58 protein-coding genes, 1 tRNA gene and 2 pseudogenes (1 of these 61 running past the window's edge) are annotated in these 55298 nt (G+C 64.9%); 28 read left to right on the top strand and 33 right to left on the bottom strand.

Annotated elements, in window-relative coordinates:
• From CWO91_RS18015 to CWO91_RS18005, 3 genes are all read left to right on the top strand, one after another.
• Positions 1-1025 carry the 3' portion of a sn-glycerol-3-phosphate import ATP-binding protein UgpC gene (locus tag CWO91_RS18015; protein WP_130214902.1) on the top strand. The gene continues 58 nt to the left of window position 1, outside the view, so the window shows 1025 of its 1083 coding nt (coding positions 59-1083); the start codon falls outside the window, past its left edge; it ends in the stop codon at positions 1023-1025.
• Between the two features lie 245 nt (positions 1026-1270).
• On the top strand, positions 1271-1696 hold the full coding sequence (locus tag CWO91_RS18010) for an Hsp20 family protein (RefSeq protein ID WP_091882361.1): 426 nt from the start codon (positions 1271-1273) through the stop codon (positions 1694-1696).
• A 50-nt stretch (positions 1697-1746) separates the two neighbouring features.
• Positions 1747-2019, top strand: coding sequence for a DUF1150 family protein (locus CWO91_RS18005; protein ID WP_035704148.1), 273 nt, complete (start codon positions 1747-1749; stop codon positions 2017-2019).
• 303 nt (positions 2020-2322) lie between these two features.
• Here CWO91_RS18005 and ptsN read toward each other — a convergent pair whose 3' ends face one another.
• The 8 genes from ptsN to CWO91_RS17965 all read right to left on the bottom strand — a co-directional run bounded on the left by ptsN (position 2323) and on the right by CWO91_RS17965 (position 10427).
• Positions 2323-2784, bottom strand: coding sequence for a PTS IIA-like nitrogen regulatory protein PtsN (gene ptsN, locus CWO91_RS18000; protein ID WP_091882367.1), 462 nt, complete (start codon positions 2782-2784; stop codon positions 2323-2325).
• Positions 2785-2993: 209 nt separating this feature from the next.
• Positions 2994-3596: a ribosome hibernation-promoting factor, HPF/YfiA family gene (gene hpf, locus CWO91_RS17995; RefSeq protein ID WP_130214900.1), complete on the bottom strand. Its 603-nt coding sequence runs from the start codon at positions 3594-3596 to the stop codon at positions 2994-2996.
• A gap of 198 nt (positions 3597-3794) precedes the next feature.
• A complete protein-coding gene (gene rpoN, locus CWO91_RS17990; protein WP_130214898.1) occupies positions 3795-5435 on the bottom strand; it encodes an RNA polymerase factor sigma-54 in 1641 nt (546 codons plus the stop codon).
• Between the two features lie 89 nt (positions 5436-5524).
• Complete coding sequence (gene lptB, locus CWO91_RS17985; protein ID WP_128930439.1) at positions 5525-6535, bottom strand: LPS export ABC transporter ATP-binding protein; 1011 nt, start codon at positions 6533-6535, stop codon at positions 5525-5527.
• Positions 6536-6782: 247 nt separating this feature from the next.
• On the bottom strand, positions 6783-7493 hold the full coding sequence (locus CWO91_RS17980; RefSeq protein WP_165405525.1) for an LptA/OstA family protein: 711 nt from the start codon (positions 7491-7493) through the stop codon (positions 6783-6785).
• A gap of 5 nt (positions 7494-7498) precedes the next feature.
• Positions 7499-8227, bottom strand: coding sequence for an LPS export ABC transporter periplasmic protein LptC (lptC, locus tag CWO91_RS17975; protein ID WP_130214894.1), 729 nt, complete (start codon positions 8225-8227; stop codon positions 7499-7501).
• 145 nt (positions 8228-8372) lie between these two features.
• Positions 8373-8987 carry a ribonuclease D gene (locus CWO91_RS17970; RefSeq protein ID WP_128930442.1) on the bottom strand — a complete coding sequence of 205 codons (615 nt, stop codon included), beginning with the start codon at positions 8985-8987 and terminating at the stop codon, positions 8373-8375.
• Between the two features lie 114 nt (positions 8988-9101).
• Complete coding sequence (locus CWO91_RS17965) at positions 9102-10427, bottom strand: UbiA family prenyltransferase (protein WP_130214892.1); 1326 nt, start codon at positions 10425-10427, stop codon at positions 9102-9104.
• A gap of 276 nt (positions 10428-10703) precedes the next feature.
• Here CWO91_RS17965 and CWO91_RS17960 point away from each other — a divergent pair.
• A pseudogene (locus CWO91_RS17960) lies at positions 10704-11635 on the top strand (MFS transporter).
• An 87-nt stretch (positions 11636-11722) separates the two neighbouring features.
• On the opposite strand, the gene CWO91_RS17955 reads toward CWO91_RS17960, so the two are convergent.
• Positions 11723-12199, bottom strand: coding sequence for a MarR family winged helix-turn-helix transcriptional regulator (locus CWO91_RS17955; RefSeq protein ID WP_130214890.1), 477 nt, complete (start codon positions 12197-12199; stop codon positions 11723-11725).
• A gap of 96 nt (positions 12200-12295) precedes the next feature.
• Between CWO91_RS17955 and CWO91_RS17950 the strand changes: the two genes are divergently transcribed.
• Together CWO91_RS17950 and CWO91_RS17945 are read left to right on the top strand one after the other, a co-directional pair.
• Positions 12296-12664 (top strand): antibiotic biosynthesis monooxygenase family protein, encoded by a 369-nt coding sequence (locus CWO91_RS17950; RefSeq protein ID WP_130214888.1) that lies wholly within the window; start codon positions 12296-12298, stop codon positions 12662-12664.
• Positions 12665-12689: 25 nt separating this feature from the next.
• Positions 12690-13136, top strand: coding sequence for a hypothetical protein (locus CWO91_RS17945; RefSeq protein WP_130214886.1), 447 nt, complete (start codon positions 12690-12692; stop codon positions 13134-13136).
• Between the two features lie 257 nt (positions 13137-13393).
• Here CWO91_RS17945 and CWO91_RS45460 read toward each other — a convergent pair whose 3' ends face one another.
• From CWO91_RS45460 to CWO91_RS17930, 3 genes are all read right to left on the bottom strand, one after another.
• Entirely contained in the window at positions 13394-13687 is a 294-nt protein-coding gene (locus tag CWO91_RS45460) for a type II toxin-antitoxin system RelE/ParE family toxin (protein WP_130214884.1), read from the bottom strand.
• Entirely contained in the window at positions 13688-13897 is a 210-nt protein-coding gene (locus CWO91_RS17935; protein ID WP_130214882.1) for an addiction module protein, read from the bottom strand.
• Between the two features lie 192 nt (positions 13898-14089).
• Positions 14090-14176, bottom strand: a tRNA-Leu gene (locus CWO91_RS17930).
• Positions 14177-14327: 151 nt separating this feature from the next.
• Here CWO91_RS17930 and CWO91_RS17925 point away from each other — a divergent pair.
• Complete coding sequence (locus CWO91_RS17925) at positions 14328-15293, top strand: complex I NDUFA9 subunit family protein (RefSeq protein WP_130214880.1); 966 nt, start codon at positions 14328-14330, stop codon at positions 15291-15293.
• A gap of 187 nt (positions 15294-15480) precedes the next feature.
• Here CWO91_RS17925 and CWO91_RS17920 read toward each other — a convergent pair whose 3' ends face one another.
• The 3 genes from CWO91_RS17920 to CWO91_RS17910 all read right to left on the bottom strand — a co-directional run bounded on the left by CWO91_RS17920 (position 15481) and on the right by CWO91_RS17910 (position 18542).
• Positions 15481-16221 carry an SDR family oxidoreductase gene (locus tag CWO91_RS17920; RefSeq protein WP_130214878.1) on the bottom strand — a complete coding sequence of 247 codons (741 nt, stop codon included), beginning with the start codon at positions 16219-16221 and terminating at the stop codon, positions 15481-15483.
• A gap of 3 nt (positions 16222-16224) precedes the next feature.
• Positions 16225-17550, bottom strand: a complete 1326-nt coding sequence (locus CWO91_RS17915) for an FAD-binding oxidoreductase (RefSeq protein ID WP_130214876.1) — start codon at positions 17548-17550, stop codon at positions 16225-16227.
• A gap of 185 nt (positions 17551-17735) precedes the next feature.
• A complete protein-coding gene (locus CWO91_RS17910) occupies positions 17736-18542 on the bottom strand; it encodes an undecaprenyl-diphosphate phosphatase (protein WP_130214874.1) in 807 nt (268 codons plus the stop codon).
• 169 nt (positions 18543-18711) lie between these two features.
• Here CWO91_RS17910 and CWO91_RS17905 point away from each other — a divergent pair, with 169 nt between their 5' ends.
• The 3 genes from CWO91_RS17905 to CWO91_RS17895 all read left to right on the top strand — a co-directional run bounded on the left by CWO91_RS17905 (position 18712) and on the right by CWO91_RS17895 (position 21536).
• Entirely contained in the window at positions 18712-19404 is a 693-nt protein-coding gene (locus CWO91_RS17905; protein ID WP_128930451.1) for a glutathione S-transferase family protein, read from the top strand.
• On the top strand, positions 19353-20528 hold the full coding sequence (gene queG, locus CWO91_RS17900) for a tRNA epoxyqueuosine(34) reductase QueG (protein ID WP_130214872.1): 1176 nt from the start codon (positions 19353-19355) through the stop codon (positions 20526-20528). The genes CWO91_RS17905 and queG overlap by 52 nt, the downstream gene beginning before the upstream one ends.
• 210 nt (positions 20529-20738) lie before the next feature.
• The gene (locus tag CWO91_RS17895) at positions 20739-21536 is read left to right on the top strand and encodes an acyl-CoA thioesterase domain-containing protein (protein ID WP_130214912.1); all 798 of its coding nucleotides are present in this window, start codon (positions 20739-20741) and stop codon (positions 21534-21536) included.
• A gap of 131 nt (positions 21537-21667) precedes the next feature.
• Here CWO91_RS17895 and CWO91_RS17890 read toward each other — a convergent pair whose 3' ends face one another.
• Positions 21668-22135 (bottom strand): nuclear transport factor 2 family protein, encoded by a 468-nt coding sequence (locus tag CWO91_RS17890; protein WP_165405524.1) that lies wholly within the window; start codon positions 22133-22135, stop codon positions 21668-21670.
• A 139-nt stretch (positions 22136-22274) separates the two neighbouring features.
• On the bottom strand, positions 22275-23075 hold the full coding sequence (locus tag CWO91_RS17880) for an alpha/beta hydrolase (protein WP_130214868.1): 801 nt from the start codon (positions 23073-23075) through the stop codon (positions 22275-22277).
• A 250-nt stretch (positions 23076-23325) separates the two neighbouring features.
• On the opposite strand from CWO91_RS17880, the gene infC reads away from it, so the two are divergent.
• A complete protein-coding gene (infC, locus tag CWO91_RS17875) occupies positions 23326-23865 on the top strand; it encodes a translation initiation factor IF-3 (protein ID WP_130214910.1) in 540 nt (179 codons plus the stop codon).
• 237 nt (positions 23866-24102) lie between these two features.
• Here infC and CWO91_RS17870 read toward each other — a convergent pair whose 3' ends face one another.
• Positions 24103-24498: a hypothetical protein gene (locus CWO91_RS17870; protein WP_130214866.1), complete on the bottom strand. Its 396-nt coding sequence runs from the start codon at positions 24496-24498 to the stop codon at positions 24103-24105.
• Between the two features lie 275 nt (positions 24499-24773).
• On the opposite strand from CWO91_RS17870, the gene rpmI reads away from it, so the two are divergent.
• The 6 genes and pseudogenes from rpmI to CWO91_RS17840 all read left to right on the top strand — a co-directional run bounded on the left by rpmI (position 24774) and on the right by CWO91_RS17840 (position 30517).
• Positions 24774-24974 carry a 50S ribosomal protein L35 gene (gene rpmI / locus CWO91_RS17865; RefSeq protein WP_008539890.1) on the top strand — a complete coding sequence of 67 codons (201 nt, stop codon included), beginning with the start codon at positions 24774-24776 and terminating at the stop codon, positions 24972-24974.
• 80 nt (positions 24975-25054) lie between these two features.
• Positions 25055-25414, top strand: coding sequence for a 50S ribosomal protein L20 (gene rplT, locus CWO91_RS17860; protein WP_027550107.1), 360 nt, complete (start codon positions 25055-25057; stop codon positions 25412-25414).
• Between the two features lie 187 nt (positions 25415-25601).
• Positions 25602-26684 carry a phenylalanine--tRNA ligase subunit alpha gene (pheS, locus tag CWO91_RS17855; RefSeq protein ID WP_130214864.1) on the top strand — a complete coding sequence of 361 codons (1083 nt, stop codon included), beginning with the start codon at positions 25602-25604 and terminating at the stop codon, positions 26682-26684.
• A gap of 215 nt (positions 26685-26899) precedes the next feature.
• Positions 26900-27346 carry an endonuclease domain-containing protein gene (locus tag CWO91_RS17850; protein WP_245471290.1) on the top strand — a complete coding sequence of 149 codons (447 nt, stop codon included), beginning with the start codon at positions 26900-26902 and terminating at the stop codon, positions 27344-27346.
• Positions 27343-29750, top strand: a pseudogene (pheT, locus tag CWO91_RS17845) (phenylalanine--tRNA ligase subunit beta). The gene CWO91_RS17850 and the pseudogene pheT overlap by 4 nt, the downstream one beginning before the upstream one ends.
• The gene (locus CWO91_RS17840) at positions 29747-30517 is read left to right on the top strand and encodes a sulfite exporter TauE/SafE family protein (RefSeq protein ID WP_130214862.1); all 771 of its coding nucleotides are present in this window, start codon (positions 29747-29749) and stop codon (positions 30515-30517) included. Before pheT ends, CWO91_RS17840 begins: the two are co-directional and overlap by 4 nt.
• Positions 30518-30683: 166 nt before the next feature.
• Here the strand turns inward: CWO91_RS17840 and CWO91_RS17835 are convergent, their stop codons facing one another.
• A complete protein-coding gene (locus CWO91_RS17835) occupies positions 30684-32072 on the bottom strand; it encodes a flavin monoamine oxidase family protein (RefSeq protein ID WP_130214860.1) in 1389 nt (462 codons plus the stop codon).
• A 192-nt stretch (positions 32073-32264) separates the two neighbouring features.
• Between CWO91_RS17835 and CWO91_RS17830 the strand changes: the two genes are divergently transcribed.
• On the top strand, positions 32265-33230 hold the full coding sequence (locus tag CWO91_RS17830) for a YiiX/YebB-like N1pC/P60 family cysteine hydrolase (RefSeq protein ID WP_130214858.1): 966 nt from the start codon (positions 32265-32267) through the stop codon (positions 33228-33230).
• 242 nt (positions 33231-33472) lie between these two features.
• On the opposite strand, the gene CWO91_RS17825 is transcribed toward CWO91_RS17830, so the two are convergent.
• Positions 33473-33748 carry a metal-sensitive transcriptional regulator gene (locus CWO91_RS17825; protein WP_130214856.1) on the bottom strand — a complete coding sequence of 92 codons (276 nt, stop codon included), beginning with the start codon at positions 33746-33748 and terminating at the stop codon, positions 33473-33475.
• A 50-nt stretch (positions 33749-33798) separates the two neighbouring features.
• On the opposite strand from CWO91_RS17825, the gene CWO91_RS17820 reads away from it, so the two are divergent.
• The 3 genes from CWO91_RS17820 (at position 33799) to CWO91_RS17810 (ending at position 37904) form a co-directional block, all read left to right on the top strand.
• Entirely contained in the window at positions 33799-36261 is a 2463-nt protein-coding gene (locus tag CWO91_RS17820; protein ID WP_165405523.1) for a heavy metal translocating P-type ATPase, read from the top strand.
• A 177-nt stretch (positions 36262-36438) separates the two neighbouring features.
• A complete protein-coding gene (gene nikR / locus CWO91_RS17815) occupies positions 36439-36885 on the top strand; it encodes a nickel-responsive transcriptional regulator NikR (RefSeq protein ID WP_130214852.1) in 447 nt (148 codons plus the stop codon).
• Between the two features lie 278 nt (positions 36886-37163).
• Positions 37164-37904: a sulfate transporter family protein gene (locus tag CWO91_RS17810; protein ID WP_130214850.1), complete on the top strand. Its 741-nt coding sequence runs from the start codon at positions 37164-37166 to the stop codon at positions 37902-37904.
• Between the two features lie 21 nt (positions 37905-37925).
• On the opposite strand, the gene nth is transcribed toward CWO91_RS17810, so the two are convergent.
• Positions 37926-38678, bottom strand: coding sequence for an endonuclease III (gene nth / locus CWO91_RS17805; protein WP_165405522.1), 753 nt, complete (start codon positions 38676-38678; stop codon positions 37926-37928).
• Positions 38679-38700: 22 nt separating this feature from the next.
• Here nth and CWO91_RS17800 point away from each other — a divergent pair, with 22 nt between their 5' ends.
• The gene (locus CWO91_RS17800) at positions 38701-39234 is read left to right on the top strand and encodes a DUF2244 domain-containing protein (protein WP_130214848.1); all 534 of its coding nucleotides are present in this window, start codon (positions 38701-38703) and stop codon (positions 39232-39234) included.
• A gap of 55 nt (positions 39235-39289) precedes the next feature.
• Positions 39290-40186, top strand: a complete 897-nt coding sequence (locus CWO91_RS17795; protein WP_130214846.1) for a methylated-DNA--[protein]-cysteine S-methyltransferase — start codon at positions 39290-39292, stop codon at positions 40184-40186.
• A gap of 186 nt (positions 40187-40372) precedes the next feature.
• Here CWO91_RS17795 and CWO91_RS17790 read toward each other — a convergent pair whose 3' ends face one another.
• From CWO91_RS17790 to dnaK, 9 genes are all read right to left on the bottom strand, one after another.
• The gene (locus CWO91_RS17790) at positions 40373-40996 is read right to left on the bottom strand and encodes a 2,3-bisphosphoglycerate-dependent phosphoglycerate mutase (protein WP_130214844.1); all 624 of its coding nucleotides are present in this window, start codon (positions 40994-40996) and stop codon (positions 40373-40375) included.
• Positions 40997-41078: 82 nt separating this feature from the next.
• Positions 41079-41894 carry a 4-hydroxy-tetrahydrodipicolinate reductase gene (gene dapB, locus CWO91_RS17785; RefSeq protein WP_128940751.1) on the bottom strand — a complete coding sequence of 272 codons (816 nt, stop codon included), beginning with the start codon at positions 41892-41894 and terminating at the stop codon, positions 41079-41081.
• A gap of 181 nt (positions 41895-42075) precedes the next feature.
• Positions 42076-42387, bottom strand: a complete 312-nt coding sequence (locus tag CWO91_RS17775; RefSeq protein WP_091882479.1) for a DUF1330 domain-containing protein — start codon at positions 42385-42387, stop codon at positions 42076-42078.
• Between the two features lie 24 nt (positions 42388-42411).
• Positions 42412-43122 carry an orotidine-5'-phosphate decarboxylase gene (gene pyrF, locus CWO91_RS17770; RefSeq protein ID WP_130214842.1) on the bottom strand — a complete coding sequence of 237 codons (711 nt, stop codon included), beginning with the start codon at positions 43120-43122 and terminating at the stop codon, positions 42412-42414.
• Positions 43123-43128: 6 nt separating this feature from the next.
• Complete coding sequence (locus CWO91_RS17765; RefSeq protein WP_130214840.1) at positions 43129-43707, bottom strand: NADPH-dependent FMN reductase; 579 nt, start codon at positions 43705-43707, stop codon at positions 43129-43131.
• A gap of 56 nt (positions 43708-43763) precedes the next feature.
• Complete coding sequence (locus CWO91_RS17760; protein ID WP_091882486.1) at positions 43764-44363, bottom strand: class I SAM-dependent methyltransferase; 600 nt, start codon at positions 44361-44363, stop codon at positions 43764-43766.
• An 87-nt stretch (positions 44364-44450) separates the two neighbouring features.
• Positions 44451-45590: a molecular chaperone DnaJ gene (dnaJ, locus tag CWO91_RS17755; protein ID WP_130214838.1), complete on the bottom strand. Its 1140-nt coding sequence runs from the start codon at positions 45588-45590 to the stop codon at positions 44451-44453.
• 27 nt (positions 45591-45617) lie between these two features.
• Complete coding sequence (locus CWO91_RS17750) at positions 45618-45773, bottom strand: hypothetical protein (protein WP_245471289.1); 156 nt, start codon at positions 45771-45773, stop codon at positions 45618-45620.
• Positions 45774-45850: 77 nt separating this feature from the next.
• Complete coding sequence (gene dnaK / locus CWO91_RS17745) at positions 45851-47752, bottom strand: molecular chaperone DnaK (RefSeq protein WP_036003245.1); 1902 nt, start codon at positions 47750-47752, stop codon at positions 45851-45853.
• Positions 47753-48146: 394 nt separating this feature from the next.
• Between dnaK and CWO91_RS17740 the strand changes: the two genes are divergently transcribed.
• Positions 48147-49088, top strand: coding sequence for a hypothetical protein (locus CWO91_RS17740; protein ID WP_165405521.1), 942 nt, complete (start codon positions 48147-48149; stop codon positions 49086-49088).
• A gap of 259 nt (positions 49089-49347) precedes the next feature.
• Entirely contained in the window at positions 49348-50070 is a 723-nt protein-coding gene (gene pncA, locus CWO91_RS17735) for a bifunctional nicotinamidase/pyrazinamidase (RefSeq protein ID WP_130214832.1), read from the top strand.
• 129 nt (positions 50071-50199) lie between these two features.
• Here the strand turns inward: pncA and grpE are convergent, their stop codons facing one another.
• Both grpE and hrcA read right to left on the bottom strand, forming a co-directional pair.
• On the bottom strand, positions 50200-50817 hold the full coding sequence (gene grpE, locus CWO91_RS17730; protein ID WP_130214830.1) for a nucleotide exchange factor GrpE: 618 nt from the start codon (positions 50815-50817) through the stop codon (positions 50200-50202).
• Positions 50818-50913: 96 nt separating this feature from the next.
• Positions 50914-52002 carry a heat-inducible transcriptional repressor HrcA gene (gene hrcA / locus CWO91_RS17725; RefSeq protein WP_130214828.1) on the bottom strand — a complete coding sequence of 363 codons (1089 nt, stop codon included), beginning with the start codon at positions 52000-52002 and terminating at the stop codon, positions 50914-50916.
• Positions 52003-52168: 166 nt separating this feature from the next.
• Between hrcA and rph the strand changes: the two genes are divergently transcribed.
• Genes rph through hemW form a run of 3 tightly spaced genes read left to right on the top strand, consistent with a single transcriptional unit; the run spans position 52169 to position 54669 of the window.
• A complete protein-coding gene (gene rph, locus CWO91_RS17720; RefSeq protein WP_091882509.1) occupies positions 52169-52882 on the top strand; it encodes a ribonuclease PH in 714 nt (237 codons plus the stop codon).
• A gap of 10 nt (positions 52883-52892) precedes the next feature.
• Complete coding sequence (rdgB, locus tag CWO91_RS17715; protein WP_130214826.1) at positions 52893-53528, top strand: RdgB/HAM1 family non-canonical purine NTP pyrophosphatase; 636 nt, start codon at positions 52893-52895, stop codon at positions 53526-53528.
• Positions 53515-54669, top strand: coding sequence for a radical SAM family heme chaperone HemW (gene hemW / locus CWO91_RS17710; protein ID WP_130214824.1), 1155 nt, complete (start codon positions 53515-53517; stop codon positions 54667-54669). Before rdgB ends, hemW begins: the two co-directional genes overlap by 14 nt.
• Before the next feature lie 112 nt (positions 54670-54781).
• Here the strand turns inward: hemW and CWO91_RS17705 are convergent.
• Positions 54782-55298 (bottom strand): ABC transporter substrate-binding protein (locus tag CWO91_RS17705; RefSeq protein WP_165405520.1); only part of this gene is annotated, 517 nt, incomplete at its 5' end.

Here is a 55298-nt window from a genome sequence, read left to right as displayed (position 1 = left end):
TCAAGGGCGTCGACGTCGATGTCGGCGACGGCCAGTTCTGCGTGCTGGTCGGACCAAGCGGCTGCGGCAAGTCCACATTGCTGCGCATGGTCGCGGGGCTGGAGACCGTCACCGGCGGCGAGATCGACATCGGCGGCCGCGTCGTCAACCAGATCGAGCCGGCCGATCGCGACATCGCGATGGTGTTCCAGAACTACGCGCTCTATCCGCATATGAGCGTCTACAACAACATGGCTTACGGCCTGCGCAATCGCGGCATGGCGGAAGCCGAGATCAAGACCCGCGTCGAGGAAGCCGCGCGTGTGCTCGAGCTCTCCGCCATGCTGGAGCGCAAGCCGCGCCAGCTTTCAGGCGGCCAGCGCCAGCGCGTCGCCATGGGCCGCGCCATCGTGCGCCAGCCAAAGGTGTTTTTGTTCGACGAGCCGCTCTCCAATCTCGACGCCAAGCTGCGCATCGCGATGCGGGTCGAGATCCGCAAATTGCAGCGCCGCCTCAACACCACGTCGATCTATGTCACCCATGACCAGCTCGAGGCGATGACGCTCGCCGACATCCTGGTGGTGATGAATGGCGGCCAGGTCGAGCAGATCGGCAACCCACTCGCGATCTACGAGAAGCCGGCCACTACCTTCGTCGCCTCCTTCATCGGGGCACCACCGATGAATTTGATGTCGACGCGCGCTGACGAGATCAGATCGCAGCTCAATGGTGCAGGCGAGGCCGGCATCGTCGGCATCCGCCCGGAGGACTTCGTCATCACCGACCAGACCCCGGCCGGCGGCGTCGCGCTGCCGCTGACGGTGGAAGCGATCGAACGCGTCGGTGCCGAAACCTTCGTCTACGGTTCGCGCCAGCAGGAGGAGCAGCGCGTTGCCGCCACCCCTGGCGAGCTGCCGCCGGGCGAGGTCATCGTCCGCATCCCCGGAACCGAAGCGCCAGCGATCGGCCAGAACATCCGCGTCGCGGCGGTGCGGTCGAAGCTGCACCTGTTCAGCGGCGACGGGCGCAAGCGGATCGAGGCCTGACCGGTTCCAGGAGCCGGCCAACCAAAAAGTGCGAAAACAACCCCATGCACAGTAGAAGGGGCTTGTTTTCGTTGGGATAAATCGTCCGCAAATTCGCCGTGCTGGTCGCAGGTGGAACAGGGCATCCACAGCCTCCCCGGCTACCTGCTTGAACCGCCTTGGAGATATGCCCATATTGCTGACCAAGGGGTGCCGCTTCCGGGCCCTGAAACACCAAAGTCGCTTCTGCGAGGACTTTGTAAACTATGTCTCGTGTTCCAACGCTCTCCAGTCCCTTTCTGCTGGGCTTCGACGAGATCGAGCGCGTGCTCGATCGGGTCGTCAAAGGCGCCGACGGTTATCCTCCCTACAATATCGAGAGGTGCGACCGCGCGGATGGCCAGCCCGAGCGTTTGCGCATCACGCTGGCGGTCGCCGGATTCACCCGCGACCAACTCGATGTAACCATTGAGGAAAACCAGCTCGTGATCCGCGGGCGGCAGCAGGACGACAAGACCCGGCAATACATCCATCGCGGCATCGCCGCGCGCCACTTCCAGCGCACCTTCGTGCTGGCGGAGGGGATGCAGGTGCTGGGCGCGGATCTGAAGAACGGGCTGTTGTCGATCGATCTGGCCCGGCCTGAACCGGAGAGGATCGTTAAGACAATCGCTATCAATGAGCACGAATAATGGAACGAGTAGCGGACTCGACCGCTTAGTGTTCCAGAGGAGTCGAGACCATGAGTGAAGGTCACGTTGCGTTCGAATATGAAGCCAAGAATGTCTCTCCGGAGACGCTGGCAACCCTCGGCGAAGGTCATATCGCCTATGTGAAGCAGATCCGCTCCGAGGACGTGCCGGACCTGTTCCCCGAGGCGCCCAAGATTGCGCCGGGCCTCAAGCTCTTCGCGCTCCACGCCGCCGACGGCACGCCGATCATGCTGACCGACAGCCGGGAAGCCGCGATCGCCAACGCCTGGAGCAACGAGCTGCAAGCGGTGAGCGTGCACTGAGCGCACGCGCGTTCGCACGAATAGAGATTCAAGCGGGCATGCCTTCACGCGAAGGCGTGCCCGTTTTCATTTTGAGCGATATCGTCTCGGCATCGTCATTGCGAGGAGCGAAGCGACGAAGCAATCCAGAATCCCTCCGCAGATTCTGGATTGCTTCGCTTCGCTCGCAATGACGGAGTGTGAGGCTACAGGGTGCTCAACTCTCGTGTCCCGGACGCGCTGCAGCGCGAAGCGTTGCGGCCGGGGCACGCTCCCTTACAGTCGGCGATGACGGTGTTGAGAGAGCTACGATTGCAATGACGCTCAGGCCGCCGTCGCCGGCGGCAGCGCCAGCACCGAATAGATCGCCTGGGCGTCACGCGAGGCGCGGAGTTTTTTGGCGATGTCCTGGTCACGCAGCAGGCGGGCGATGCGGGCAAGGGCTTTGAGGTGGTCGGCGCCGGCGCCTTCGGGGGCGAGCAGCAGGAAGACGAGATCGACCGGCTGGCCATCCATCGATTCGAAATCGATCGGACGATCGAGGCGCGCGAACAGGCCGAAGATCTTGTCCAGCTTGGGCAGCTTGCCGTGGGGAATGGCGACGCCGTAGCCGACTGCGGTGGTGCCGAGCTTCTCGCGCTGAAGCAGCACCTCGAAGACGGAGCGCTCGTTCTGCCCGGTCAGCTCGGCGGCCTTGGCCGCGAGTTCCTGCAAGGCCTGCTTCTTGCTGTTGACTTTCAATGCCGGGAGAATCGCCTCGGGTGCGACCAGATCGGTAATCGGCATGGAAGCTTTCCGAGGTGAATTAAACCGTCAGTTCCGATTTGGCCATCTTGGAAGACCAAGCTGGGCCGGCGTCAATAACATGAAGCAGGAGGGGGACTTAGCCCCGGTCCTGATGTGGGGCGCTTCTACTCCAACGCAATCCCGGTGCCAACTCCCGCGTGCGGCTTTGCCCACGGTCATTGTTGGGGCTTGCGGAGGGTGCGGGACCATTAACCGTCCACCTTGAGGTCTGTTTTGCCGGCCGGAGGGTCGATCCAGCCCACATTGCCGTCGGCGCGGCGGTAAATGATGTTCACCCGGCCCGAGGAGCCGTGCTGGAAGACCAGGCAAGGCGCCCCGCTGAGGTCGAGTTCCATGACGGCCTCGCTGACCGACAGCTGCCTGAGCGAGGTGGTCTGCTCCGCGATGATCACGGGACTGTAGCCTGAGCCCTCGTCCTCGCCCTCGGGCGCCTCGAGCACATAGCTCGTGGCATTGAGCGCAGCCATCGCCTCGGTGGCGGCATGGGCCTTGCGGGCGGAACGGTCCTTGAGGCGGTTCTTGTAGCGGCGCAGCCGCTTCTCGATCATCAGCAGCGCCTGGTCGGCGCTGGCATAGGCATCCGGCGCGTTCGAATCGGCTTCCAGGGTGATTCCCGAATCGAGGTGCAGCGCGCAATCGGTGCGGAAGCCGAAGCCGTCCTTGCTCAGCGTGATGTGGCCGGAATAGTTGCCGTCGAAATATTTGCGCAGCACCTCGTCGGTGCGGTCGGCAACGCGGCCGCGCAGGGCCTCGCCGACGCTGATGCTCTTGCCCGAAATCCGGAGAGTCATGTGATGCCTCGCTTGGTTAGCGCCTCAGCTGCGATGACGGGTCACCGCAGCTGAAGTTGTTCCCTGCGCATGATCTTCCCGCAAACGCGTTCCGCATTTGTCGGGAGGGAAAACCGCTGTGCACTTTTCCGGTTCATGCGCATGCTTGGATCGGTCTCAATGGGGAGGTGAGAGTAGCGCGATTTCGCCCCGGCGCAATCAGGCCGGCTCGGTGTTGCGGGAGCGATCGGACATTGCGGTGGAGAGGACGTTACCAAGGGCGCTCTGCTTGTCGCGGCGACGTTGCACCGAGGAGGGTATGCGCATGGCTTCGCGGTACTTCGCGACCGTGCGGCGGGCAATATCAATGCCCGAGGCGCGCAAGCGTTCCACGATGGTGTCATCCGACAGGATCGCCGTGGGCTCTTCCGAATCGATCAGCTGCTTGATGTGGTGGCGAACGGCTTCGGCGGAATGCGCCTCGCCGCCGTCGGCCGAGGCGATCGAGGCGGTGAAGAAATATTTCAGCTCGAACGTGCCGCGATTGGTCGCCATGTATTTGTTGGCGGTGACGCGCGACACCGTGGATTCATGCATCTGGATGGCGTCGGCGACGGCCTTGAGATTGAGCGGCCGCAAGTGTGCCACGCCACGGGTGAAGAAGCCGTCCTGCTGGCGCACGATCTCGGTTGCAACTTTCAGGATGGTGCGGGCGCGCTGGTCGAGCGCGCGCACCAGCCAGGTCGCGTTCTGAAGCGCATCGGTGAAGTAGGACTTGTCGCCGTCCTTGCCGATCTTCTTCGACAGCTCGGAATAGTAGGTCTGGTTGACCAGCACGCGCGGCAGGGTGTCGCTGTTGAGCTCGACGTGCCAGCCGCCGTCGGGACCCGGGCGGACATAGACATCGGGCACCATGGTCTGGAGCCGCGCCGAGCCGAACTTCATGCCGGGCTTGGGATTGAGGCGGCGGATCTCGCCGATCATGTCGGCGATGTCCTCGTCGTCGACGCCGCAGAGCTTGCGCAAGGACGCGATGTCGCGCTTGGCGAGGAGATCGAGATGCTCGACCAGCGCCTGCATGGCCGGATCGTAGCGGTCGAGCTCGCGCAGCTGGATCGCCAGGCATTCGCTCAAATTGCGCGCACAGACGCCGGGCGGATCGAATTTTTGCAGCACGGCAAGGACGTCCTCGACATCCTGTTGCGATGCGCCGAGACGCTCGACGGCCTGGCCGAGATCCGGCGGCAGGTAGCCGGCCTCATCGACGAGGTCGATCAGGTACTGGCCGATCATGCGCTGCGCCGGCGCGGTGAAGGCGACCGAGAGCTGCTCGGCAAGATGGTCCGACAGCGTCATCTCGGCGGCGACGAAGGCCTCGAGATTGTAGTCTTCATCCCCGGAGGCGCCGCCGCCCCACTCGGTGTAGGTCGTCGGCGCGGCGTCCTGGGCATTGCGCGCGGCCGCCTCGGCCGGCTCCTCGGAGAAGACGTTGTCGAGGCCGGTGTCCAGGGTCTGCTCGATCTCGGCGCGGGTGCCGAGATCCTTGCTCATCCATTCTTCCTGGCCGGGCTCGAACGCCTCCGCGCTGCCGCCAAAGCCGTCGTCGCCAAGACTGTCGCCGTTACCATCGCCTTGGCCGCCGGCCTCGTCGCCGTCGCTGAACCGGCCGGCCTCGACAGGAGCTTCGCCGCCGGTCTCGTCATTGGCCCGCTCCAGCAAGGGGTTACGCTCGAGTTCCTCCTCCACGAAGGTCGTGAGATCGAGATTGGACAATTGCAGCAGCTTGATCGCCTGCATCAGCTGCGGCGTCATAACCAGCGACTGCGATTGCCGGAACTCTAATCTCTGCGTGAGCGCCATGAAGCAAGAACCGTTCCCAAAAATTGGTCCGATTTTTGCTTATCCTAGTCCGACCCCGATGTACACGTCTTGACGAACGCAAAAACGGGCTAGAGACGGAATTCCTCGCCAAGGTAAAGCCGGCGCACGTCCGGATCGGCGACGATCTCATCCGGGGTACCCTCGGTCAAGATTTCGCCGGCATAGACGATGTAGGCGCGATCGGTGAGGCCGAGCGTCTCGCGCACATTGTGGTCGGTGATCAAGACGCCGATGCCGCGATTGGTGAGATGGCGGACGAGATCCTGGATGTCGCCAACCGCGATCGGGTCGATGCCGGCGAAGGGCTCGTCAAGCAGCATGTAGTTCGGCCGCGTCGCCAGCGCGCGCGCGATCTCGACGCGGCGGCGCTCACCGCCTGATAGCGCAATCGACGGCGATTTCCGCAGGCGCGTGATGTTGAACTCGTCGAGCAGTGAATCGAGCTGCTGCTCGCGCTTCTTGCGCGAGGGCTCGACCACTTCGAGCACGGCGCGGATGTTCTGCTCGACGGTGAGGCCGCGGAAGATCGAGGCCTCCTGCGGCAGATAGCCGATGCCGAGGCGCGCGCGCTGATACATCGGGAGTTTCGTGACGTCGTGGCCGTCGAGCTCGATCGCGCCGCGATCGGCCTTGATCAGGCCGGTGATCATGTAGAACACGGTGGTCTTGCCGGCGCCGTTCGGGCCGAGCAGGCCGACGGCTTCGCCACGGCGCACATAGATGCTGACGCCACGCACCACCTGGCGGCTGCCAAAGGCCTTTTCCACGCTATGCACAGCCAGGAAGCCGGGCCGCCGCAGCAGCTGCGGCCCGCCTGTGCCATTGGACCTGCTGGCGGCCCTGACGGGGTGAACCGCCTGCGGACGCGGCGGCTCGGCTTGATAGTCGGCCTGGTAGTCGCCCTGGAACTGGTCAGGCGCCCGCATCGCCTGGTCACGGGCGAGCGGCGGCGCGTCCCGCACCGGGCTGGTCACGAGACCGCCAACGTTGTCACCGAGCGCGGTGATGTCCTGACGCGCAAATCCTGGCCGGCCGCGTTTGGCGGGGCGCCGACGGAACATGCTGAAGAGATCGACCATCCCCGCCTTCTAGCCTTTCACGACGATCCTGCACGACAATCCTGCACGATGATCCGCGCGTGATGCCGCGATCTGCCGCCCCGGCCTTGCGATTTGCCGGTGCAGCCTGAGTGAAGGGATGTCTCATGCCCAGTGAAACACGCCCGAAAAGCGGCGAACCCCGCTTCGAAAGCCCTTCGCGCTAGATACAGTCTCGCCGGCCAAGCTTCAACCTCGGATCGGGAGCATCCGAGACAAGTGATTGAATTTACTTTTGTTTACTTGCGCCTGGCAACTGCAGAGGCGGCGCCGCGCCGGGTTTGGCGCCCTGGCCGCAATCACTGCTGCCGCCCTGCGGCAGCAGGGCCTGGACCCGACCACTGTCGGATTCCACACGCGACACGCCTGTCGTCATGTCGACCATCAGACGGTCGCCGCGCAGCACGTTCTTGCACTGCGTCAAGACCACGCCGCCGAGCATGGTGATGAGGTTGGTCTTGGTATCGAACACGGCGGTCTCGCCCGTCACCACCTGGTCCTTCTGGGTGACCACGACATTGCCGCGCGCCTCCAGCCGCTTGATCGCGGAGCTGCCGCCCGGGCCGGGCGTTGCCGACTGCATCGGTGCCGCCTTCGCGCCCTTCGCCGCGGGCTGCGGCGCGGCAGGCTTGTCGCCGCCGCTCGACTCGTAAAACACCACCAGCGTTTTCGAGGTCATGGTGGTGTCGCCCTGCACGACCTTCACATTGCCGGCGAAGGTCGCCTCCTTCTTCTTGTCGCGCATCTCGAGCGAAGCGGCCTCGATCTGGATCGGCTGATCGCGGTTTTGCGAAAAGCCCTGCATCGCGTTGGGCACGCCTTGCATCGCGCTCTGTGCCACCGCGCCACCTGTTGCCACCAGCACGACAGTGGCGGCAAGCGCGGCCGCGTTGATGATGGCGCTCCGTTTGTTGTCGTGGCGCGGAAAAAAACTGATCATGAAAATCACTTTGAATTGGCAGGCTTGTTCTGAGGCGTGCGCGTCTTCGCAGGTGGCGCTGGATCGGGTGGCGCAGGCTGCGCGGCGGCGGTGTCGTCCAGCTTATCCAGATGCATCACCACGTTGCCTTCGAAGCGGATGAGATCGCCGCCTTCCGTGATCCGCAGCCGGTCCGCCGTCAGCGTGCCGTTGGTCAGCTTGACGTCGACGCGTTCGTCGGAAGTGACCGTGCCCTTGTTCATGTCGACGAAGGCGGAGTTCAGCCGCGCCTCATAGCCGGTGGAGGTACGCAGCAAGATGTCCTTGTGCAGATCGAGCTGCTGCTGCTTGTTGTCGAAACGGCCGGTGCGAGCGTCGAGGAACAGGGTGGATTGATCCTCCATCAGCACCTTCGCGCGCAGATCCGAAAGATCGACATGATCGGGGTCGGTGATGTCCTGCGTTGCGGTCTTGGCCCAGAGCTCGTAGGGCCGCTGGTCCGGCGTGAAGCCGGCGAGATGCGGCGATTCCATCGTGATCTTGGTGCCCGACACGACCATGTTTTCGACCGTCAGCGGCAACTCCGGAATCCGGAATTTGTTGAAAAACGCGACATAGATGATCACGGCCATGGCCACGACCACCGTCGCCGGAACGGAGACGCGCAGAATCCGCACCAAGCGGCTGTGGCGCGCCGCGCTGGCGAACTTCGCCGCAAGCGCGGCGTCGTAGGTGGGATTCTGGGCCGAGTTCACCGCTGCTCCAGCGCGTCGCTAACCTTGTCCAGTCGAAGGACGCCCCATTGTACCCGGCGCCGCCGAAATATGCAGCCGGCGACAGGCCGTTACGAAAGTGTCCGAAACGGGGCGGCGGCCCTGAACCTAGCGGCCACAGGAGGCGTCAGGAATGCGCGAAAATGTCCTCTTCCGCCCAGCCCTGGAGGTCGAGCAGGGCGCGGGTCGGCAGGAAGTCGAAACAGGCCTGCGCCAGCTGGGTGCGGCCTTCCCGCACCAGCATGGCATCGAGCCGCTCGCGCAAGCCGTGCAGATGCAGCACGTCGGAGGCGGCATAGGCGAGCTGCGGCTCGGTCAGGCTGTCGGAGCCCCAGTCGCTGGACTGCTGCTGCTTGGAGAGGTCGATGTTGAGCACCTCGCGCACGAGGTCTTTCAGGCCATGGCGGTCGGTATAGGTGCGGGTCAGGCGGGAGGCGATCTTGGTGCAGTAGATCGGCCCGGTCATGACCCCAAAGGTCTGGTACAGCACCGCGATGTCGAACCGCGCAAAGTGGAAGATCTTGGTGATGGCGGGATTGGCCAGCAGCGCCTTCAGGTTCGGCGCGTCGGTGTGGCCCTTGGGGATCTGCACCACGTCGGCGCTGCCGTCGCCGGGCGAGAGCTGCACCACGCAGAGCCGGTCGCGGTGCGGGTTCAGCCCCATGGTCTCGGTGTCGATCGCCACCGCTCCGGTGTAGCGGGACAGGTCGGGCAGGTCGCCGCGATGCAGGCGTACGGTCATGGCGTTTCAAAACCTCGAATCGATCGGTCGGCAGACTAGGCTAATCGGGATTACCCGCGATGTATCCACTCGCAGCACGCCGCGCAAGCGCCGGCCGTGACCTTACGGGCCCGGTCAGATCGCCGCCAGCATGATGCAGATCATCGCCGCCACCGTGATGCGGCTGGGGCCGTCGCGGAAAGCGTAGATGATGGGATCGTCAGGCATCTCGCGGCGGTGCGCCATCATCAGGGCGCGGCCGAACCAGTAGAGCAGCAGCGGGTTGAGCAGCCACAGCATCCAGGGGTGGCTGTAGAGCGGCGTCACCGCGGAGGAGGAGACGTAGAGCGAGAACACGGTCACCGCGTTCATCGCGCTCGCCGCCGCCATCGCGGCGATGACATGCAGATCGGTGATCCTGTAGTCGCGGTTGGAGGGATCGGCGAGGCCCGCGCTCTCGCGCATGCTGAGCTCGCTGAAGCGCTTGATCAGCGCCAACGAGGTGAACACGAACAGCGAGAAGATCAACAGCCATTCCGACAGCACCACGCCGACGCCGACCGCGCCGGCGATGATGCGCAAGCTGTAGAGGCCCGACAGCGTCACCACGTCGACCAGCATCTTACGCTTGAGCGCGAGCGAATAGGCGATCGTGGTGACGAGGTAGGCGCCGAGCACGCCGAGGAAGAGAGGTGAGATGCAGAGGCCGGCGACGAGCGCGAACAGCCACAGCGCAGGGATTGCTGATAGCGCGGAGGAGATCGGCAAATCGCCGGCCGCGAGTGCGCGATGGCGCTTGGTTGGATGCTGCCGGTCGGCCGCGAGATCCAAGAGGTCGTTCATCAGATAGGCACCCGACACGCAGGCCGAGAACGCCATGAACGCCAGCAGCGCATAGCCGAGCGTCGCAAGGTTCAGCTGATGCGCGGTGAGCGCCGGCACGAACACCAGCGTATTCTTGGCGTATTGATAGACGCGCAGCGCCTTGGCCCAGGTTTTTAGGCTGACGCGACTTCCGCTTCGGTCGTCGATGCGCTCGATCGCGCCGCGATCGAACGGCAGCGTGTTGCCCGCAGCAAGATCGGCCGGCCTCACGACGCCGTCAAAACCAAGATGCGCGGCAATGCCCGCCGCATGATCGGCGAAACGTCCGGCGACCAGATAGATCTTCGCGCCCCGCGCCCGCGCCGCCAGCGCCCGGTTCAGCACATCGGAATCATAGGGCAGATGGGCATAGTCGATCTCCGCCCGCGCCAGGATATCCGTGAGCGCCGCCATGCCCGGGCGTCCGCCTGCGCCGAAGCGGGCGAGCATGCGGCCGGGCGCACTGAACAGCGCTTCCATCAGCAGTTCGGAACGCAGCAGCGCGCCTTCCAGATCGACGACAAGCGTCCGCCCAGCCGCCGCAATTGCCGACGGTGCCGGGGCGCCAGAATCGTACTGCCGGGCAGGCTGCTCCATCCAAAAACGCTCTTACTTGCCGCCAAATGACCGGCCCAAAGGCCGGGGAGCAGGGGAAATGGATGGCCGCGAGCCTAAGAGGCATTCGCTAAGGGCGGCTTAATTCGCCCGGAGAGCGCGCGGCCTCAACCGGAGGCCCTGTTGCCCGGATCCCACAACCCGCCCCGCGCGTCCTGTTCCGGCGGAGCTTTTGCCTTGCACCCCGTGGACATCGTTCCCGTCCACCCTATCTGCCAGTATCTCGCGCCCCGTCGCCCTCACCCTGAATCAGGTGCCATGACCGAACAGACGCTCGCCGCGCCCGTCGACGACCCAAGGGAACGCCAACGCGGCTTTTCGCGCTATCAGGCGCTCCTCATCGCGCTGCTCGCGTTCACCCAGTTCACGATCATCCTCGATTTCATCATCATGTCGCCGCGAGCCAGGTGCTCGGCATTCCCGCCGGGCTGTTTCTCGCCAATCACTGGAACTGGCATGTCTGCTTCGCCGCGATCGTCGTGGTGTCGATCGCCGCGATCGCGATCATCGCCCTGGTCATGGAGCCGGTCGATGCGCACCTGAAATTGAAGCAGGACAGAAACCCGTTCCGCCATCTGATCGCGACGGTCGGACAGACGCGCTATACGCTGGCTTTCGCCGTCACGACGCTGCTGGCGACCGGCGGCTACATGCTGATGCCGTTCTCCAGCGCCTTCACCGTGCACAATCTCGGCATCGACATTACGCATCTGCCGACGATCTATCTCGTCTCGGGCCTGTTCAGCATCGTCACCGGGCCGCTGGTCGGCCGGGCGAGCGACGCGTTCGGCAAATATCCGACCTTCGTGTTCGGCAGCGTGGTGTCGGTGATCATGGTGCTGATCTACACCCATCTCGGTCACGTCTCGCTGGCGACCGCGATCCTTGTCAACGTCTTGATGTTCGTCGGCATCTTCTCACGCATGATCCCGTCGCAGGCCTTGATGTCGGCGATCCCCGATCCGAGCCAGCGCGGCTCGTTCAGCGCGGTCAGCGCCTCGCTTCAGCAGCTCTCCGGCGGGCTCGGCTCGGTGCTCGCCGCCGCCATCATCGCGCAGCAGGCGGACGGCTCGCTGATCCATTTCGATCGCCTAGGCTACATCGTCGTCGCGACCTCGATCGTCTCGCTGGTCGCGATGTATTTTGTGCAGAAGGCGGTGGCGGAGCGGGCGGGGAAGCGGGTGGTGTGAGGGCGGGCGGGCTGATTTGTCCTACCGATAGCCCGTTGCGGCGGCGATAATTCGGCGATCCCAATAAGTCATCGCCCGACCGCTCAATTAGGCTCGCTCTTCAGGCTCATCGTTGCTCTCCAGTTTCTTCCGCAGCGCCGTAACGACACGGTGAACGGCTTGCAGGTCCTTGACCGCGAGCCCTTCCGAGAGGCCGTTGGCCCACGGCGCCTGCAAAGCCATGGCGGCATCGAAGGCGCGCCGTCCCTTGTCGGTCAGGACGACAAGTTGGGCTCGCCGGTGATGCGGGTTGGCCTCGAACGCCACAAGCCCTTCGGCGTGGAGATCGTTGACGATCCGCTGCACGTTCTGGCGGTTGGCCCCCAGATCGCGGGCAAGCCATGCGACTGGCTGGGGGCGCTCTGCGTGCACGATGGCGCCGAGGATTTGCCAGCGGGCGCTCGTGAGCCCGAGGCGGGCCACCAAACGGTCGCCTGCGGTCAAGAGCAGGCTGTTCAGCCGGAACAAGTCAAGCATGAGGTTGGTCAGAGTATCGGCGGCCGGCGTTCGTTCGGATTTCAGCATCTGTCACCATAAGCCTGTATTGACATTATAATGTCAAGTTGGTATATAGCATCGTACCATAATGACATCATGCAACCAACCGCATGGAGGCTTCATATGTCGCACTTACGCCCACTGGACCCCGCCTTTCCGATTGACCGTCAGCTCGGCATCGATGCCAGCCCTGTCGTCCTGGTGAATGTCTTCACTCTCGACAAGGCCGACGAGCAGAGCTTCCTCCAGGTCTGGCAGGACGATGCCGCCTTCATGAAGCGGCAGCCGGGCTTCATCTCCACCCAGCTTCACCGCGCGATCGGCGAAAGCCCGACCTATCTGAACTATGCCGTCTGGGAATCGACCGCCCACTTCCGGGCTGCGTTCACGCACCCTGAGTTCAGATCGAAGATCTCAGCCTATCCCTCCTCCGCTGTCGCCTCGCCGCACCTGTTCCAGAAGGTCGCCGTGCCCGGCGTCTGCGTCGCGTAGCTCGCTTCGAAAACGGCAGGATCCGATGACCAAGATCATCCACCCGATAGCAGGCGCGGTCGCACTGACGACTGTTGCGACCTTCTGGCTTTCCACGGCTCGCGCGGAGATGCTTGCGTCACATGCGAGCGTGACCATGGTCAAAACGGCCATCCCCTGGGGCTTCCTGTTGTTGGTTCCGGCGCTGGCGGTGACGGGAGGCTCGGGGTTCTTCCTCGCCAAGGAGCGCCGTGCTAGCCTGATCGACGCGAAGATCAAACGTATGCCGTTCATCGCCGGCAACGGCATCTTGATCCTCATTCCCGCTGCCCTGTTTCTAGCTTCCAAGGCGAAGGCCGCCGAGTTCGACTCGACGTTCTACGCGGTGCAGGCGCTCGAGCTGCTTGCCGGCGCGACCAACATCGTTCTTCTCGGTCTCAATATGCGGGACGGCTTCAAGATGAAGGGCCGCTTCCGCGCCCGCCTCGTATGAAATGAAGATGTTCGCACGATCCAAGGAGGCAGCCGAGGAAAGTGCGAGGAATCTGGAATTGTGCATCGCGCCCGATGGCGCGGAACGCTTGGCTAAGCAGATGGCGATCTGCGGAGCTTAGCTTCTTCGACGCGCGAGGCCGCATCCAGCCCCAATCACTGCATGCCGCGAACGCTGCGCTCGATCAGCGCGATGATGCCGGCCTCCTGGAGGATCAGCTGGCGCGCAACCTCGATGCGTCATCGAGCAGAACGGAGCTATGAGCGTCGCTTCCAAATCAAGGGATCACGACTCGTGTGAAACACCGCAACGACGTAGACTGCGTCGTGCATCTCACGAAACACGAGGATGTAGGGGAAGCGGCGTAGCAACGCGCGGCGTGTGTTTTTGAGGGCCGGCGGAAACTGCTTGGGATTCTCCGCGATCCGGATCAGCGCGGAGCGCAAGGCGTCGCGAAATTGCGGCACAACATGCGGAGCGTGAGTGTCGTACCAGTTGACTGCGTCGGCGAGGTCGGCTCGAGCCGCTTGCGTAAAGAGAAGCCTGGCCACTTATCGCGACCGGCGGTCAAGCTCAGCGTCAATATCCTCCCAAGGAATTGCTTCGCGGCGGTCCTGTTCGAAACTCGCAAGCCGCCGGTCGAGTTCGGCTTCGTGCGCCGGGGTCAACGGCACGTCAGCAGAGGAGAGGCTGTCCCAAAGCTCCCCGATGAGATCGAGCCGCTCCTTGGGCGTCAAACGGCTGATGTCGAGCGTTGCCATGATCCGAACCCTTCGGCCCTTTTGCCAACGAAATCACAACCTTCGCGGTCTCGTCGAGAAAAATAGCGACTGCGACGCCCCGCGGAAAGGGCTGGATCCGACGATCCTGGACCAATTTCGCAACATTGGACCGGGCCAGATGACCCACCGTCCGCCCGGATTACGCTTCGAGGGGGCATCGAAAGGAAAAAATGGTGCCCAGGAAAGGACTCGAACCTTCACGGCCGTTAAGCCACTGGCACCTGAAGCCAGCGCGTCTACCAATTCCACCACCTGGGCATGCCGTTTGGGGCACGGAGGCGGTTACTACGGTTCGGTGACGCCGTTGTCAATTCATGCGTGAAGGCTGCTTCGGGATGCCGATTGCGCATCGCAAACCGGCCCGATACAAGCCTGACAACATGTTACCCCACCTGCAGGAACCGACCCCATGGCATCGAATCTGGACACGCTCGTCACGGTTTTCGGCGGATCGGGGTTTTTAGGCCGGAATGTCGTCCGCGCCCTGTGCAAGCGCGATTACCGGATCCGGGTCGCGGTGCGGCGGCCGGAACTCGCCGGATACCTCCAGCCCTCCGGCAAGGTCGGGCAGGTCCACACCGTGCAGGCGAACCTGCGCTATCCGGCCTCGGTCGAGGCGGCGCTGCGTGATTCGCACGTCGTGATCAACCTCGTGGGCGTGCTCACCGAGGGCGGCCAGCAGACCTTTGACGCCGTCCAGGCCAAGGGTGCCGAAACCGTCGCCAAGGCAGCGGCCGCCGCCGGCGCCAGCCTGGTGCATGTCTCCGCCATCGGCGCCGACGCCAAATCGCCCTCGCGCTATGCCAAGGCCAAGGCGGCCGGGGAGGAGGCGGTAAGGGCAGCTGTGCCGTCGGCGACGATCTTCCGCCCCTCCCTGATGTTCGGGCCCGAGGACCAGTTCACCAACCGCTTTGCCGCGCTGGCCCGGATCTCGCCGGTGCTGCCGCTGATCGGCGGCGAGACCAAGGTACAGCCGGTCTATGTCGGCGACGTCGCCACCGCGATCGCCGACGCCGTCGACGGCAAGGCCAAGGCGGGCGCGACCTACGAACTCGGCGGGCCGGACGTGCTGACCATGCGCCAGATCATCGAGGCCATCCTCGCAATCACCAATCGCCAGCGGATGCTGATCCCGCTGCCGTTCGGGCTCGCCCGCTTCAAGGCTAACTTCCTGCAATTCGCGCCGGGCGCGCTGAAGCTGACGCCGGACCAGGTCACGATGCTCGAGCGCGACAATGTCGTGTCGGATGCGGCGAAGGCGGCGGGGCTGACCCTGGAAGGGCTCGGCATCACGGCCGATTCGCTCGAGACCATTGCCCCGCAATATCTCTGGCGTTTCCGCGCGGCAGGCCAGTTCCAGCGCAAGAGCGCGTGAGGTTTTCTTTCACCTCTCCCGCTTGCTTTGCGGGAGAGGTCGGATCGCGCTCGGCGATGCGAAGCATGGTCCGAAGGGATCCGGGTGAGGGCTTTCTCCTCATTGGGAGTCTCTCTGTGGAGACACCCTCTCCCCGACCCTCCCCCGCAAGCGGGGGAGGGAGCGCACCGCCGGTGCGGCGACAGCGTCAAAACTTCAGCTTCTTGAAGATCGCTTCCGGCAGCGTCTTGATGATCAGCATCACCAGGCGCCATTTGCCGCTGACATAGACGACGTCGGCTTTCCTCTCGACGGCCTGAAGGATCGCATCGCCGACCACCGGCGCCTCCACTGTGAGCGGGCCGATCAGCTTCATGCCTTCCGTCATCTTGGTGCGGACGAAGCCGGGTTTTACGGTGACGACGTGCACGCCACCGCGGCTGGCGCGGGCGCGTAAGCCCGACAGGAACGCGGAGAAGCCCGCCTTGGCCGAGCCGTAGACATAGTTCGAGGCGCGGCCGCGATCGCCGGCAACGGACGACACGCCGACGATCGTGCCATTGCCGCGCGCCAGAAATTTTTCCGCGAACAGGCCGAGGATCAGCGAGGGGCCTTCGTAGTTGGAGCGCATGATCATGGTGGCGTGGGCGAGATCGCTCTGTGCGGTCTCCTGCACGCCGAGCAAACCGACGATCGAGACAACGACGTCAGGCAGCGCCGACAGGCCGCCGACAAAGCTCTCGAACGACGCAGTGTCGAGCACATCGAATTTATGGAGTCCGACCTCGATGTTGTAGCGCGCGCGCAGATCGGCGGCGTCAGGCTCCAGCACGGCGACGTCGCGGCCTGCGAGGGCGACGTCGTATCCCGCTTTGGCAAAGGCGCGCGCGGCGGCGCGGCCGATGTCGGAGGAGCCACCCAGCACCAATACTGACTTGCGTGACGTCACGGCCTAGACCTCATCAAACAGGCGTTGTGAAAGTTTCGAGCGGATGGTCCCGGCGGGATCGAGCGATTTGCGGATCGCATTGAAGCGCGACAAGGCCGGATAGCCGGCGGCGAACGTCGCGCGCGACTGGCGCGCATCCTTGGCGAGATACAGCCGGCCGCCGGCAGCGACGACCAGGCGATCGATCTCGTCGAGGAAATTCAGGATGTCGCGCTTCAGCGGGAAATCCAACGCGAGCGTGTAGCCGGGCAGCGGAAACGACAGGATGCCGTCGCCTTGCCCGAGCTTCTTGAGCACGGCGAGGAAGGAGGCATCGCCGCGACGCGCGACGCGCTCGAGGATGTCGCCGAGCACCGCGCGTGCCCCCTGCTCCGGGATCACGCATTGATGCTGGAGGAAGCCGCGCTTGCCATAGATGCGATTCCAGTCTTTGAGGCTGTCGAGCGGAAAGAAATACGGATAGAGCGAGACCACCTGGCTGCCGCCGGCGCGCCGCGCGCCCATGCGGTAGTACAGCTCATTAAAGGCGCGGATGCTGGTGCGGTTCAGCGTCATCGAGGGCAGATCGACGGGCACGCGGAGGCCGGGATCTTTGCCGACAGGAAATGCAGCGGCGCCAGCCGCAAGCTCGTCTTTGCCGGCGTGCTCGCCGAGATAAATCAGCGCGCGGCCGAGATCCTTGCCGCGCGCGACACAATCGATCCAGGCCACCGAATAGGTCGCGGAATCGCTCGCATCGAGCGCGCGCATCGCGGCGTCGAGGTCGGACGCGGAGATCACCCGCTCGCGGATCCATCCCGTTTCGGCTGGACGCAACCGCATCGTCGCCTCGAGGATGATTCCGGTCAGGCCCATGCCGCCGACGGTCGCAAAGAACGCATCGGAGTTCTGCTCGCGCGAGGCTTCGATCACCTCGCCCTGTCCGGTGCGCAGCAAAATACTCTCGACATAGCGGCCGAAGCCGCCCTCGCAATGATGGTTCTTGCCGTGCACGTCGGCAGCAATCGCGCCGCCGATTGACACGAAGCGCGTGCCGGGAACGACGAAGGGCAGGAAGCCGCGCGGGCCGAATGTCTCGATCAGGTCCGACAGCAGCATGCCGGCCTCGAGGCGGATGCGTCCGGTCGCCGGATCGAACCACCTGACCCGGTCGAACCCCGTCATCGCGACGGTCCTGGCGGCGCCGATCGCGGCATCGCCATAGGCGCGGCCATTGCCGCGCGCGACGGTGCCGGCCGAGACAGCCTCGCCGACCGCCGCGAACGAGCGCGGCCGCAGCACATCGCTATCGACGACCGGAAAACGCCCCCAGCCGCTGACGAGGGTCATGGTTCAGCTCCTGTGCCGGGCGCGCGCCCGGCGTTGGAAACTGACTACCGATCAAAAGCTTATTTTGCGTTGAAAGCGTGGTAGGGGCGTAGCCCGGATGGAGCGCAGCGTAATCCGGGGCCGGCATCGCTTGTGGCACGATCCCGGATTACGCTTGCGCTCCATCCGGGCTACAGCCAGGCGCTTTAGTGCCCCAGCGCCAGCGCGATCAGGCCGAGCGTGCCGACGATGACGCGCCACCAGGCGAACAGCATGAAACCGTGCCGAGTGACGTAGGTCAAAAACGTCTTGACCACGATGATCGCGGTGATGAACGACACCACGAAGCCGATCGTGACGATGTTCATGTGATCCATCGTCATCTCGGAGCGGTTCTTGTAGAAATCGTAGGCGAACGCGCCGATCATGGTGGGGATGGCGAGGAAGAAGGAAAACTCCGCCGCGGCGCGCTTGTCCGCACCGAGCAGCATGGCGGCCACGATGCTGGCGCCGGAACGCGACACGCCGGGGATCATCGCCACGCACTGCGCGATGCCGATATAGAGATACATCAACAGCGGAAACTTGGTGGCATCATACTCGCGCGGCTTGAGCTCGAGCCTGTCGACCCAGAGCAGGATGGCGCCGCCGACGATCAGCGTGAAGCACACGACCCACGGATTGAACAGCACGCTCTTGATGTACTTGCCGGCGACGAGACCGACGATCACGGCCGGCAGGAACGCCACCAGCACGCCGATCACGAAGCGGCGCGCATAGGCATCGCCCGTGAACAGGCCAATTGCGACGTCCCACAGCTTCTTGAAGTAGAGCCCGACGATCGCGAGGATCGCACCCAGCTGGATCAGAACCGTAAACGAATCCCAGAAGGCTCCTTCACCGAGGTGGAAGAAGCGCTCGGCAAGCAAGAGGTGGCCGGTCGAGGACACGGGAAGGAACTCGGTCACCCCCTCGATGATGCCGAGGATCACTGCCCGTATTGCATCTGACATATTTACGGTCCATTTCGGCTGGAAAAGCGGGGCTCTTCTCGCCTATTCGCCCCCATGCCGCAATCGCAAAATGCGACATCACGCCCTTGCTTCGCGGTTTTGAGGAACTAGTGTGGCGCCGCACAAACATTGATGGATTCTTAAGCACCATCAAATAGTCAAAGGCTTCATGTTTACGCTGTTTCATCATCCGTTCTGCCCGCATTCGCGCTTCATCCGCCTGATCGCGGGCGAATACGGGCTCGACCTGAAGCTGGTCGAAGAGCGCAGCTGGGAGCGGCGCGAGGCGTTTCTGCTGCTCAATGCGGCGGGAACGACGCCGGTTCTGGTGGACGACGAGCAGCCGCCCATACCGGGCGCGGCGATCATCGCCGAATATGTCGACGAGGCCCATGGCGCCGAGATGGGACCCAAGCGCCTGATGCCGCAAACGATCGGCGAGCGGGTCGAGGTGCGCCGGCTGATGGCCTGGTTCAACGAAAAATTCTTCGAGGAGGTCTCGCACCCTCTCGTCACCGAGCGCATCTACAAGCGGTTCATGAGCGAGGAGGACGGCGGCGGCCCGCCTTCGGCCGACGTGATGCGCGCCGCCAAGGCCAACGTGCGCTATCATCTGGCCTATATCGGCTGGCTGGCGCAGACGCGCAACTTCCTCGCGGGCGACCGGCTCACCTACGCGGATCTCGCCGCCGCGGCGCATCTCTCGGCGATCGACTATCTGGGCGACGTGCCATGGAGCGAGGACGACGCAGCAAAGGCGTGGTACGCGCGGGTCAAATCCCGCCCGTCGTTCCGTCCGCTGCTCAGCGAATGGCTGGCCGGCGTGCCGGCGTCGCGGACTTACGTGGACCTGGATTTCTGAGCTCCGCTCCGGCTGAACTGAAGACGGCGCTTGCGCGCGAAGCGCGCGCGCTCGGCTTCGACTGCATCGGCATCACCGCACCGGGCACGATCGAGAGCGCCGGAAAATACTTCCTCGAATTCATCGCATCCGGCGGCCATGGCGACATGGACTGGCTGGCCGCAAGCCCCGAGCGCCGCGTCGATCCGCGCGGGCTGTGGCAGGACGTGCGCTCGGTGATCATGCTCGGCGTCAATTACGGCCCCGACCAGGATCCGCTTGCGATCCTGAAGCAGCGCACGCGTGCGGCGATCTCGGTCTATGCGCAGGGCGACGACTATCACGACCTCATCAAGAAGCGGCTGAAGGCGCTGGCGCGCTGGCTGGTGGCGACCGCGCCATCGGACGTGAAGGTGTTCGTCGACACTGCGGCCGTGATGGAGAAACCCTTGGCGCAAGCCGCGCATCTGGGCTGGCAGGGCAAGCACACCAATCTCGTCTCGCGCGAGTTCGGCTCCTGGCTGTTCCTCGGTGCAATCTACACCACGCTGGAACTGCCGCGCGACGATGCGGAGATCGACCATTGCGGCTCGTGCCGCGCCTGTCTCGACATCTGCCCAACCGCGGCGTTCCCCGCGCCCTACAAGCTCGATGCACGGCGCTGCATCTCGTATCTCACCATCGAAAACAAGGGGCCGATCCCGCACGAATTTCGCAAGAGCATCGGCAATCGCATCTATGGCTGCGATGATTGCCTTGCCGCTTGCCCCTGGAACAAGTTCGCGCAGGAGGGGCGCGAGGCCAAGCTCGCCGCGCGCGACGAATTACGCGCACCCGGTCTCGCTGAGCTGGCACGGCTCGACGACGCTTCATTCCGCGCGCTGTTCACGAAGTCGCCGATCAAGCGCATCGGCCGCGACCGGTTTGTGCGGAACGTGCTGATCGCGATTGGCAACTCCGGGGAGGTGGCGCTGGCTGCGGAGGCGCGGCGATTGCTGCAGGATGCGAGCCCGCTGGTGCGCGGAGCTGCGGCGTGGGCGCTGGGGCAGTTAATGTCGGAGGAGGAGTTTGCGGCGATGAAGAGCGCTGCGATGGATGGAGAGTCTGACGAGAGCGTTCGTAAGGAGTGGCACGCTGCTTCCTGAAATTTTCCTCATCCGCGACTCACATCTGAACCAGCGTCAGTGCCACATCCTCCGTCATTGCGAGCGCAGCGAAGCAATCCAGAATCTTTCCGCAGAGGCAGTCTGGATTGCTTTGTCGCAAGAGCTCCTCGCAATGACGCGGAGCGCGAGCGCCGTTCGGCACCCTGTACCATCTTGATTTCCCAGCGCGTTTCTTCAATCTCGCGCGTCATGACAAATATGCCTTTCTTCACCCGCGACGGCGACACCTTCCATCCGACGGAAGTCGCCAACGGTCCGTGGGATCCGAAATCGCTGCACGGGCGCGTCATCATCGGGCTGCTCGGCTTCGCCATCGAGGAGCGCTATTCCGGCCCCGAGTTCGTGCCGGCACGACTCACCGTCGACATGTTTCGGCTGCCGACCATCGACAAGCCGATCGAAGTGACGACGCGGCTGGTGCGCGACGGCCTGCGCATCCGCGTGGTGGAGGCGGAGTTCGTCTCCGGCGGCGTCAGCATGGCGCGCGCCTCGTGCCAGCTGTTGCGGCGGACACAGAATCCGGAAGGTAACGTCTGGTCGCCGCCGAACTGGGACGTGCCGAAGCCGGCCGACATTCCAAAGCCGACCGATCCCAGGCTCGGCATGAACGGCAAATGGACGACGCGGCCGATCGTCGGCCATATGGGCTCGCTCGGTCCGCGCCGGCTCTGGATGAGCGAGGTGCGCGAGCTCGTTGCGGGCGTGCCGATGACGCCGTTCGTCCATGTCGCTGTTGGTGCCGATTTCGCTAGCCCGTTCGCCAACGCCGGCGACAAGGGGCTCGGCTACATCAACAGCGACGTCACGATCTACCTGCATCGCCTGCCGGTCACGAACTGGATCGGCTTCGAGGTGGTGAACCATCACGCCACCGACGGCGTCGCGATCGGCGAATGCTGGCTCTATGACGAAGAGGGGCCCATCGGCACCGCCACGGTCGCCGCGCTGGCGCAGCGCAAGCCGATGGTGAATCCATCGAAACGGTAGGGGCGCGCGCCTCTCTCCACTCGTCATTCCGGGATGCGCCGTCAGGCGCAGACCCGGAATCCATCGCGCCGCAGGCCAAGAGGTGAAATGGATTCCGGGCTCGCGCCAAGGGGCGCGCCCCGGAATGACAGCTAGGCCAAATGCCGCTGCATCTCCGGCCGCGCCTTCAGCTCGGCGCCCTGCTTGGTGACGATCTTCGCGATCCGTTCCGGCGCAAATTTCAGGTCGACAAACGCAGGCGCAGTGTTGGCGACCTCGTGATAGCTGGCGATCTTGCCGCCCGTCAGCGTCATGATCGCCACGCCCTCGAACATCGCCCGCGCGCCGTTCGCTTCCGGCAGGGTCGAGCGATAGCTGAAGGTGTAGCGCGCATAGAGCGTGGTGCCGTCGGTGACGGGATCATGCATGTCCCAGCGGAAATCGGTCGCCGTGCGATAGAACCAATCGTCGATCATCGCGGCGATCTTCGCGCGGCCGGCGAACGCGCCGTAGAACACGTCGTGATAGACGCCGTCCTCGGTGAACAGCTCAGCAAAGGCGCGGCCGTTGCGCTGCTCGACCGCAGCGCAGAAGGCGCGCAGCATGGTGGTGGTGGTCATTGGCGTTGCTCCCAATTTCTGTCATGCCCGCGAAGGCGGGCATCCAGTACGCCGTGGCCCATCGGCTCAATAACGACCGCTGGTGGAATACTGGATCGTCCGCTTTCGTGGACGATGACATCGAGTGTTTAGAGACACTTCACTCGATCTCCGCGACCGCCGCAAGAATGCGCGCGATGTCCTGCGGGCGGGAGAGGCGGTGATCGCCGTCCTGGATCATGGTCAGCACGACGTCGTCGGCCGGCAAACGATGCGTCAGCGCGAAGGCGTGCTGCCACGGCACGTCGGGATCTTTCGCCCCTTGCAGGATGCGGACGGGGCAGCCGAGATCGATGGCGCTGCCGAGCACGAGGTGATTGCGCCCCTCCTCGATCAGGTTTCGCGTGATCGGATAGGGCGAGCCGTCGCCATAGTCCGACGGCCGCATCCAGACGCCCTTGGTCTCGATGTCCTTCTTCACCGCGGGCGAGAAATGCTTCCACATCAGCTCCTCGGTGAAGTCGGGCGCCGGCGCGATCAGGACGAGACCGGCCAGCGAGGCCTTGGCTTGCTGTTTCTCTTGGCGCTTCTTGATCTCGCGCGCGAGCAGCAGCGCCATCCAGCCGCCCATGGAGGAGCCGATCAGGATTTGCGGGCCGTCGCAGAAGCGCTCGAACACCGCGACGCTCTCCTCCAGCCAGCGCCCGATGGTTCCATCGGCGAACTCGCCGCCGGATTCGCCGTGACCGGAATAGTCGAACCGGACCACGGCGCGGCCGTGCTCCCTGGCCCACGCATCCAGCGCCAGTGCTTTGCCGCCCTGCATGTCCGATTTGAATCCGCCGAGCCAGACCAGCCCGGGCCCCTTTCCGGCACGGCGGCGCACCGCGATCCTGCGCGCCGTGGCGCCTTCGCCCACAGCGATGAAGTCGAGCACGGTATCGGGAATTGCATCGGTCATGGAACGTTTACTCTGGCTGTGCGGTTTGAGCTGTTTGGTCGCGCCCTGCAGCTCAATTCGGTGTCGGCAATGGCCCTTTGGAACGCTTGCGGAACAGAAGCAAGGTGTCTATGTCGTCTGCGTGCCAACGGGCGTGACCAAAATGCCTCGCATTTGAGGGTTTTTCGCGTCTCGCACGAGCGACTTGCTTGCCGGCAAACGCATCTTCCTTCAAAATGGCCGCTTCCTTCACAACTTTGGAGAACCACCCATTCGCCGTCCTAATAAAGCTCCGCCCGCTGCCAGCAAAGACGGGCCCCGCATCAATGATGATATCCGCAATGCACAGATCCAGCTGATCGATCAGACCGGTGACAACAAAGGCACGGTCGAGACCGTCGTCGCCATCCGCATGGCCCAGGACGCGGGCATGGATCTGGTCGAGATTTCGCCGAATACCAGCCCTCCCGTCTGCAAGATCATGGACTACGGGAAGTACAAGTATTCCGCTCAGAAGAAAGCCGCCGAAGCCCGCAAGCGGCAGAAGACCGTCGAGATCAAGGAGATCAAGCTCCGCCCGATGATCGACGATCACGATTACGACGTGAAGATGCGCGCGATGCAGCGGTTCTTCGAAGAGGGCGACAAGGTCAAGATTACGCTGCGCTATCGTGGTCGCGAAATGGCGCACCAGGAGATCGGCACCAAGCTTCTGGACAAGATCAAGACCGACGTCGCCGAACTCGCGAAGGTCGAGCAGGACGCAAGGTTCGAGGGTCGCCAGGTCGTCATGGTGCTGGCGCCGCGTTAACGCCGGCTTGTTAGGACTGAGAGTTCAACGGCCCGTCCGGATCTCCGGCGGGCCGTTTTGTTTTGGTCGAGGGGCAAGCCGCGAGCGCTGCTGCAACCTCCCCCGCTTGCGGGAGAGGTCGCGCCGAAGGCGCGGGTGAGGGCTTTCGCGTCTTGGGGGTTCTCGCTTGCGGAAACACCCTCTCCCCAACCCTCCCCCGCAGGCGGGGGAGGGGGCGCACCGAGCGCTTGGCGACAGCTACGTCCTCGTCGCCTGCCACGTGCCGCTGCACTGGTCGCCGGAGATAATGCCGTTCCAGGAGCCGGCGCCGCTCAAGCCGGCGAGCCGGCCGCCGCCGCTGGCGTGGGAGGCGCCGACCGAGACCTGGACTGCCACAGTGCCCCCGCGATTGACCTTGCCGGACACCCGCCCGCCGCCCGCAGACGACACCCGGCTGCCGGTGACGGTGAAGGGAACGCTGTAGCCGGAGCTGCAATTGCCCCTCGTGGTGGCGAAGGTGACGTTCCAGATGCCGTCATAGCCGCCGGCGCGGGCATCGGCAGTCGAAGGCATCATGGCGGCGGCAAGCACGGCGAGCAGCGCCAGGCGGCGCGGGCGGGCAAAGGTGGAAATCGATTGCGGAAAATCGGCCATTTTGGTCCTGCTCCGGACATGAAGGCGTGGATATTGGGGGTGGCAACCCCAAATAGTCGGCGGGCAGGTTCCGGCGGTTCATCGTTGCCATTTGGCTCCCGCTCTGTCATAAGCCCAGCCTTCATCGCCCGGCTGATTAAGGGCTGCCGTGGCGGTGTTCCGTGCGGGTTTCGCGCTTGTTCGCAAAACCTGAGCACAATCAACGCTCTAACGAGCATTTTAGACGGCCAACCGCCTTCACGGGCGGATTTCTGTTGTGGCCATAGGAGAGCCAAATGCCCAAGCTGAAGACCAAATCGGGCGCCAAAAAGCGCTTCAAGGTGACTGCCACCGGCAAAGTGATGCACGCCCAGCGCGGCAAGCGTCACGGCATGATCAAGCGGACGAAGAAGCAGATCCGTCAGCTCCGCGGCACCCGCGTGCTGTTCAAGACCGACGGCGACAACGTCAAGAAGTACTTCTTGCCGAACGCCTGATCGCGTCCACGATCACTGCCACCTCGCCCCGCTTACGCGCGGCGACCCGAAACCAAAGTCATCTCTGAAGGATTTCTGTCATGTCTCGCGTCAAACGCGGTGTGACCGCCCACGCCAAGCACAAGAAAGTCTACAAGGCCGCCAAGGGTTTTTATGGCCGCCGCAAGAACACCATCCGCGCCGCCAAGCCGGCCGTGGAGAAGGCCCAGCAATACGCCTTCCGCGACCGCAAGCGCCGCAAGCGCACCTTCCGCGCGCTCTGGATCCAGCGTCTCAACGCCGCGGTGCGTCCGTTCGGCCTGACCTACAGCCGATTTATCGACGGCCTTGCCAAGTCGGGCATCACCGTGGACCGCAAGGTGCTGTCGGATCTCGCGATCCGCGAGCCCGCCGCGTTCCAGGCGATCGCCGAGAAGGCAAAAGCTGCGCTGGCGGCGTAAGCCGTCTTCCACTGTGCTCTGCGCAGCATTCAGCTTGTGATAGCCCGGGTAGGGGCGCGTCTCGCGCTTTATTGCCCCGGCCGTCACCTGTCGCGCCAACACTCTTCTCCGACGTGGATGCCCGGCAGAGTGCCGGGTGTGACGGGCTAGGATCATCGGCTCAGCATCCTGGCCAAAAGGGATTGCCATGACCGATCTTGCTCAGCTCCAAGCCCAGATCACCGCCAACATCGCCGCCGCCGCCGACGAGGCGGCGTTAGAGGCCGTGCGCGTCGCAGCCCTCGGCAAAAAGGGCTCGATCTCCGCGCTGCTCGCCACGCTCGGCAAGATGTCGCCGGACGAGCGCAAGACGCAGGGCGCCGCGATCAACCAGGCCAAGGACGAGGTCAGCCAAGCGCTCGCGTCGCGGCGCGACGTCTTGAAGTCGGCGGCGCTCGATGCGCGGCTTGCTGCCGAGACCATCGACGTCACCCTGCCGCCGCGCGATGCGGCGGCTGAAGCCGGCCGCATCCATCCGCTGAGCCAGGTTTGGGACGAGCTGACCACGATCTTCGCCGACATGGGCTTCTCGGTCGCCGAAGGCCCCGACATCGAGACCGACGACTACAACTTCACCAAGCTGAACTTCCCGGAAGGCCATCCCGCGCGCGAGATGCACGACACCTTCTTCTTCCATCCGAAGGAGGACGGCTCGCGCATGCTGCTGCGGACCCACACCTCGCCGGTGCAGGTACGCACCATGCTGAGCCAGAAGCCGCCGATCCGCGTGATCTGCCCGGGCCGCACCTACCGCATCGATTCGGACGCGACCCACACGCCGCAATTCCACCAGGTCGAAGGCCTCGTCATCGACAAGACCTCGCATCTCGGCCACCTCAAATGGATCCTGCACGAGTTCTGCAAGGCGTTCTTCGAGGTCGATCACATCAACATGCGCTTCCGCCCCTCGTTCTTCCCGTTCACCGAGCCGTCGCTGGAAGTCGACATCCAGTGCCGCCGCGACAAGGGCGAGATCCGCTTCGGCGAGGGCGAGGACTGGCTCGAGATTCTCGGCTGCGGCATGGTGCATCCGAACGTGCTGCGCGCCTGCGGCATCGATCCCGACGAGTACCAGGGCTTTGCCTGGGGCATGGGCATCGACCGCATCGCCATGCTGAAATACGGCATCGCCGATCTGCGCCAGCTGTTCGACAGCGACGTCCGCTGGCTATCCCATTACGGCTTCAAGCCGCTGGAGGTGCCGACGCTGGCGGGAGGATTGAGCACGTGATGGCGACGCTCGGACACAGGAAGACTCTCTCCGTTCCCTCCGTGGAGAGAACCCTCTCCCTGACCCTCCCCCGCAAGCGGGGGAGGGAACGGATGGAGCGTGCGCGTAGCCTTTGTCTCATGGGTACGGATTCTGTGTCTGCTCGACAGGTCGAACTCCCTCCCCCGCTTGCGGGGGAGGGTTGGGGTGAGGGTTTCTCCGCAATGGGGCTGCCGATGGTTGATCCCAAGCATCCGGACTGGAAAGTGTCACCCAGACTGCGCGCCAATGCGCGCGCGCTCAGGCGCAACTCAACCGATGCAGAGCGAATCCTCTGGTCGGAGCTGCGCGGCAACCGGCTAAATGGCGCCAGCTTTCGCTGCCAAGTGCCGATCGAGAACTATATCGCCGATTTCATTTGCCATTCAGCGAAGCTCGTCATCGAGCTCGACGGCGGCCAACACTTCTCGGACAAAGGCAAGCGCGCCGATGCGCGTCGCTCAGCTCTGATCGAAGCCAAGGGCTTCAAAGTGCTTCGCTTCAGCAATCTCGATGTCATGACCAATCGTGGCGGCGTTCTCGAAACAATCGCGACCACCGTCGCGGAGAGAGCCCCCACCCCAACCCTCCCCCGCAAGCGGGAGAGGGAGCAGACCGTCTCCGTGGAGAAAAAGCAGCCATGAAATTCACTCTCTCCTGGCTGAAAGATCATCTCGAGACCGACGAGCCGCTCGACAAGCTCGCCGATAAGCTCACCATGATCGGGCTCGAGGTCGAGAACATCGAGGACAAGGCGAAGGCGCTCAAGCCCTTCACCATTGCGAAGGTGATCTCGGCCGAGCAGCATCCGAATGCGGACCGTCTGCGGGTCTGCATGGTCGACACCGGTGACGGTGGCGCGCCGGTGCAGGTCGTGTGCGGCGCGCCGAATGCGCGGGCCGGGCTCGTCAGCGTGTTCTCGCCGCCCGGCACCTACATTCCCGGCAAGGACATCACGCTCGGTGTCGGCACCATCCGCGGCGTCGAGAGCCGCGGCATGCTGTGCTCGGCGGCCGAGCTGCAGATCTCCAACGACCATGATGGCATCATGGAATTGCCCGCGGACGCCCCGATCGGCGCCGGCTACGCCGAATGGGCCGCGCTTGGCGATCCCGTGGTCGAGATCAATCTGACGCCGAACCGGCAGGACTGCACCGGCGTGCACGGCATCGCGCGCGATCTTGCCGCCGCCGACATGGGCAAGTTCAAGGACCCCACGATCAAGCCGATCAAGGGTGAATTCCCCTGCCCCGTGAACGTCTCGGTCGAGGATTCCACGCTGTGCCCGGGCTTCGCGCTGCGCCTCGTGCGCGGCGTCAAGAACGGGCCGTCGCCGGAATGGCTGCAGAAGCGGCTGACCGCAATCGGGCTGCGCCCGATCAACGCGCTGGTCGACATCACCAATTTCATGACCTTCGATCGCGCGCGGCCGCTGCATGTGTTCGACGCCAAGAAGGTGAAGGGCAATCTCGTCGTGCGCCGCGCCCGCGAGGGCGAGACGCTGCTCGCACTCGACGGCCGCACCTACAATCTCGATCCGGCGATCTGCGTGATCGCGGACGAGCACGGCGTCGAATCGCTCGCCGGCATCATGGGTGGCGAAGCTTCCGGCTGCGACGAGAACACCACCGACGTGCTGATCGAATCGGCGCTGTGGAACGAGATCAACATCGCCCAGACCGGCCGCAAGCTCGGCATCAATTCGGATGCGCGCTACCGCTTCGAGCGCGGCGTCGATCCGGCCTTCATGGTGCCGGGGCTCGAGCTCGCGACCAAGCTGGTGATGGAGATGTGCGGCGGCGCTCCGTCGGAGACCGTGGTGGTCGGCAAGGCCTTCGGCGACGACCGCGTGATCGATTTCCCAGTCACCGAGGTCAAGCGTCTGTCCGGCATCGAAGTGCCGCAGCCGGAGATGAAGCGTATCCTGACCCATCTCGGTTTCATGATGGCGGGCCGGGCCCGGTGGTGAAGGTCGCAGTCCCCTCCTGGCGCACCGACGTGCACGGCAAGGCCGACATCGTCGAGGAGATCGTCCGCATCTTCGGCGTGGACAAGGTGCCGGAAACGCCGTTCGAGCGCGGCGAGGACGCGCGCAAGCCGGTGCTGACCCCGCTCCAGCTGCGCACCCGCCGCGCGCGGCGCGCGCTGGCGAGCCGCGGCATGGTCGAGGCCGTGACGTGGTCGTTCATCGCAAAACCTGCGGCAAATTTGTTCGGCGGCGGCCAGCGCGAGCTCGAAGTCGCCAATCCGATCGCGTCGGATCTCTCCGACATGCGCCCGACCCTGCTGGCGGGCCTGATCGCCGCGGCGCAGGCCAATGCCGATCGTGGTTTCGGCGATGTCGCGCTGTTCGAGGTCGGGCAGCTGTTCAGGGGTGACCGCCCGCAGGATCAATTCATGGCGGCGAGCGGCGTGCGCCGCGGCTTTGCGTGCTCGGAAGGTCTCGGCCGGCACTGGTCCGGTTCGGCGCAGGCCGACGTGTTCGATGCCAAGGCGGACGCGCTGGCGGTGCTCGCCGCTGCCGGCACGCCGATGCAGGCGCTTCAGATCGTCGCCGGTGGTCCCGGCTGGCTGCATCCGGGACGCTCGGGCACGATCCAGATCGGCCCGCAGAACGTGCTCGGCTATTTCGGCGAGATGCACCCGCGCGCGCTCGAGGCGCTTGGCGCCGACGGCCCCTTGATGGTGTTCGAGGTGATCCTCGACCGCATCCCCGAGGCGAAGAAGAAGCCGACCCGCGCCAAGCCTGTGATCGAGCTGTCGGCTTTCCAGCCGGTCTCGCGCGACTTCGCCTTCATCGTCGATCGTACCGTCAAGGCCGGCGACATCGTGCGCGCCGCGCAAGGCGTCGACAAGAAGCTGATCACCGGCGTCAACGTCTTCGACGTCTACGAGGGTAAGGGCATCGACGACGGCAAGAAGTCGATCGCGATCGCGGTGACGATCCAGCCGCGCGAGAAGACGCTGACCGACCAGGAGATCGAGGCCGTCGCCGCGAAGGTCGTGGCCGAGGTGACGAAGAAGACCGGTGGCACCTTGCGCGGATGAGTCCCGCCGACTTCTTCCCGAAGGACGTCAGCCTCACCATTGCGATGGCGCTCTGCGCCGTCGCTTTCATTTCGGGCACAGCCCGCGGCTTCTCCGGCTTCGGCGCGGCACTGATCTTCATGCCGCTGGCGAGCAGCATAGCTGCGCCGCGGCTCGTTGCCGCCTTGCTGCTCGTGATCGATTTCGCCGCGGCCGCGCCGCTCCTGCCCGACGCCTGGCGCAAGGCGGACCGCAAGGCCACTGCCGTGATCGTGCTGGGCGCGCTGATCGGCGTGCCCCTTGGCACCTATTTCCTCAGCGTGCTCGAGCCCGTCACCACGCGCTGGATCATCTCCTGCTTCGTCGCCGCGCTGCTGCTCCTGCTGCTGTCGGGCTGGCGCTATCGCGGCAAGGACCACGCCTGGCTCTCGGTCGGCATCGGCGGCCTATCCGGCTTCTGTAGCGGCCTCGCGCAGACCGGCGGCCCGCCGATCGTCGGCTATTGGCTCGGGCGCCCCATCGCCCCGATCGTCGCGCGCGCCAACATCGTGCTGTTCTTCGGCGCGTCGGCTTTCTTCTCGATGGTCAGTTACGCGACCACGGGCCTGATCTCGTGCGAGTCGCTCGTGCTTTCGCTGATCGTCGGCCCGGTCTATGCGATGGGCGTCGCGTTCGGCGCCTCCCTGTTCGGCCGCGCCAGCGAGAAGGTGTTCCGCGGCATTTGCTACGCGCTGATCGCGCTGGCGGTGATTTTTGGGCTGCCGGCGTTGGATGGCGTGTTGCGCTGACTCTCTCCACGAGTCGTCCCGGCGAAGGCCGGGATCCATACCGCGTGATCTATCGGCAGCGACGGATAGAGGTACCGAACTACGAGTCTTCGCCAACCCACGTTTTGTGGTTATGGGTCCCGGCCTTCGCCGGGACGACGGCGGAGTTTGTTACCGCTCAGTTGCCCTACTGCCGCGGCGCCCTGCGCTTCTTCGTCGACTGCGTCGGCACGTCCGCCGGCTCGTCCTTGAGCGCGCCGATCTTGCGCAGCGCGGCCTCCGCGGCGCGTTCGCCGCTTTCCCAGGCGCCGTCGACCGTGCCCCACAGCGTGTCGTGGGTGGCTTCGCCGGCGAGGAACATGTTGCCGATCGGCTCCGCCAAAACCTTTCGCGAGAGCTGGCCGCCGGGCGAGGCCGCCGACATCGCGCCCATGACATAGGGCGAGGCATTCCAGCGCGTCGCGCTGGTCTTCTGCACGGCGGCCGCAGCCTCGCTGCCGAACAGTTTGGTGATCCACTCCTTCGCGAAGGCCGTCATCGCCTTCTCGCCCTGTTCGGAGAGATCGCGGCCGAACGAGCCGCCGACGTCGATCGAGCACAGCGAGGAGCCGCCGATATTGGCGAACATGCGGGCCGTGCGCGTCGAGTTGCTTTGCTCGATCAGGATGTCGTCGCGCGACAACCCGAGCGGATTGCCCGGCAATTGCAGCACGATATGATCATAGCTGCCGAGGGTGAGCTTCGATGCCGCGTCTAACGTGCGCTTCGGAATGTCGGGTGCGAACTTGATCGCGCCAGAGGTCAGCACGTTGGTCGAGACCGTGATGATGGCGGCGCGGGCGGCGATCTTGCCGCTCGGAGTCTCCACGCCGACGTCGCGATTGCTCCAGACGATCCGGCTCGCCGGCGTCGAGAGCGCCACCGGCGCCTGCTCGCCGAGTTTCGCGATCAGCGTCCCCAGACCTTGGCGGCAGGCGATCGCGCCATTGCGGTCCTGCGCGCGGGTCTTGTCGATCGCCGAAAGCTCCTTCAGATCCTTGCCGGCGAAGCCCGCGCCCAGCATGAACTCGGCCGCGCCGGCCCAGTCGCCGAGATCCTTTGGCAGCACGGAGGCGCAGGAGGTATCCAGCTTGCCGCGCGCGGCGTCGTCGATGGCGCGATTGGCGCGGACCAGCGCAGCCAGGAACTCCTCGGTCTCGCCGGCGCGTGCGTTGCGGCGGCCGATGCGCATTTTCTGGCCCGATGGCGCCGGCAACACGTCGAGCCCGGCGCCGCGCGCCAGCCGGATCATCGGATTGGTCTCGGGATTGTGCATCCAGCGCGCGCCGCGGTCGAACGGCGCGCCGAAAGTCGTGCTGTCCGTGATGCAACGGCCGCCGATCTGGGCCGCCGCTTCCACCACCACAACCTTGCGGTTGGCGGCCATGATGCGCCGCGCTGCGGCAATTCCCGCAGCCCCCGCGCCGATCACGACGATGTCAGCCTCCCGCGGCAGGGGCGCGGCAGTTGCGCGCAGCACCGGCATCGCGGCAAGGGCCGCGGACGCCGAAAGGAAACCGCGACGCGTGATTGTCATGTCATGGTTTCCGGGGACTTGCGGCGAACGGGAACAGCCCGCGAACCTTGCCGTATCTGATGTTGCACAGCAACCATCATGGTGAATCAATCGTGCTTGATCTCACAGAGTGATGAACCGAATTGCAACACGTTTCGACCATGATAGAGAAGGGAAAAAGACGGCCGGAAAAGGCCGTGGGGGGAGTTCGAAATGGGGACGGTCCTGGACTCAGTCGGCAAGCTGATTGCCGCGTACCTCTCGAAGGAGGTGCCGGGCTACGAGCCGTTCACGCCGAGCGACCCGGAGCACCTGCGCGGCGTCATCGAGCCCGGCGACGTGCTGCTGGTCGAGGGCAACAACCGCATCTCCGGCATCATCAAATATCTGACGCAGTCGACCTGGTCGCATGCTGCGCTCTATGTCGGTCCGATCGAGGGCGCGGAAGAGGCGGACGGCGAACCGCATGTGCTGATCGAGGCCAATATCGGCGAGGGCGTCACCTCTGCGCCTTTGTCGAAATATTTCCCCTATCACACCCGCGTTTGCCGCCCGGTCGGACTGTCCCATGAGGACCGCACCACCGTCTGCCGCTATGCGATCAACCGCATCGGCTTCGGCTACGACACCAAGAACATCGTCGACCTCATGCGCTTCCTGTTCCCGCTGCCGGTGCCACAGCGCTGGCGGCGGCGCATGATCGCGCTGGGATCGGGCGATCCGACCAAGATCATTTGCTCGGCGCTGATCGCGCAGGCGTTCGACGCAGTGCGCTACCCGATCCTGCCGAAGATCACCAAGGCCGGCAGCCGCGCTGCGCGCCGCGAGATCCTGCACATCCGCGATTCCTCGCTCTACATGCCCCGCGACTTCGACATCTCGCCCTATTTCGAAGTCGTCAAACCCACCATCGTGCACGGCTTCGACTACACCGCCTTGCACTGGGCCGACAAGCAGAAGCCGCTCGAGGAGGTGGCGGGCACATTCAGTGTGTTTCCAGAAACGCTCCGTGCGCCGCCGCTCGTTCCTGAAGCGATTGACGAAGAGACGCCGGCTGAGATTTCGGCTGAGGAAGTGAGCAAGCAACCTGCCGAGATGGCCGGGCATTTCCCGCTGCTGAAGAGGCTGGCGATGTACCGCCCGCGGCGGCGGGGCCGGGCAAGAGAGAGGGCGGCGTAGCTCCACTGTCGTCCCGGCGAAGGCCGGGACCCATACCGCGTGATCTATCGATTGCGTGCGGTGAGAGCACCGAATGACGAGTCTTCGCCAAACCCCTCCCTGAGGTTATGGGTCCCGGCCTTCGCCGGGACGACGATGAGGGGGATGTGGCGTTTCTCTTTCCCGTCATTGCGAGTTTGGCACCGGCCGATGGCGGACCAGAGACAGTCTGGATTGCTTCGCTGCGCTCGCAATGACGAGAATTACCGCTCCGCCCGTCCGATCACTGCCATCAGCTCCGCGAGCTTCTCGCGCTGATCGGCCTTGTCGCCGCTGGCGATGGCGTGCTCGACGCAATGGGCGACGTGATCCTTCAGGATCTCCTCCTCGACCCGGCGCAGCGCGGCGCGCACCGCCGAGATCTGCGTGACGATGTCGATGCAGTAGCGGTCTTCCTCTACCATTTTCGAGAGGCCGCGAACCTGGCCCTCGATCCGGCCGAGACGTTTTCCGACAGATGCCTTGATGTCCTTGCGCATGGGGTCTATATACCCCTACCGGGTATAGGTTGCAAGGCCGGAGCATGGAAATGAACAGCAGCGAACACAAGCATCATCACGACGCCACGGATGGACATTCGGGGTGCGGTTGTTCCGCCAAGGCCAAACCCGCAGCGCCCGAGCCGGCGTCCTCCTGCTGCGGCGGACACGGCGATCACGCCGGCCACGCCCATCATCACGCGCATGAGCAAGGTGATGCCGCGACCAAGGTTCTCGATCCCGTCTGCGGCATGACGGTCGATCCCGCGACGTCGAAGCACCACCTCACACATCACGGCGAGACCTTCCATTTCTGCTCGGCCGGCTGCCGCACCAAATTCGCCGCCGACCCTGCCAAGTATCTCGCCAAGGACAAGGCACCCGAGCCCGAGATGCCCGCGGGCACGATCTACACCTGCCCGATGCACCCCGAGATCCGCCAGGTCGGCCCCGGCACCTGCCCGATCTGCGGCATGGCGCTGGAGCCGGAAGTCGCGAGCCTCGAGACCGGGCCCAATCCGGAGCTTGCCGACATGACCCGGCGGTTCTGGATCGGCGGCGCGCTGGCGCTGCCAGCCGTGGTGCTGGAGATGGGCGGCCACCTCGCGGGCCCGCACAACTGGATGGACCAGACATTGTCGAACTGGATCCAGCTCGTCTTCGCCACGCCCGTGGTGCTGTGGGCCGGCTGGCCGTTCTTCGTCCGCGGCTGGCAGTCGCTGCTGACGCGCAACCTCAACATGTTCACGCTGATCGCGATGGGCACGGGCGTCGCCTATGTCTACAGCATCATCGGCACCGTCGCGCCGCAGATGTTCCCTGCCACCTTCCGTGGCCATGAGGGTGCGGTCGCCGTCTATTTCGAGGCGGCTGCCGTGATCACCGTGCTGGTTCTGCTCGGTCAGGTGCTGGAGCTGCGCGCCCGCGATGCGACCTCGGGCGCGATCAAGGCGCTGCTCCAGCTCGCGCCGAAGACCGCGCGCCGCGTCGATGCCGATGGCAGCGAGCATGAAGTCGAGATCGATACGCTGCATGCCGGCGACCGCTTGCGCGTTCGTCCCGGCGAGAAGGTGCCGGTCGACGGCGTGATCCTCGAAGGACGCTCCTCGCTCGATGAATCGCTGGTCACGGGCGAATCCATGCCGGTCACCAAGGAGAGCGGAGCCAAGGTGATCGCCGGCACGCTCAACCAGTCCGGCAGCTTCATCATGCGCGCCGACAAGGTGGGACGCGAGACGCTGCTGTCGCAGATCGTGCAGATGGTCGCCGACGCGCAGCGCTCGCGCGCGCCGATCCAGCGGCTGGCCGATCAGGTCGCCGGCTGGTTCGTGCCGGCCGTGATCGTCGTCGCCATCGCCGCCTTTGCGGCCTGGTCGTGGTTCGGGCCGGAGCCGCGGCTCGCTTTCGGCTTGGTCGCTGCGGTGAGCGTGCTGATCATCGCCTGCCCCTGTGCACTCGGACTTGCGACCCCGATGTCGATCATGGTCGGCGTCGGTCGCGGCGCGCAAGCAGGCGTGCTGATCAAGAATGCCGAGGCGCTGGAGCGGATGGAGAAGATCGACACGCTGGTGGTCGACAAGACCGGCACGCTGACCGAGGGCAAGCCCAAGGTGGTGGCGATCGTACCGGCTGCCGGCTTTGCCGAGGATGACGTCCTTCGCCTCGCCGCCAGCGTCGAGCGTGCCAGCGAGCATCCCCTGGCCGACGCGATCGTGCGCGCGGCAAAAGAGAAGCAGCTCACTCTTAGCCAAGTCGAGCATTTTGACTCGCCGACCGGCAAGGGCGCGACCGGCAAGGTCGACGGCAAGACCGTCGTGCTCGGCAATGCCAGATATCTGACGTCGATCGGCATCGACACCAAGGTGCTCGATGCGGAGGCAGAACGGCTGCGCGGCGACGGTGCGACCGTGATCAACATGGCCCTGGACGGCCGGCTTGCCGGCCTGTTCGCGATCGCCGATCCGGTCAAGGCTTCGACCCCGGAGGCGCTGAAGGCACTCGCCGCTGAAGGCATCAAAGTCATCATGCTGACCGGCGACAACCGCACGACGGCGCAAGCGGTGGCGCGCCGGCTCGGCATCGCCGAGGTCGAGGCCGAAGTGTTGCCGGACCAGAAGAGCGCGGTGGTGACCAAGCTGCAAAAGGCCGGCCGCAGCGTCGCGATGGCCGGCGACGGCGTCAACGACGCGCCGGCGCTGGCGGCGGCCGAAGTCGGCATCGCCATGGGCACTGGCACCGATGTGGCGATGGAGAGCGCCGGCGTGACCCTGCTCAAGGGCGATCTCGTCGGCATCGTGCGGGCGCGAAGACTCTCGCAGGCGACGATGAGCAACATCCGCCAGAACCTGTTCTTCGCCTTCATCTACAACGCTGCCGGTATCCCGATCGCGGCCGGCATCCTCTATCCGGCCTTCGGCTTGCTGCTGTCACCGATCATCGCCGCGGCGGCGATGGCGCTGTCCTCGGTGAGCGTGGTCGGGAACGCGCTGCGCTTGCGCGCGACGCGGCTGTGAGGCTGGCGCCCCCCTCGCTTCGTTCGCGGAGCGAGGTAAGGTGTGCGTAGCCTGGATGGAGCGAAGCGAAAATCCGGGTTCTGTCTGCATAGAGATTATCCCGGATTGCGCTTCGCTCCATCCGGGCTACACACGAACGAGCCAGCGTCTTGCCGCGGCACGCACGGAGAGCATCTGATGCAGCGAATTACGATCACGATCGAGGATGATCTGCTGGCGGAGATCGACGCGGCGGCGGAAGCACGCGGCTACCAGAACCGCAGCGAGATCATCCGCGATCTCGCCCGCGCCGGCCTGCAACAGAGCACCGAGGACACCGCGCAGACCGGTCGCTGCGTCGCCGGCCTCGTCTATGTCTACGACCACGCCGCGCGCGATCTCTCGAAACGGCTAGTGCAGGAATTCCACGGCCATCACGACCTCGCACTGGCGACCCTGCACGTTCATCTCGACGACAACAATTGCATGGAGATGACGGCGCTGCGCGGCGCGGCCTCCGAGGTCAAGCATTTCGCCGACCACATCATCGCCGAACGCGGCGTGCGCTACGGCCGCGTGGTGATGATTCCGACCGGCGAGGGCAAGCACGTGAAGGCGCGGAAGCACGGTCACCGGCACGAGTAGCTGACATCCAGCTGCGCAGGCGGTGCGTGCCCCTTGTAGATGAGGGGTCTCCATCCGCTAGCTCAAAATCGTAGGGTGGGCAAAGGCGCATTTGCGCCGTGCCCACCATCGATCCAACACCGAAACAAAAGCGGTGGGCACGCTTCGCTTTGCCCACCCTACGATACTGCGTCCGGGGACACACGAGACTCTTAATCCGCAGACCTCAGCCGCCCGCCCTTGCCGAAGCTGCCTTGCATGTCTACCTCTCGCGGGTAGCTTACCGCAGAGGGTGCCCGATGCTGGATGCCGCCGTGAAGGCGTTGTCGCAAATGATCTCGCCGCCGATGCGCTCGATCCTGTGGCGATCGATCGGGCTAGCGCTGGTGCTGATCACCGTGCTGGCGATCGGCCTGCAACGGCTTCTCAGCTGGTTTGCGACCTCTGGCGAGGTCTGGCTGGAGGGCCTGCTCGGGCCGGGCTGGCACGCCTCGATCGAGGTCCTCTCGTGGATCGTCTCGATCGCGGCCGGCCTCGGCGTCGTGTTCGGCGGCATTTTCCTGATGCCCGCGATCACCTCGCTGGTGGCGAGCCTGTTCGTCGACGACGTCGCCGACATCGTCGAGCGTGAGCATTATCCCGCCGAGCGGCCCGGCGTCGCGCTGCCGTTCAGCCAGGCAATCCTCGAGGGCGTCAAGACCGCATTGCTGACGATCCTGGTCTACCTCGTCGCTCTGCCGCTGGTGTTGTTCGCCGGTGCCGGCTTCCTGATCTTCTTCATCGCCGCCGCCTGGCTGCTCGGCCGGGAATATTTCGAGCTCGCGGCCATGCGCTTCCGCCCGCCGGAGGAAGCCAAGGCGATGCGGCGCGACAACGCCGCGACCATCTTCACCGCCGGCCTGTTCATCGCCGCCTTCGTCTCGATTCCGATCGTGAATCTGGCGACGCCGATCTTCGGCATGGCCTTCATGGTCCACATGCACAAGCGGCTATCCGGCTCGCGGCCCGAGCTGATCGAGCCGGCGCGACAGATGCGGTGACGCGCCTGACGCGGCACTGTCTCAGACTGTCTTCTCCGGCCACCGGCAGAGATCGTTGATCAGGCAGACCTCGCAGCGCGGCTTGCGCGCGAGGCAAGTATAGCGGCCGTGCAGGATCAGCCAGTGATGGGCGTGCCGCATGAACTCGGCCGGGATCACCTTTTCGAGACCGAGCTCGACCTCGAGCGGTGTCTTGCCCGGCGCAAGCCCGGTGCGATTGCCAACGCGGAAGACATGCGTGTCGACCGCCATCGTGTGCTCGCCAAAGGCCATGTTGAGCACGACGTTCGCAGTCTTGCGTCCGGCGCCGGGCAGCGACTCGATCCCGGCGCGCGTGCGCGGCACCTCGCCGCCGAACTCGCTGAGCACTTTTGCCGATAGCGCAATGACGTTCTTCGCCTTGGTGCGATAGAGGCCGATGCTCTTGATGTACTCGCGCAGGCGCTCCTCGCCGAGATCGAGCATCTTCTGCGGGGTGTCGGCCACCTCGAACAACGCGCGCGTCGCCTTGTTGACGCCGGCGTCGGTCGCCTGCGCCGACAGCACCACGGCGACCAGCAGCGTGAACGGATTGATGTGCTCAAGCTCGCCCTTCGGCTCCGGATTGGCCTTGCGGAAACGGCTGAAGGCCTCGTGAATTTCGGCGGGCGTCCAGGGTTTTGTGGCTTTGCGCGACTTTTTCGCGGGCGGTTTCGGCTTCGCCGCGGCCGGTTTTGCCTTCTTCTTCGGCACGGCCGCTTTGCGCGGAGCCGGCTTGCGGGTGATTTTCGCCATGATCGGGATATACTGAGGGACGATGAGCACAGGCAACGAAATTGAGCGCAAGGGCTCTGAAGATCAGCGCGAAGTGCAGATCTTCTCCGCGCTGCTGACGCCACACCGCTCGCTGAACCGCACCGGCTTCCTCGCCGTGATGCTGTTCCTGAGCGTCGTCAGCTTCGTCACGGGCCTCGCCTTCCTGATGATGGGGGCCTGGCCGGTATTGGGCTTCTTCGGGCTCGACGTTCTCGTGATCTGGTGGGCCTTCAAGGCCAATTTCCGCGCCGCACGGGCCAGCGAGGAGATCGTGGTCACCCTTTCCGAATTGCGCGTGCGCCGCATCAGTGATCGCGGCCAGGTCGCCGAATGGACGTTCAATCCGCTCTGGGTCCGGCTCGACATGGAAATCGACGAGGACTTTGGCATCGAGCATCTCTATCTGATTTCGCGCGGCCATCAGATCCAGATCGCCCGCTTCCTGGGACCTGACGAAAAAGCGAGCTTTTACAAAGGCTTGATAGAGGCGTTGAACGCCGCCAAGCACGGCCCGACCTACAATCCCATCGCCTGATTCCAGATCAGAAATCGGGTGGTTTCGCACCCTTCCCTCTCCTACATTTCCGGTCATGATGACACTCGCCATACATGATCAGCGCCTGGCCAAGCCGGGCCCCCAGAACGCCGCGCTGCGCGACTATGATTCCGTGCGCCGGGCGATCGCGTTCATCTCGGAAAACTGGCGCGCGCAACCGACCATCGAGGCGATGGCGGATGCGGCCGGCGTCACGCCCGATGAGTTGCACCATCTGTTCCGCCGCTGGGCCTCGATCACACCGAAGGCTTTCATGCAGGCGCTCACCCTCGACCACGCCAAGGGGCTGCTCAGGGACTCCGCGAGCATCCTCGATGCGGCGCTCGACTCCGGTCTATCGGGCCCCGGCCGGCTGCACGATCTCTTCGTCACCCATGAAGCGATGTCGCCGGGCGAATGGAAGAACGGCGGCGCCGGATTGACGCTGCGCTACGGCTTCCATCCCTCGCCGTTCGGCACCGCGATCGTGATCGCGACCGACCGCGGCCTATCGGGCCTCGCCTTCGCCGATCACGGTGAGGAGAAGGTTGCGCTCGCCGACATGACGCGGCGCTGGCCGAACGCGACCTATGTGGAAGACCACGACGGCACCGCGCCACTGGCGCAGCGCATCTTCGACCCCAAGCTGTGGCGGCCCGACCAGCCGCTGCGCGTGATCCTGATCGGCACCGATTTCGAGGTGCGGGTATGGGAGACGCTGCTGAAGATCCCGATGGGCCGCGCGGTGTCCTATTCCGACATCGCCTGCAACATCAACAGCCCGAAGGCCTCGCGCGCCGTCGGCGCTGCGGTCGGCAAGAACCCGGTCTCGTTTGTGGTGCCCTGCCACCGCGCTCTCGGCAAGAGCGGCACGCTCACCGGCTATCATTGGGGCATCACCCGCAAGCAGGCGATGCTGGGCTGGGAAGCTGGGCGGCTGGGGATGCAGTGATAGTCGTCCCGGCGAAGGCCGGGACCCATACCGCGTGATCTACCGACAGCAAACGGTATCAGTCCCGCGCGAAGACTCGAAAACGACGAGCCTTCGCCAAATTCGATTCGGTGGTTATGGGTCCCGGCCTTCGCCGGGACGACACTGATTGTTTGGCTCGCTTTGCCGCGTCTCGCGGAGATTAGTTCAGCCCGCCAGGTCCAGCTTCGAGGCCACGGTCGAATCCGCATTGAGCCGATAGATGATCGGCACACCGGTGGCGAGCTCGCGTTTCAAGATGCCTTCGGGCGAGAGCTTCTCCAGCACCATGATGAGCGCGCGCAAGGAGTTGCCGTGGGCGGCGACCAGTGTGCGCTTGCCGTTGAGCACGCCGGGCAGGATCTCCTGCACGTAGTACGGCAGCGCCCGTGCCAGCGTGTCCTTCAGGCTTTCGCCCCCGGGCGGCGGCACGTCGTAAGAGCGGCGCCAGACATGCACCTGCTCCTCGCCCCACTTCTTGCGGGCATCGTCCTTGTTGAGGCCGGAGAGATCGCCATAGTCGCGCTCGTTCAGCGCGAGGTTCTTCGAGGTCGGCAGGCCTTCCTGCCCGAGCTCGCCGAGGATGAGGTCGAGCGTGTGCTGCGCGCGCGTCAGCACCGAGGTGAAGGCGACGTCGAACACCAGCTCCTTCGCCTTCAGCTTGCGGCCCGCTTCCTTGGCTTCGGCGACGCCCTGCTCGGTGAGATCAGGATCCTTCCACCCCGTGAACAGGTTCTTCAGATTCCATTCGCTCTGGCCGTGGCGCACGAGCACGAGAAGACGTTCGCTCATTGACTGCTTTCCATCTAGTTTATTGTTTTGAGCATGACCTTGTCGGAAAACCGCTTCGCACTTTTCCGGATCATGCTCTTGTTCAGATGTCGGACAGGCCGAGCACGTCGGCCATGGAGTAATGCCCCGGCGCTTTGCCGTGCGCCCACAGCGCCGCCTTGAGCGCGCCATGGGCGAACAGCATGCGGTCCTCGGCGTGATGCGACAGGGTCAGGCGTTCGAACTGGCCGAGGAAGCTGACACTGTGATCGCCGGCCACGGTGCCGCCGCGCAAGGAGGCAAAGCCGATGTCGCCGGGCCGGCGTGCGCCGGTGATGCCGTCGCGGCCGCGCGCGGCGTGTTCGTCGAGCGGGATGCCGCGCCCGCTAGCTGCCGCCTGGCCCAGCATCAGCGCGGTGCCCGAGGGCGCGTCGACCTTCATGCGATGATGGGTCTCGACGATCTCGATGTCAAAACTCTGGTCCAGCGCCTTGGCGACGCGCTTGACCACGGCGGCAAGCAGGTTGACGCCCAGACTCATATTGCCGGATTGCACCACGACGGCGCGGTTGGTCACGCTCTTGATCACGGCGTTGTCGGAGGCCGACAGCCCGGTGGTGCCGATGACATGGACAAGGCCGCGCTGGGCGGCGATCGCGACATTGGCGATGGTCGCCGCCGGCACGGTGAAATCGAGGATGCCATCAGCATCCTTGGACATCGCCCAGAGATCGGCGGAGAGCGTGATGCCGTTGGCCGGCAGGCCTGCGAGCACGCCGGCATCCTTGCCGAGCAAGTCCGAGCCCGGCGCCTCCAGCGCGCCGGCCAGCACCGCGCCTTTGCTCTCGGCAATCGCCCGCGTCAGCGCGCGGCCCATCCGGCCGCCAGCCCCAGCAACAATCAAGCGCATGTCGGACATGGTGTGATCCTCTCTAGGGCCGTTGTAGCGGGGGGAGGCAGTTCCGGCAACCGAGGGGGATGAGCACCATCGTCATTCCGGTTCGATGCGCAGCATCGAACCCGGAATCTCGAGATTCCCCGGTGCGCAATTGCGCACCTGAGGTCTGGTCCTTCGGACCATCCCGGAATGACAGCGTGCCTCAGCCGTCCGACGGCTGCGGGCCGTCATAGCCCTCGATGATGATGAGCTCGGCGATGGAGTGCGGCTGGCGCACCTTGATGTTGGCCTGGTATTCCGGCGAGTTGTAGCAGGCGAGCGCGGTCTCGTAGTCCGGGAATTCGATCACGACGTTGCGGTTGCGGCTGGCGCCTTCGACGGTGGTGAACTTGCCGGCGCGAACGACGAAACGACCACCCCATTTCTTGAAGATCGGACCGTTGGCGACGGCATAGGGCTTGTAGCCCTCGTCATTGCTCACGTCGACGCGCCCGATCCAGTAGCCTTTTGCCATTGTTCTTCTCTCCCTGGTTGTTGCTCAGCCGAGCGCTTGCGCGATCTCGGCCTGGATGGCGTCGGCCGCCGCCCTGGGGTCGGCGGCTTCGAGGATCGGACGTCCGACGACGAGATAATCGGCACCTGCGGCGATCGCACGACCCGGCGTCATGATCCGCTTCTGGTCGCCACTCGGCGCGCCCGCGGGGCGGATGCCGGGCGTGACGAGGCTCATCTGGTGACCGACGATCTTTCGCAGCGCGCCCACTTCCTCGGGCGAGGACACGAGACCATCGACACCGAGCACCTGCGCCTGTTGGGCGCGGGCCTCGACCAGCTCGGAGACGCCGAGCCGATATCCGGCCGCGTGCAGATCGTCGTCGTTGTAGGAGGTCAGCACGGTGACCGCGAGAATCTTCAAGCCCGAGCCGCCACGTCCCTCGACGGCCGCCTTCATGGTCTGCGGATAAGCGTGGACGGTGAGGAAAGTCGCCCCCAGCTTGGCGACACTCTCGACGCCGCGCATCACGGTGTTGCCGATGTCGTGCATCTTGAGATCGGCAAACACCTTCTTGCCCGTGTCGGCAAGCTTGCCGATCAGCGGGAGGCCGCCGGCATAGGCGAGCTGATAGCCGATCTTGTAGAAGGTGACGCTGTCGCCGAGCTTTGCGACCATCGCCTCGGCGGCCTCCGGGCTCGACAGGTCGAGCGGAACGATCAGGCGGTCTTTCGGGGCGATCTCGGCTGGCGTCATGTCACCTCACATCATGCGTTGGGAAACGTCGATCAACTGCCGCACCAGCGCCTTCAACGCGGCGATATCGCCCTCGTTCTTCAGCCTGTCCATATCGTCATAGGCCTGATCGGCAAAGGCAAGCGTGAGCTGGCTGGCAATCACATTGGCGTGGCAGGAGGTCAGGATCAGCCGCAGCGCCTGCAGCGCACGGGCCGCGCCCAGCCGGCTCTGCGAGGCGCCGGCGAGCGCGAAGACGCGGTTGCGGAACACGTCGCCGCGCGCCTCGTGCAGATCGTGCACGAGGCTGACCCAGTCGATCGCGTTCTTCAGTAGCGGCGGCACCGATGCATTGTATTCGGGCGTGACGATCAGCACGCCGTGATGGGCGCCGATCATGCGCTTGAGATTGATAGCGTGCTTGGGCACGCCGGATTTGGCCTGGAGGTCGCCGTCATAGATCGGCAGCGGAAAATCAGCGAGCGAGATGCGGGTGACGTCGACGCCGGTCTGGGCGAATTCATAGGCTGCGAGCGCCGCCAGCTTCGCATTATGCGAGCCGGTGCGCAGCGAGCCGGGAATGACCAGGATCTTGGGAGCTGACATCCAATCCAATGCGTTCGGCGAAACGAGCCCGCCGCGCAAAAAAGGAGCCGGCGGAATTAGTCCTTGCGATACACCCAGACGCGGGCCGGCGGAAGGTTCATCCAGATCCGTTCCGAGGCCTCTGTGGACACGCCGGGCAACGATTTCGGGATCGGCGGCACCACCGCATAGGTGAACTGGATGAACGGCGCACCAGGCGCCAGCGCCGTGAAGGCATCGCGGATGAGCCGCAGCCGCGTCAGCATCGGTTTTGTGACGAGCGGCAGGCCGGAGACGACCGCGGAGGCCGGCGCGCTCAAGACGTTCCAGAGCGTGTCGCGCAGGCGATAGGCATCACCCTGCACCACCTTGGCTTGCGGGTAGCGGTCGCGCAGCAGGGCGCAGAAGCCGGGATTGTATTCGACAAGGACGAGACGCTTCTGGTCGATGCCGCGCTCGATCAGAGCCGAGGTGATGGCGCCGGTGCCGGGCCCGAGCTCGACCACCGGAGCGTCGGAATCGATATCGACGTAATGGGCCATGGTCCGGGCCAGCAGCTTGCCCGACGGCATCACCGCGCCCATGTGCAGCGGCTTTTCGATCCAAGATCTGAGAAAGCGCACCTCGTCATCAAGACGAGGCTTCTTCAACGCACGCGCGGACGATGGCAATGGCATGTCAGGACCGGACGGGACCGCAGGACGCGGCGTGTCAGAAAATGGTCATAAAGACGTATAGGCCGAAGGCGGCACGGTCAAGACACGTCAACTCGCCCGGTTGCCGAAGAAATCCTTGACCTTGGCGAAGAATCCCTCGGATTCCGGCTGGGTGTTGCCGGAGGAGAGCTTTTCGAACTCGGCCAGCAATTCCTGCTGTTTCTTGGTCAGGTTCTGCGGGGTCTCGACCACGACCTGGACATACATGTCGCCCATCTGGCGCGAGCGCAGCACCGGCATGCCCTTTGATGCAATGCGGAACCGGCGGCCCGACTGGGTTCCGGCGGGCACCTTCACCTTGGCCTTGCTCTTCTCGATCGTCGGCACCTCGAATTCGCCGCCAAGGGCGGCCGTCACCATCGAGATCGGCACACGGCAATGCAGATCGGCGCCGTCGCGCTGGAAGAACTGATGCTGGGCCAGCGACAGGAAGATGTAGAGGTCGCCGGGCGGGCCGCCACGGACCCCGGCCTCGCCCTCGCCGGCGAGCCTGATCCTCGTGCCGTCCTCGACCCCTTGCGGAATGTTGACTGACAGCGTGCGCTCGCGGGTGACCCGGCCTTGGCCCGAGCAGGACGGGCACGCATCCTCGATCATCTGGCCGCGGCCCTGACAGCCGGGACAGGTGCGCTCGAGCGTGAAGAAGCCCTGCGACTGCCGCACGCGGCCGGCGCCGCCGCAGGTCGAGCAGGTCTTCGGCTTGGTACCGGCCTTGGCGCCGATGCCCGAGCAGGCCTCGCAGGTGACCGAGACCGGAATCTCGATCTGCGCGGTCTTGCCGCCAAAGGCTTCCTCGAGCGTGATCTCCATGTTGTAGCGCAGGTCGGCGCCACGCTCGCGGCCGCCGCGGCTGCGCTGTCCGGCCATGCCGAAAAGGTCTTCGAAAATGTCGGAGAAGGAGGAGGCGAAGCCCGCGCCGAAACCGGCACCGCCGCCGCCAAAGCCGCCGCCCTGCTCGAACGCAGCATGGCCGTACCGGTCGTAGGCGGCGCGCTTGTCCTTGTCCTTGAGGATCTCGTAGGCCTCGTTGATTTCCTTGAACTTGACCTCGCTGGTTTCATCCCCGGGATTGCGATCGGGATGGAATTTCATTGCCAACTTGCGGAACGACGATTTCAGTTTGGATTCGTCGGCGTCGCGTTCGACTTCGAGGGTCTCGTAGTAGCAGCGCTTGGTGGACGTGGACATGTCGGACTCGGTCTATCCAATCGCGAATCAAGTCGGGGCGAAACGATGCTGCTGCGCGACGACATAGGCAGCCTTGATATAGGCGGCCTTGCGCGTCGCGGCAGAGGGCAGCGTAGCAACATTGAGCATAACGGCTGGGAATTGATTGATCGTAACAGGCGTCTTGCCCGCCCGTCCCGACACGATGGCCTCCCCCGCGAGGGAGGAGGCCTTTAGCGCGTCTGGGGTCCAAGCCGTCCGCATCGTCACCCTCTTGGGGTTTAAGCGGACTTCTTGTTGTTCTTGTCGTCGTCGACCTCGGTGAATTCCGCGTCGACGACGTCGTCCTTGGCCGCATCCTTCTTGGCGTCGGCCTCGGCCTGCTGCTTGTACATGGCCTCGCCGAGCTTCATCGACGCCTGGGCCAGCGTCTGGGTCTTGGCCTTGATCGCCTCGGCATCGTCGCCCTTCAGCGCTTCCTTGAGGTCGCTGACGGCATCCTCGATGGCGCGACGCTCGCTCTCGGCGACCTTCGAACCGTGCTCGGCCAGTGCCTTCTCGGTCGAATGCACCAGACCATCCGCCTCGTTCTTGGCGGTCACGGCCTCGCGGCGCTTCTTGTCCGCCTCGGCATTGGCCTCGGCGTCCTTGACCATCTTCTCGATGTCGGCTTCGGACAGGCCGCCCGAGGCCTGGATGCGGATCTGCTGTTCCTTGCCGGTGGCCTTGTCCTTGGCCGAGACGTTGACGATACCGTTGGCGTCGATGTCGAAGGTCACCTCGATCTGCGGCATGCCGCGCGGGGCCGGCGGAATGCCCATCAGGTCGAACTGGCCGAGCATCTTGTTGTCGGCCGCCATTTCACGCTCGCCCTGGAAGACGCGGATGGTAACCGCGTTCTGGTTGTCCTCGGCGGTCGAGAACACCTGGCTCTTCTTGGTCGGGATCGTGGTGTTGCGGTCGATGATACGGGTGAACACGCCGCCCAGCGTCTCGATGCCCAGCGACAGCGGGGTCACGTCGAGCAGCAGCACGTCCTTGACATCGCCCTGGAGCACGCCGGCCTGGATCGCGGCACCGATCGCCACGACTTCGTCCGGGTTGACGCCCTTGTGCGGCTCCTTGCCGAACAGCTGCTTCACGACTTCCTGGACCTTCGGCATGCGCGACATGCCGCCGACCAGAACGACTTCGCCGATCTCGCCGGCGGTGACACCGGCGTCCTTCAGCGCCTTGCGGCAGGGCTCGACCGTTTTCTGAATGAGGTCGTCGACCAGCGCCTCGAACTTGGCGCGGGTGAGCTTCATCGTCAGATGCTTCGGCCCGGTCTGGTCCGCGGTGATGAAGGGCAGGTTGATCTCGGTCTGGGTCGTCGAGGACAGCTCGATCTTGGCCTTTTCAGCGGCTTCCTTCAGGCGCTGCAAAGCGAGCTTGTCGTTGCGCAGATTGATGCCCTGCTCCTTCTGGAACTCGTCGGCGAGATAGCCGACCAGGCGCATGTCGAAATCTTCGCCGCCGAGGAAGGTGTCGCCGTTGGTCGACTTCACCTCGAACACGCCGTCGCCGATTTCGAGAATGGAGATATCGAACGTGCCGCCGCCGAGGTCGTACACCGCGATGGTGCCGGCCTTGGTCTTGTCGAGGCCATAGGCAAGCGCGGCCGCGGTCGGCTCGTTGATGATGCGCAGCACTTCGAGGCCCGCGATCTTGCCGGCGTCCTTGGTCGCCTGGCGCTGGGCGTCGTTGAAGTAGGCGGGAACGGTGATGACAGCCTGCTCGACCTTTTGGCCGAGATGGGCTTCCGCGGTCTCCTTCATCTTCTGCAAGATGAACGCCGAGACCTGCGAGGGCGAGTAGGTCTGGCCGTCGGCCTCGACCCAGGCGTCGCCGTTGGAAGCCTTCACGATCTTGTACGGAACGAGCTTCTTGTCCTTCTCGACCATCGGGTCGTCGTAGCGGCGGCCAATGAGGCGCTTCACTGCGAAGAAGGTGCGCTCGGGATTGGTGACGGCCTGGCGCTTGGCCGGCTGGCCGACGAGGCGTTCACCGTCATCCGTGACGGCGACGATCGAAGGCGTCGTGCGCATGCCTTCGGAATTCTCGATGACTTTGGCGTTCTTGCCATCCATTACGGCGACGCACGAGTTCGTGGTGCCGAGGTCGATCCCAATGACCTTTCCCATGGTCCTGATACCCTTCTTTTTGCGGCAGGTTGGCTGGGCCCAGAAGGCACCCGACCGAAACCCCCTAAGATCAAACATCCGCGATATTGCGATGATTGAGGCTCATATAGGAGGGGGGGAGGGGCCCGCAAGGACCGAACGCAAGTTTCAGCCGCGAAAACATCGGGTTTTGGAAGATCATATCCGGGCTCAACCACCCTTGCGGGTGACGAATTATTAACAGGTTCAGGCCTCGGCAAGCCCCCGCTGTCGCAGTCCGCCCCACCCTGTTGCGGCAAGGCCAAACCCGCTAAAAGGCGGTCCGGCCGGCAGCCGCAGTACAGCTGCTCCGCGCGACAAAGCGGCCCAATGGCCGACCATCGAACGGCCTCAATGTGAACCAATCAGAGTGCCCATGAAGCTGATCCGCCCCCTCGCCGCGCTCGCCCTCCTCGTCGCTTCCGCGCTTCCGGCCCTTGCTGCCGATGCCGTTTATCCGCCTGGCCTGCGCCTCGGCATGGTGCCGCTGATCGGGCTGAGCACGGCCAAGACCTTTCCGGGCTTCGAGAGCGAGGACGGCAGCGTCAAGGTGCTGATCACCGAGTTGCCGCCGGCGGCCTATGGCGAGGTCGTGAGCGCCTTCAATTCCAATCCGGCCGGTGCGAACGGCGTCAAGCAGGACAAGATCGAGACCCCCGCGGGCCTTGCCTATTTCACCACCGAAAGCGGCAAGGCCGGCGATACCCCGGTGAGGCGCTATTCGATGATCGTGCCGGGCGCCGGCTTCTCCGGCTATGTCGCGGTGCAGATCCCGGAGAATGCGACCAAGATCTACACCGATGAAGCGGTGCGGCAGATGTTTGCGAGCGCTGTGACCCGCAAGCAGGTCTCGGCCGAAGAGCAGATCGCGCTGATGCCGTTCAAGATCACCGATCTCGCCGACTTCAAGGACATCCGCACGCTGGCGCCGGGCTCGAGCATCATCCTGGCCGACGGCGACGAGAGCACGGGCTATGAGTCGAAGCCGTTCATGATCCTCGGCCTGATCGGCGCCACGCCGCAGCAGGCCGACGACCGCGCCCGCTTTGCGCAGGAGGCGGCGCTCCAGATTCCGGGCGTGCGCGAGTCGCGCGTCACCATGTCCGAGCCGATCCGCATCAACGGCCAGCAGGGTTTCGAGACCCGGATCGACGGCGTCAGCGGCAAGAACAAGGTCCCGGTGACCGTGGTGCAGTGGATCCGCTTCTCGAGCGGCGGCGCCTCGCTGCGCATCATCGCCAGCGCCCCGCGCGACCAGTGGCAAGCCGCCTTCACCCGCTTCCGCGCCGTGCGCGACGGCATCCAGCCGAAGGGGTAGGCACGCTCGTCCAACAAACTCGGTGTCGTCCCGGCGAAGGCCGGGACCCATACGCCGCAGCAATAGTTTTGCGAAGACTTCGGAGTTACCAGCTCGTCCTACGACCATTCCCTGTGGTTATGGGTCCCGGCCTTCGCCGGGACGACGAGAAGATAGAGCCCAACCCCTCACCAAACCCGGCTGCATTTTCGGGCTTCTGTTCGTATGCGAACGGAACTAGGCTTTCCTCCCGTGGATCATCCTGGAGGGGAGACGAACGATGCTGGATCGGCGACACATGTTGGCGGCGCTTGCGACCACGGCGCTCGCGGGCCTCGCACCAACCGCGCTGTTTGCGGCCGCGTCAATCAAGCCGGACGAGGCCTCCGCGCTGCTCGTGATCGACGTGCAGAACTGCTTCCTGCCCGGCGGCAGCCTTGCGGTGAAGGAAGGCGAGCAGGTGGTGCCGGTCATCAACAAGATCGCGAAAGCGTTTGCGAACGTGGTGATGACGCAGGACTGGCACACGCCCGGCCATATCTCGTTCGCGTCGGTGCATTCCGGCAAGAAGCCGTTCGAGACCGTCGATCTTCCCTACGGCAAGCAGGTGCTGTGGCCGGACCATTGCGTGCAGGGCACCGACGGTGCCCTGCTGTCGAAGGACCTTGCGATCCCGCACGCCGAACTCATCATCCGCAAGGGTTTTCACAGGGACGTCGACAGCTACTCGGCCTTCCTCGAAGCCGACGGCAAGACCTCGACGGGCCTTGCCGGCTATCTGAAGGGCCGCAAGATCAAGCGCGTCTTCGTCGCTGGCCTCGCGACCGATTTCTGCGTCGCCTGGACCGCGCTCGATGCGCGCAAGGCGGGCTTCGAGGTCTATGTGGTGGAGGACGCCTGCCGCGGCATCGACACGCAGGGCTCGCTGGCAAAGGCCTGGGCCGATATGGCCAAGGCCGGCGTGAAGCGGATTCAGTCTGCGGATATCGCGGTGAGCGCGTAAGAGTTTCGCGCCGTCATTCCGGGACGGTCCGAAGGACCGGACCCGGAATCTCGAGATTCTCAGGTGCGCAAGAGCGCACCATAGTTCGATGCTTCGCTTCGCCGCGGAATGACGTCGAAGCGGTGAGACTCAATTCGCCGCGCCGCTCGACTCATTGTTGTTGGCCGCGGGCGCAGCCTTCGCGCCGCCCTTGGCGACACCGACCAGGGCGGGACGCAGCACGCGCTCGCCGATGGTGTAGCCGGCCTGCACGACCTGCACCACGGTGCCCGACGGCACCGACGCATCGGGCACCTCGAACATCGCCTGCTGGAAGTTCGGATCGAACTTCTGGCCCTGCGGATCGAACTTCTTCACGCCATGCTTTTCCAGCGCGTTGAGCAGCGAGCGCTCGGTGAGCTCGACGCCCTCGATCAGCGAGGTCAGGCCGGGATCGGCCGCGGCACGCGCCTCGGCCGGAACGGCGTCGAGCGCGCGCTGGAGGTTGTCGGCGATGTCGAGCACATCGCGGGCAAAGCCGGTGATGCCGTAGAGGCGGGCGTCGGCGACTTCCTTCGTGGTGCGCTTGCGCAAGTTCTCCATCTCGGCCAGCGTCCGCAGCATGCGGTCGCGCGCCTCCGCGGCTTCCTTCTGCAACGTTTCGACCGAACCGGGCTCGGGATCGTCGGGCATGATGTAGGGCTTCGACACCACGGGCTCGCCGGTCGGCGCGGTCGTGTCTTCGGGTTGCCGGTCTTGATCGGTCATCGGCTCTATTCTCGAACTCGTCTCAGGGGATTGTTGGCCCGGATATCGTGCCTAAGCTTACGAAAATCAAGCGCCTGTGATCGGAGGAAACGCCGGTCAGCCCCCCAAAAGGCGACTGACGATACGGGCGGCGTAGTCCACCGTCGGGATCACGCGGGCATAATTCAGCCGCGTCGGGCCGATCACGCCGAGAACGCCGACGATATGGCCGGCGGCATCCCGATAGGGCGAGATGATGGTGGAGGAACCCGACAGCGAGAACAGCTTGTTCTCGCTCCCGATGAAAATTCGCACGCCTTCGGCCGTCTCGGCCCGGCCGAGCAGGTCGATGACGCCGCGCTTGGTCTCGAGATCGTCGAACAACAGGCGCACCCGCTCCAGATCCTCCAGCGCGTGCAGATCCTCCAGCAGATTGGCGTGACCGCGGACGATGAGCTGGCGGTCCTCGTTCTCGCCGCCGGACCAGCTCGCGATGCCGGCCGAGATCACCTTCTGCGTCAGTTGATCGAGCTCGGCGCGGGCCTCGCCGAGTGCGGTCTCGAGCTCGAGCCGCGCCTCGGCGAGCGTGCGGCCGCGGATGCGTGCATTGAGGAAATTGCCGGCCTCGATCAGCGCCGAGGAGGGAACTCCGGGCGGCAGCGCCAGGACGCGGTTTTCGACCTGACCATCCTCACCGACCAGGATCACCAGCGCTTTCTCCGGTTCCAGGCGGACGAATTCGATGTGCTTGAGCCGCGCATTGGATTTTGGCGTCAGCACGACCGCGGCGGCACGGGTCAGGCCCGACAGCCGCATCAAGGCCTGGTCCAGCGCCGCCTCGACCGATTGCGCCTCGCCCACGGACGCGAGCTGGCTCTGGATGGACTGCCGTTCGGCCTCGTTGAGGTCGCCGACCTGCATCAAGGCGTCGACGAAGAAGCGCAGACCGAGTTCCGTCGGCAGCCGGCCGGCGGAGGTATGGGGCGCATAGATCAGGCCGAGCTGTTCCAGATCGGCCATGACGTTGCGCACGGAGGCCGGCGACAGCGGCATCGCGATCAGGCGCGAGATATTGCGCGAGCCCACCGGCTCGCCGGTCGCGAGATAGCTTTCGACAATTTGACGAAAGATGTCGCGGGAACGCTCGTTGAGCTGGGCGAGGCCTGCGCGCGGCGCGATCAGATGGATCGGATCGTGATGGGCCACAGACGGTAACTCCTCTCAGATACTGATAATTTGTCCATCCCGGGCGCTTCTGACAAGCGGGGCGTTTGCGGGCTCGACATCAGGGGTGAAAAAACCTTGCCGCCCACCCTCGCCCCTCCTACAAGCACCGCGAACAGCCTTTCCCGCGAGTTTTGGAGGATTTCCCATGCGGCCAAGCCGCCGTGCGCCCGACGAATTGCGCCCCGTGACGCTGGAGCGCGGCGTGGTCAAATATGCGGAAGGCTCGTGCCTAGTGAAATTCGGCGACACCCATGTGCTGGTCACCGCCACGCTGGAAGACCGCCTGCCGCCGTGGCTGAAGGGCCAGGGCCGCGGCTGGGTCACCGCCGAATACGGCATGCTGCCGCGCGCAACCTCCGAACGCACCCGCCGCGAGGCCTCCGCCGGCAAGCAGAGCGGCCGCACCGTCGAGATCCAGCGCCTGATCGGCCGCTCGCTTCGCACCATCGTCGACCTCGAAGCGCTCGGTGAGCGCCAGATCACGGTCGATTGCGACGTGCTCCAGGCCGACGGTGGCACCCGCACGGCCTCGATCACCGGCGCCTGGGTCGCGCTCGCCGATTGCATCAACTGGATGAAGGCGCGCAACATGATCAAGACCAACGTGCTGCGCGACAACGTCGCCGCGATCTCCTGCGGCATCTACAATGGCACGCCGGTGCTCGATCTCGACTACGCCGAGGATTCGGAGGCCGAGACCGACGCCAATTTCGTCATGACCGGCGACGGCCGCCTCATCGAGGTGCAGGGCACCGCGGAACGCGAGCCGTTCACCGAAACCGAGTTCCTGGCGTTGATGGCGCTGGCGCGCAAGGGCGTCGCGCGTCTGGTAGACTTGCAGAAACTGGCTGTGGCGTAGTCAATAGGCCATGCACCGCCGAATCACGGACAAGCTCGTCATCGCCACCCACAATCCCGGCAAGCTCGCCGAGATGCGGGAGCTGCTTGCGCCGTACGGCATCGAGGCGGTGTCGGCCGGTGAGCTCGGCCTGAGCGAGCCCGAAGAGACCGGCAACGATTTCCGCAGCAATGCCGCGATCAAGGCGATCGCGGCGGCGCGGGCGTCCAAGCTTGCCTCCTTCGCCGATGATTCCGGCATCGTCGTCGACGCGCTCGATGGCGCGCCCGGCATTTTCTCCGCGCGCTGGGCCGGGCCAAACAAAGATTTCGCAGTGGCGATGGCGCAGATCGAGCGCCTGCTCCAGGAGCGCGGCGCGACGGCGCCGGCGAAGCGCACCGCGCACTTCGTCTCCGCGCTCTGCGTCGCCTGGCCCGACGATCATCTCGAAGAGGTCGAGGCGCGGGTCGACGGCACGCTGGTCTGGCCGCCGCGCGGTACCGCCGGCTTCGGCTACGATCCGATGTTCCTGCCCGATGGCCACAGCCGCACCTTCGGCGAGATGGAGAGCATCGAGAAGCACGGCCTGCCGCCGCTCGGCCTCGGCCTGTCGCACCGCGCCCGCGCCTTCGTGAAACTGGCGGAGATCTGCCTTGAGCCGCGCTAAGGAAGCCTTCGGCGTCTACGTGCACTGGCCGTTCTGCCTGTCGAAATGCCCCTATTGCGACTTCAACAGCCATGTCCGCCACGCCGCGATCGACGAAGCGCGCTTCGCCTCGGCCTTCGCCCGCGAGATCGCCGCGACCGCCGAGCGCGCGCCCGGCCGCGAGGTCACCTCGATCTTTCTCGGCGGCGGCACGCCGTCGCTGATGCAGCCCGCAACCGTCGGCGCAGTGCTCGATGCGATCGGCAGGCACTGGCAAGTTGCTGACGATGTCGAGGTGACGCTGGAGGCAAACCCGACCAGCGTCGAGGCCACACGCTTCGCCGGCTATCGCGCCGCCGGCGTCAACCGCGTCTCGCTCGGCGTGCAGGCGCTTGATGATGCCGCGTTGAAGGCGCTCGGCCGCATGCACAGTGCGCGCGAGGCCCTCGATGCCGTCGCCATCGCGCGCCGCTCGTTCGACCGCTATTCGTTCGACCTGATCTACGCCCGTCCTGACCAGACCCCGGCGATGTGGGCCGAGGAGCTGCGTCTTGCGATCGATGAAGCGGCCGAGCATCTGTCGCTCTATCAATTGACGATTGAGGAAGGCACGCCGTTCTTCGGCCTGCACCAGGCCGGCAAATTGAAGACGCCGGACGAAGCCGTCGCGCGCGCACTCTACGACGTCACGCAGGAGACCTGCGACAAGCTCGGTCTGCCCGCCTACGAGATTTCAAATCACGCGCGGCGCGGCGCCGAGTGCCGGCACAATCTGGTCTATTGGCGCGGTGAGGAATATGCCGGCATCGGCCCCGGCGCGCATGGCCGGCTCGACATCGACGGCGTGCGCCATGCCACCGCCACCGAGAAGCGCCCCGAAGCCTGGCTGATGCGGGTCGAGACCAACGGCGACGGCGTAGTCACCGACGAGCTCCTCAACAGCGAGGAACGCGCCGACGAATTCTTGCTGATGGGATTGCGTCTCGCCGAGGGCATCGACCCCGAGCGTTACAAAGCACTCTCCGGCCGCCCGCTCGACCCCGGCCGCATCGCGCTGCTCCGCGAGGAAGGCGCGATCACGGTCGACGCGACGGGCCGGCTGCGCGTGACGAGCAGCGGTTTTCCGGTGCTGGATGCGGTGGTCGCGGATTTGGCGGCGTAGCGAGCTGCCGTAGGGTGGGCAAAGCGAAGCGTGCCCACCACTCTCATGCGATCTTGCGGGAGGATGGTGGGCACGGCGCGAAACGCGCCTTTGCCCACCCTACGGCATCACGCTACGCCCCAAAGCTCTTCGGCGAGCCCGCGACTGCAACGCCGCCACCCTGCGTCACCTTCATCACCGCGAGCCCGCGCTCGTTGGTGCCGTCGGGGCGGAAGCGAAACAGGCCGTCGATGCCGGCGAAGCCCGAGGGGTTGGTGAGCACATCAGGCGAGAAGCGCGTGGTACCTTGCGTGCGCGCGAGCGCGGCGACGAGGGCGACCGCATCATAGGCGAGCGTCGCGGTGCGTATCGGGTCGGCGCCGTATTTGGTGCGATAACGGCCGGAGAAGGCGCGGAAGCCGGCCGGGTCCGGCGCGGCATAGAGACCGCCTTGCAACGCAGCGCTGGCATAGACGCGCGGATTGTCCCACAGCCCGGTGCCGAGCAGCTGGATGTTACGCAAATTGGCGCCCGCCGCAGTCATCGCATCCGCGACTGAGACGACGGCATCGCCGTCATCGGCAATGAACAGCGCGTCCGCGCTGCCGAGCTGCTGCGCCACGGTCCGCGCCGGGGTGGCGCGATCGGCG

The organism is Bradyrhizobium genosp. SA-3, assembly GCF_004212635.1.
Lineage (GTDB): Bacteria > Pseudomonadota > Alphaproteobacteria > Rhizobiales > Xanthobacteraceae > Bradyrhizobium.
The sequence above is the reverse complement of the archived record's forward strand: the minus strand, read 5'-3'. Positions and strand labels throughout refer to the sequence as shown.

Coding starts and splice junctions, on each gene's coding strand:
- CWO91_RS18010 (WP_091882361.1), top strand. CDS start 1,271: ATGTCTCGTGTTCCAACGCTCTCCAGTCCCTTTCTGCTGGGCTTCGAC.
- CWO91_RS18005 (WP_035704148.1), top strand. CDS start 1,747: ATGAGTGAAGGTCACGTTGCGTTCGAATATGAAGCCAAGAATGTCTCT.
- ptsN (WP_091882367.1), bottom strand. CDS start 2,784: ATGCCGATTACCGATCTGGTCGCACCCGAGGCGATTCTCCCGGCATTG.
- hpf (WP_130214900.1), bottom strand. CDS start 3,596: ATGACTCTCCGGATTTCGGGCAAGAGCATCAGCGTCGGCGAGGCCCTG.
- rpoN (WP_130214898.1), bottom strand. CDS start 5,435: ATGGCGCTCACGCAGAGATTAGAGTTCCGGCAATCGCAGTCGCTGGTT.
- lptB (WP_128930439.1), bottom strand. CDS start 6,535: ATGGTCGATCTCTTCAGCATGTTCCGTCGGCGCCCCGCCAAACGCGGC.
- CWO91_RS17980 (WP_165405525.1), bottom strand. CDS start 7,493: ATGATCAGTTTTTTTCCGCGCCACGACAACAAACGGAGCGCCATCATC.
- CWO91_RS17970 (WP_128930442.1), bottom strand. CDS start 8,987: ATGACCGTACGCCTGCATCGCGGCGACCTGCCCGACCTGTCCCGCTAC.
- CWO91_RS17965 (WP_130214892.1), bottom strand. CDS start 10,427: ATGGAGCAGCCTGCCCGGCAGTACGATTCTGGCGCCCCGGCACCGTCG.
- CWO91_RS17955 (WP_130214890.1), bottom strand. CDS start 12,199: ATGCTGAAATCCGAACGAACGCCGGCCGCCGATACTCTGACCAACCTC.
- CWO91_RS17950 (WP_130214888.1), top strand. CDS start 12,296: ATGTCGCACTTACGCCCACTGGACCCCGCCTTTCCGATTGACCGTCAG.
- CWO91_RS17945 (WP_130214886.1), top strand. CDS start 12,690: ATGACCAAGATCATCCACCCGATAGCAGGCGCGGTCGCACTGACGACT.
- CWO91_RS17935 (WP_130214882.1), bottom strand. CDS start 13,897: ATGGCAACGCTCGACATCAGCCGTTTGACGCCCAAGGAGCGGCTCGAT.
- CWO91_RS17925 (WP_130214880.1), top strand. CDS start 14,328: ATGGCATCGAATCTGGACACGCTCGTCACGGTTTTCGGCGGATCGGGG.
- CWO91_RS17915 (WP_130214876.1), bottom strand. CDS start 17,550: ATGACCCTCGTCAGCGGCTGGGGGCGTTTTCCGGTCGTCGATAGCGAT.
- CWO91_RS17910 (WP_130214874.1), bottom strand. CDS start 18,542: ATGTCAGATGCAATACGGGCAGTGATCCTCGGCATCATCGAGGGGGTG.
- CWO91_RS17905 (WP_128930451.1), top strand. CDS start 18,712: ATGTTTACGCTGTTTCATCATCCGTTCTGCCCGCATTCGCGCTTCATC.
- queG (WP_130214872.1), top strand. CDS start 19,353: ATGGCTGGCCGGCGTGCCGGCGTCGCGGACTTACGTGGACCTGGATTT.
- CWO91_RS17895 (WP_130214912.1), top strand. CDS start 20,739: ATGACAAATATGCCTTTCTTCACCCGCGACGGCGACACCTTCCATCCG.
- CWO91_RS17890 (WP_165405524.1), bottom strand. CDS start 22,135: ATGACCACCACCACCATGCTGCGCGCCTTCTGCGCTGCGGTCGAGCAG.
- CWO91_RS17880 (WP_130214868.1), bottom strand. CDS start 23,075: ATGACCGATGCAATTCCCGATACCGTGCTCGACTTCATCGCTGTGGGC.
- CWO91_RS17870 (WP_130214866.1), bottom strand. CDS start 24,498: ATGGCCGATTTTCCGCAATCGATTTCCACCTTTGCCCGCCCGCGCCGC.
- rpmI (WP_008539890.1), top strand. CDS start 24,774: ATGCCCAAGCTGAAGACCAAATCGGGCGCCAAAAAGCGCTTCAAGGTG.
- rplT (WP_027550107.1), top strand. CDS start 25,055: ATGTCTCGCGTCAAACGCGGTGTGACCGCCCACGCCAAGCACAAGAAA.
- pheS (WP_130214864.1), top strand. CDS start 25,602: ATGACCGATCTTGCTCAGCTCCAAGCCCAGATCACCGCCAACATCGCC.
- CWO91_RS17850 (WP_245471290.1), top strand. CDS start 26,900: ATGGTTGATCCCAAGCATCCGGACTGGAAAGTGTCACCCAGACTGCGC.
- CWO91_RS17840 (WP_130214862.1), top strand. CDS start 29,747: ATGAGTCCCGCCGACTTCTTCCCGAAGGACGTCAGCCTCACCATTGCG.
- CWO91_RS17835 (WP_130214860.1), bottom strand. CDS start 32,072: ATGACAATCACGCGTCGCGGTTTCCTTTCGGCGTCCGCGGCCCTTGCC.
- CWO91_RS17830 (WP_130214858.1), top strand. CDS start 32,265: ATGGGGACGGTCCTGGACTCAGTCGGCAAGCTGATTGCCGCGTACCTC.
- CWO91_RS17825 (WP_130214856.1), bottom strand. CDS start 33,748: ATGCGCAAGGACATCAAGGCATCTGTCGGAAAACGTCTCGGCCGGATC.
- CWO91_RS17820 (WP_165405523.1), top strand. CDS start 33,799: ATGAACAGCAGCGAACACAAGCATCATCACGACGCCACGGATGGACAT.
- nikR (WP_130214852.1), top strand. CDS start 36,439: ATGCAGCGAATTACGATCACGATCGAGGATGATCTGCTGGCGGAGATC.
- CWO91_RS17810 (WP_130214850.1), top strand. CDS start 37,164: ATGCTGGATGCCGCCGTGAAGGCGTTGTCGCAAATGATCTCGCCGCCG.
- nth (WP_165405522.1), bottom strand. CDS start 38,678: ATGGCGAAAATCACCCGCAAGCCGGCTCCGCGCAAAGCGGCCGTGCCG.
- CWO91_RS17800 (WP_130214848.1), top strand. CDS start 38,701: ATGAGCACAGGCAACGAAATTGAGCGCAAGGGCTCTGAAGATCAGCGC.
- CWO91_RS17795 (WP_130214846.1), top strand. CDS start 39,290: ATGATGACACTCGCCATACATGATCAGCGCCTGGCCAAGCCGGGCCCC.
- CWO91_RS17790 (WP_130214844.1), bottom strand. CDS start 40,996: ATGAGCGAACGTCTTCTCGTGCTCGTGCGCCACGGCCAGAGCGAATGG.
- dapB (WP_128940751.1), bottom strand. CDS start 41,894: ATGTCCGACATGCGCTTGATTGTTGCTGGGGCTGGCGGCCGGATGGGC.
- CWO91_RS17775 (WP_091882479.1), bottom strand. CDS start 42,387: ATGGCAAAAGGCTACTGGATCGGGCGCGTCGACGTGAGCAATGACGAG.
- pyrF (WP_130214842.1), bottom strand. CDS start 43,122: ATGACGCCAGCCGAGATCGCCCCGAAAGACCGCCTGATCGTTCCGCTC.
- CWO91_RS17765 (WP_130214840.1), bottom strand. CDS start 43,707: ATGTCAGCTCCCAAGATCCTGGTCATTCCCGGCTCGCTGCGCACCGGC.
- CWO91_RS17760 (WP_091882486.1), bottom strand. CDS start 44,363: ATGCCATTGCCATCGTCCGCGCGTGCGTTGAAGAAGCCTCGTCTTGAT.
- dnaJ (WP_130214838.1), bottom strand. CDS start 45,590: ATGTCCACGTCCACCAAGCGCTGCTACTACGAGACCCTCGAAGTCGAA.
- dnaK (WP_036003245.1), bottom strand. CDS start 47,752: ATGGGAAAGGTCATTGGGATCGACCTCGGCACCACGAACTCGTGCGTC.
- CWO91_RS17740 (WP_165405521.1), top strand. CDS start 48,147: ATGAAGCTGATCCGCCCCCTCGCCGCGCTCGCCCTCCTCGTCGCTTCC.
- pncA (WP_130214832.1), top strand. CDS start 49,348: ATGCTGGATCGGCGACACATGTTGGCGGCGCTTGCGACCACGGCGCTC.
- grpE (WP_130214830.1), bottom strand. CDS start 50,817: ATGACCGATCAAGACCGGCAACCCGAAGACACGACCGCGCCGACCGGC.
- rph (WP_091882509.1), top strand. CDS start 52,169: ATGCGGCCAAGCCGCCGTGCGCCCGACGAATTGCGCCCCGTGACGCTG.
- rdgB (WP_130214826.1), top strand. CDS start 52,893: ATGCACCGCCGAATCACGGACAAGCTCGTCATCGCCACCCACAATCCC.